Annotated in this window: 54 protein-coding genes (2 of these 54 cut by a window edge); 26 read left to right on the top strand and 28 right to left on the bottom strand. The window is 61.6% G+C overall.

Going from position 1 to position 56,512, the window contains the following annotated elements; all coding sequences use genetic code 11:
* The 3 genes in view from PWG15_RS21430 to PWG15_RS21420 are tightly spaced (at most 43 nt apart) and all read right to left on the bottom strand, a layout consistent with a single transcriptional unit that may run on beyond the window.
* Positions 1 to 380, bottom strand: the 5' portion of a protein-coding gene (locus PWG15_RS21430) for an electron transfer flavoprotein subunit beta/FixA family protein (RefSeq protein WP_275025999.1). 370 nt of this gene lie to the left of the window's left edge; only the first 380 of its 750 coding nucleotides appear in the window; its start codon is at positions 378 to 380; its stop codon lies off the left edge, out of view.
* A 43-nt stretch (positions 381 to 423) separates the two neighbouring features.
* Positions 424 to 1,029 (bottom strand): dimethylsulfonioproprionate lyase family protein, encoded by a 606-nt coding sequence (locus PWG15_RS21425; protein ID WP_275025997.1) that lies wholly within the window; start codon positions 1,027 to 1,029, stop codon positions 424 to 426.
* 2 nt (positions 1,030 to 1,031) lie between these two features.
* Positions 1,032 to 3,068: an NADH:flavin oxidoreductase gene (locus PWG15_RS21420; RefSeq protein ID WP_275025996.1), complete on the bottom strand. Its 2,037-nt coding sequence runs from the start codon at positions 3,066 to 3,068 to the stop codon at positions 1,032 to 1,034.
* Between the two features lie 148 nt (positions 3,069 to 3,216).
* Between PWG15_RS21420 and PWG15_RS21415 the strand changes: the two genes are divergently transcribed.
* From PWG15_RS21415 to PWG15_RS21385, 7 genes are all read left to right on the top strand, one after another.
* A complete protein-coding gene (locus tag PWG15_RS21415) occupies positions 3,217 to 3,846 on the top strand; it encodes a TetR/AcrR family transcriptional regulator (RefSeq protein ID WP_275025995.1) in 630 nt (209 codons plus the stop codon).
* Positions 3,847 to 3,853: 7 nt separating this feature from the next.
* Positions 3,854 to 4,654, top strand: a complete 801-nt coding sequence (locus tag PWG15_RS21410; RefSeq protein ID WP_275025994.1) for a pyrroline-5-carboxylate reductase family protein — start codon at positions 3,854 to 3,856, stop codon at positions 4,652 to 4,654.
* A 64-nt stretch (positions 4,655 to 4,718) separates the two neighbouring features.
* Positions 4,719 to 5,720, top strand: a complete 1,002-nt coding sequence (locus PWG15_RS21405; RefSeq protein WP_275025993.1) for an ABC transporter substrate-binding protein — start codon at positions 4,719 to 4,721, stop codon at positions 5,718 to 5,720.
* A gap of 100 nt (positions 5,721 to 5,820) precedes the next feature.
* Positions 5,821 to 6,708, top strand: coding sequence for an ABC transporter permease (locus tag PWG15_RS21400; protein WP_275025992.1), 888 nt, complete (start codon positions 5,821 to 5,823; stop codon positions 6,706 to 6,708).
* A complete protein-coding gene (locus PWG15_RS21395) occupies positions 6,701 to 7,780 on the top strand; it encodes a quaternary amine ABC transporter ATP-binding protein (protein WP_275025991.1) in 1,080 nt (359 codons plus the stop codon). The genes PWG15_RS21400 and PWG15_RS21395 overlap by 8 nt, the downstream gene beginning before the upstream one ends.
* A 125-nt stretch (positions 7,781 to 7,905) precedes the next feature.
* Positions 7,906 to 9,891: an oxidoreductase gene (locus PWG15_RS21390; protein WP_275025990.1), complete on the top strand. Its 1,986-nt coding sequence runs from the start codon at positions 7,906 to 7,908 to the stop codon at positions 9,889 to 9,891.
* 1 nt (position 9,892) lies between these two features.
* Entirely contained in the window at positions 9,893 to 10,915 is a 1,023-nt protein-coding gene (locus PWG15_RS21385) for an Ldh family oxidoreductase (RefSeq protein WP_275025989.1), read from the top strand.
* A 24-nt stretch (positions 10,916 to 10,939) separates the two neighbouring features.
* Here the strand turns inward: PWG15_RS21385 and PWG15_RS21380 are convergent, their stop codons facing one another.
* Positions 10,940 to 11,674: a GntR family transcriptional regulator gene (locus tag PWG15_RS21380; protein ID WP_425536821.1), complete on the bottom strand. Its 735-nt coding sequence runs from the start codon at positions 11,672 to 11,674 to the stop codon at positions 10,940 to 10,942.
* 329 nt (positions 11,675 to 12,003) lie between these two features.
* Here PWG15_RS21380 and PWG15_RS21375 point away from each other — a divergent pair, with 329 nt between their 5' ends.
* The 9 genes from PWG15_RS21375 to PWG15_RS21335 all read left to right on the top strand — a co-directional run bounded on the left by PWG15_RS21375 (position 12,004) and on the right by PWG15_RS21335 (position 22,562).
* Positions 12,004 to 13,503: an aldehyde dehydrogenase gene (locus PWG15_RS21375; RefSeq protein WP_275025988.1), complete on the top strand. Its 1,500-nt coding sequence runs from the start codon at positions 12,004 to 12,006 to the stop codon at positions 13,501 to 13,503.
* Between the two features lie 2 nt (positions 13,504 to 13,505).
* Positions 13,506 to 14,390, top strand: a complete 885-nt coding sequence (locus PWG15_RS21370; RefSeq protein WP_275025987.1) for a dihydrodipicolinate synthase family protein — start codon at positions 13,506 to 13,508, stop codon at positions 14,388 to 14,390.
* Positions 14,391 to 14,393: 3 nt separating this feature from the next.
* Positions 14,394 to 15,740: an NAD(P)/FAD-dependent oxidoreductase gene (locus PWG15_RS21365; RefSeq protein ID WP_275025986.1), complete on the top strand. Its 1,347-nt coding sequence runs from the start codon at positions 14,394 to 14,396 to the stop codon at positions 15,738 to 15,740.
* A gap of 107 nt (positions 15,741 to 15,847) precedes the next feature.
* Positions 15,848 to 16,849: an ABC transporter substrate-binding protein gene (locus tag PWG15_RS21360; RefSeq protein WP_275025985.1), complete on the top strand. Its 1,002-nt coding sequence runs from the start codon at positions 15,848 to 15,850 to the stop codon at positions 16,847 to 16,849.
* A gap of 89 nt (positions 16,850 to 16,938) precedes the next feature.
* Positions 16,939 to 17,826, top strand: a complete 888-nt coding sequence (locus PWG15_RS21355; protein WP_275025984.1) for an ABC transporter permease — start codon at positions 16,939 to 16,941, stop codon at positions 17,824 to 17,826.
* Entirely contained in the window at positions 17,819 to 18,856 is a 1,038-nt protein-coding gene (locus PWG15_RS21350; protein WP_275025983.1) for a quaternary amine ABC transporter ATP-binding protein, read from the top strand. Before PWG15_RS21355 ends, PWG15_RS21350 begins: the two co-directional genes overlap by 8 nt.
* 109 nt (positions 18,857 to 18,965) lie before the next feature.
* Entirely contained in the window at positions 18,966 to 19,877 is a 912-nt protein-coding gene (locus PWG15_RS21345; protein WP_275025982.1) for a dihydrodipicolinate synthase family protein, read from the top strand.
* A 63-nt stretch (positions 19,878 to 19,940) separates the two neighbouring features.
* Positions 19,941 to 21,287, top strand: a complete 1,347-nt coding sequence (locus PWG15_RS21340) for an NAD(P)/FAD-dependent oxidoreductase (RefSeq protein WP_275025981.1) — start codon at positions 19,941 to 19,943, stop codon at positions 21,285 to 21,287.
* Between the two features lie 279 nt (positions 21,288 to 21,566).
* Positions 21,567 to 22,562 carry a GlxA family transcriptional regulator gene (locus tag PWG15_RS21335; RefSeq protein ID WP_275025980.1) on the top strand — a complete coding sequence of 332 codons (996 nt, stop codon included), beginning with the start codon at positions 21,567 to 21,569 and terminating at the stop codon, positions 22,560 to 22,562.
* Between the two features lie 256 nt (positions 22,563 to 22,818).
* Here PWG15_RS21335 and PWG15_RS21330 read toward each other — a convergent pair whose 3' ends face one another.
* The 6 genes from PWG15_RS21330 to PWG15_RS21305 all read right to left on the bottom strand — a co-directional run bounded on the left by PWG15_RS21330 (position 22,819) and on the right by PWG15_RS21305 (position 29,714).
* Positions 22,819 to 23,907, bottom strand: a complete 1,089-nt coding sequence (locus tag PWG15_RS21330) for a glycoside hydrolase family 88/105 protein (protein ID WP_275025979.1) — start codon at positions 23,905 to 23,907, stop codon at positions 22,819 to 22,821.
* A gap of 8 nt (positions 23,908 to 23,915) precedes the next feature.
* Entirely contained in the window at positions 23,916 to 25,469 is a 1,554-nt protein-coding gene (locus tag PWG15_RS21325) for a polygalacturonase PglA (RefSeq protein WP_275025978.1), read from the bottom strand.
* 73 nt (positions 25,470 to 25,542) lie between these two features.
* Positions 25,543 to 26,808, bottom strand: a complete 1,266-nt coding sequence (locus PWG15_RS21320) for an ABC transporter substrate-binding protein (RefSeq protein ID WP_275025977.1) — start codon at positions 26,806 to 26,808, stop codon at positions 25,543 to 25,545.
* 39 nt (positions 26,809 to 26,847) lie between these two features.
* Positions 26,848 to 27,942, bottom strand: a complete 1,095-nt coding sequence (locus PWG15_RS21315) for an ABC transporter ATP-binding protein (RefSeq protein ID WP_275025976.1) — start codon at positions 27,940 to 27,942, stop codon at positions 26,848 to 26,850.
* Positions 27,943 to 27,944: 2 nt separating this feature from the next.
* On the bottom strand, positions 27,945 to 28,829 hold the full coding sequence (locus PWG15_RS21310) for a carbohydrate ABC transporter permease (protein WP_275025975.1): 885 nt from the start codon (positions 28,827 to 28,829) through the stop codon (positions 27,945 to 27,947).
* 3 nt (positions 28,830 to 28,832) lie between these two features.
* Entirely contained in the window at positions 28,833 to 29,714 is an 882-nt protein-coding gene (locus PWG15_RS21305) for a carbohydrate ABC transporter permease (RefSeq protein ID WP_275025974.1), read from the bottom strand.
* A 213-nt stretch (positions 29,715 to 29,927) separates the two neighbouring features.
* Between PWG15_RS21305 and PWG15_RS21300 the strand changes: the two genes are divergently transcribed.
* Entirely contained in the window at positions 29,928 to 30,869 is a 942-nt protein-coding gene (locus PWG15_RS21300) for a helix-turn-helix domain-containing protein (protein WP_275025973.1), read from the top strand.
* A gap of 38 nt (positions 30,870 to 30,907) precedes the next feature.
* Here PWG15_RS21300 and PWG15_RS21295 read toward each other — a convergent pair whose 3' ends face one another.
* The 4 genes from PWG15_RS21295 to kduI all read right to left on the bottom strand — a co-directional run bounded on the left by PWG15_RS21295 (position 30,908) and on the right by kduI (position 34,651).
* A complete protein-coding gene (locus PWG15_RS21295; RefSeq protein ID WP_275025972.1) occupies positions 30,908 to 32,044 on the bottom strand; it encodes a mandelate racemase/muconate lactonizing enzyme family protein in 1,137 nt (378 codons plus the stop codon).
* Positions 32,045 to 32,064: 20 nt separating this feature from the next.
* A complete protein-coding gene (gene kdgD, locus PWG15_RS21290; RefSeq protein ID WP_275025971.1) occupies positions 32,065 to 32,976 on the bottom strand; it encodes a 5-dehydro-4-deoxyglucarate dehydratase in 912 nt (303 codons plus the stop codon).
* Between the two features lie 110 nt (positions 32,977 to 33,086).
* Positions 33,087 to 33,830: a 2-dehydro-3-deoxy-D-gluconate 5-dehydrogenase KduD gene (kduD, locus tag PWG15_RS21285; RefSeq protein WP_275025970.1), complete on the bottom strand. Its 744-nt coding sequence runs from the start codon at positions 33,828 to 33,830 to the stop codon at positions 33,087 to 33,089.
* A complete protein-coding gene (kduI, locus tag PWG15_RS21280; RefSeq protein WP_275025969.1) occupies positions 33,827 to 34,651 on the bottom strand; it encodes a 5-dehydro-4-deoxy-D-glucuronate isomerase in 825 nt (274 codons plus the stop codon). Before kduI ends, kduD begins: the two co-directional genes overlap by 4 nt.
* Positions 34,652 to 34,783: 132 nt before the next feature.
* Here kduI and PWG15_RS21275 point away from each other — a divergent pair, with 132 nt between their 5' ends.
* The 9 genes from PWG15_RS21275 to PWG15_RS21235 all read left to right on the top strand — a co-directional run bounded on the left by PWG15_RS21275 (position 34,784) and on the right by PWG15_RS21235 (position 42,748).
* Positions 34,784 to 35,581, top strand: coding sequence for an NAD-dependent epimerase/dehydratase family protein (locus tag PWG15_RS21275; RefSeq protein WP_275025968.1), 798 nt, complete (start codon positions 34,784 to 34,786; stop codon positions 35,579 to 35,581).
* The gene (locus PWG15_RS21270; RefSeq protein WP_275025967.1) at positions 35,582 to 37,099 is read left to right on the top strand and encodes an aldehyde dehydrogenase (NADP(+)); all 1,518 of its coding nucleotides are present in this window, start codon (positions 35,582 to 35,584) and stop codon (positions 37,097 to 37,099) included.
* A 72-nt stretch (positions 37,100 to 37,171) separates the two neighbouring features.
* The gene (locus tag PWG15_RS21265; protein ID WP_275025966.1) at positions 37,172 to 37,909 is read left to right on the top strand and encodes a FadR/GntR family transcriptional regulator; all 738 of its coding nucleotides are present in this window, start codon (positions 37,172 to 37,174) and stop codon (positions 37,907 to 37,909) included.
* 81 nt (positions 37,910 to 37,990) lie between these two features.
* On the top strand, positions 37,991 to 38,731 hold the full coding sequence (locus PWG15_RS21260) for a FadR/GntR family transcriptional regulator (RefSeq protein ID WP_275025965.1): 741 nt from the start codon (positions 37,991 to 37,993) through the stop codon (positions 38,729 to 38,731).
* Between the two features lie 81 nt (positions 38,732 to 38,812).
* Positions 38,813 to 39,127, top strand: a complete 315-nt coding sequence (locus PWG15_RS21255; protein WP_275025964.1) for a cupin domain-containing protein — start codon at positions 38,813 to 38,815, stop codon at positions 39,125 to 39,127.
* Positions 39,128 to 39,236: 109 nt separating this feature from the next.
* Positions 39,237 to 40,259, top strand: a complete 1,023-nt coding sequence (locus tag PWG15_RS21250) for an ABC transporter permease (protein ID WP_275025963.1) — start codon at positions 39,237 to 39,239, stop codon at positions 40,257 to 40,259.
* The gene (locus PWG15_RS21245) at positions 40,259 to 41,146 is read left to right on the top strand and encodes an ABC transporter permease (protein WP_275025962.1); all 888 of its coding nucleotides are present in this window, start codon (positions 40,259 to 40,261) and stop codon (positions 41,144 to 41,146) included. The genes PWG15_RS21250 and PWG15_RS21245 overlap by 1 nt, the downstream gene beginning before the upstream one ends.
* A 4-nt stretch (positions 41,147 to 41,150) precedes the next feature.
* On the top strand, positions 41,151 to 41,987 hold the full coding sequence (locus tag PWG15_RS21240) for an ABC transporter ATP-binding protein (RefSeq protein ID WP_275025961.1): 837 nt from the start codon (positions 41,151 to 41,153) through the stop codon (positions 41,985 to 41,987).
* Entirely contained in the window at positions 41,987 to 42,748 is a 762-nt protein-coding gene (locus tag PWG15_RS21235) for an ABC transporter ATP-binding protein (RefSeq protein ID WP_275025960.1), read from the top strand. Before PWG15_RS21240 ends, PWG15_RS21235 begins: the two co-directional genes overlap by 1 nt.
* A gap of 550 nt (positions 42,749 to 43,298) precedes the next feature.
* Here PWG15_RS21235 and PWG15_RS21230 read toward each other — a convergent pair.
* The 14 genes from PWG15_RS21230 to PWG15_RS21165 all read right to left on the bottom strand — a co-directional run.
* Positions 43,299 to 44,897 (bottom strand): ABC transporter substrate-binding protein, encoded by a 1,599-nt coding sequence (locus tag PWG15_RS21230; protein WP_275025959.1) that lies wholly within the window; start codon positions 44,895 to 44,897, stop codon positions 43,299 to 43,301.
* 85 nt (positions 44,898 to 44,982) lie between these two features.
* Positions 44,983 to 45,612: an SGNH/GDSL hydrolase family protein gene (locus tag PWG15_RS21225; protein WP_275025958.1), complete on the bottom strand. Its 630-nt coding sequence runs from the start codon at positions 45,610 to 45,612 to the stop codon at positions 44,983 to 44,985.
* Positions 45,613 to 45,628: 16 nt separating this feature from the next.
* Positions 45,629 to 46,777: a mandelate racemase family protein gene (locus PWG15_RS21220; protein ID WP_275025957.1), complete on the bottom strand. Its 1,149-nt coding sequence runs from the start codon at positions 46,775 to 46,777 to the stop codon at positions 45,629 to 45,631.
* Positions 46,778 to 46,984: 207 nt separating this feature from the next.
* A complete protein-coding gene (locus PWG15_RS21215) occupies positions 46,985 to 47,152 on the bottom strand; it encodes a hypothetical protein (protein WP_275025956.1) in 168 nt (55 codons plus the stop codon).
* Positions 47,153 to 47,413: 261 nt separating this feature from the next.
* On the bottom strand, positions 47,414 to 48,706 hold the full coding sequence (locus tag PWG15_RS21210) for a hypothetical protein (protein WP_275025955.1): 1,293 nt from the start codon (positions 48,704 to 48,706) through the stop codon (positions 47,414 to 47,416).
* On the bottom strand, positions 48,699 to 49,457 hold the full coding sequence (locus PWG15_RS21205) for an ABC transporter ATP-binding protein (RefSeq protein WP_275025954.1): 759 nt from the start codon (positions 49,455 to 49,457) through the stop codon (positions 48,699 to 48,701). Before PWG15_RS21205 ends, PWG15_RS21210 begins: the two co-directional genes overlap by 8 nt.
* Positions 49,450 to 50,532, bottom strand: a complete 1,083-nt coding sequence (locus tag PWG15_RS21200; RefSeq protein ID WP_275025953.1) for a FecCD family ABC transporter permease — start codon at positions 50,530 to 50,532, stop codon at positions 49,450 to 49,452. The genes PWG15_RS21205 and PWG15_RS21200 overlap by 8 nt, the downstream gene beginning before the upstream one ends.
* Entirely contained in the window at positions 50,513 to 51,271 is a 759-nt protein-coding gene (locus tag PWG15_RS21195; protein ID WP_275025952.1) for an ABC transporter substrate-binding protein, read from the bottom strand. The genes PWG15_RS21200 and PWG15_RS21195 overlap by 20 nt, the downstream gene beginning before the upstream one ends.
* The gene (locus PWG15_RS21190; RefSeq protein WP_275025950.1) at positions 51,210 to 51,578 is read right to left on the bottom strand and encodes a hypothetical protein; all 369 of its coding nucleotides are present in this window, start codon (positions 51,576 to 51,578) and stop codon (positions 51,210 to 51,212) included. Before PWG15_RS21190 ends, PWG15_RS21195 begins: the two co-directional genes overlap by 62 nt.
* Positions 51,579 to 52,191: 613 nt before the next feature.
* Positions 52,192 to 52,386 carry a 4-oxalocrotonate tautomerase gene (locus PWG15_RS21185; RefSeq protein ID WP_275025949.1) on the bottom strand — a complete coding sequence of 65 codons (195 nt, stop codon included), beginning with the start codon at positions 52,384 to 52,386 and terminating at the stop codon, positions 52,192 to 52,194.
* A gap of 68 nt (positions 52,387 to 52,454) precedes the next feature.
* Positions 52,455 to 53,237, bottom strand: coding sequence for a pyrroline-5-carboxylate reductase family protein (locus PWG15_RS21180; RefSeq protein WP_275025948.1), 783 nt, complete (start codon positions 53,235 to 53,237; stop codon positions 52,455 to 52,457).
* A 141-nt stretch (positions 53,238 to 53,378) separates the two neighbouring features.
* Positions 53,379 to 54,848, bottom strand: coding sequence for an APC family permease (locus PWG15_RS21175; RefSeq protein ID WP_275025947.1), 1,470 nt, complete (start codon positions 54,846 to 54,848; stop codon positions 53,379 to 53,381).
* 48 nt (positions 54,849 to 54,896) lie between these two features.
* Positions 54,897 to 56,477, bottom strand: coding sequence for a hydantoinase B/oxoprolinase family protein (locus tag PWG15_RS21170; RefSeq protein ID WP_275025946.1), 1,581 nt, complete (start codon positions 56,475 to 56,477; stop codon positions 54,897 to 54,899).
* Positions 56,474 to 56,512: the end of a hydantoinase/oxoprolinase family protein gene (locus PWG15_RS21165; RefSeq protein ID WP_275025945.1), read on the bottom strand. 1,974 nt of this gene lie beyond the right edge of the window; only the last 39 of its 2,013 coding nucleotides appear in the window; its start codon lies beyond the right edge, outside the window — the gene reads right to left on this strand; its stop codon occupies positions 56,474 to 56,476. The genes PWG15_RS21170 and PWG15_RS21165 overlap by 4 nt, the downstream gene beginning before the upstream one ends.

The raw sequence follows: 56,512 nt of genomic DNA, 5'->3' as shown, positions 1-56,512 counted from the left end.
GTCTGGTTGCTGTCATCATCAATCGCCTGCTTGCCGACGATGATCAGCCCCGGCTGTTCGGCGTCGGCAACGCCCTTGACGATCTTGGCGACGGCGAGCGGCTCGACCTGGTCTTCGGTCTCGACCAGGATGGCGCGGTCGGCACCCATGGCGAGCGCGGTCCTGAGCGTCTCTTCGGCCTTGGCCGGACCGACCGAGACGACGACGACTTCGTCCGCCTTGCCGGCTTCCTTCAGCCGCAGTGCTTCTTCGACCGAGATTTCGTCGAAGGGGTTCATCGACATCTTCACATTGGCGAGCTCGACGCCCGAACCGTCTGCCTTCACGCGGATCTTGACGTTGTAGTCAACCACCCGCTTCACCGTGACCAGGATCTTCATGGCAACCTTCCTCCGCGCCCGGTCCTAGCCGAACGCCTTTTTATCAATGTCTCGATCGTTCGGGCAGCAATGCCCAAAGGGCGAACAGCGGTTTTTCCCCTGAGCGCATCGCGTGCCTGATTTCAGGCGGATTGTAGAAGGAACCTCCGACCCCGGGTGAAAACCAGTCGGAGGTGCCATGCTGAAACTCCCCTTCCGACAGGACGAGATAGGTTTCTTCGGGGGCGTGGTCGTGATCGGGATAGCGCACGTTCGGCGACATCAGCGTTGCGCCAAACCACAGGTCTCTTCGGTCCTCCAAGCCGCCTGGTCCGACGATCATCGTATTGGCATGGCCTGTCAGGAAATTCTCGCTGGCCGTGTCGTCGTAGACCGAGCGACACTTCCATTCGAGCATTGGCTCAAGGTCCGCGAAGCGCTCGATCAGCGCGTCCAGGGACGGTCGCCCGGTTCTAGTTGCCAGAACGTTCTCGATATGCCGGCTGCAGACCGGAAGGCGCTTTCCGATGTTCAAACGCTGGGGGTGCGGCGCTTCGAGCTGGGCAAATATCTCCATAACGGACCGACGCGCTCTGAGATCCTGGGCGCACTCGTCGAACGCGGCGAAAGCCGCGTCCAGAAAGGCCTGCAGAGCGTCGGACCGCGTCATGGTCAGAGATCCTTGGCGAGACGCAGCGCATCGTAGATGGCGGCATGCGTGTTGCGGGCGGCAACCGCGTCACCGATTCGGAAGAGCTGGTAGGCGCCGTCCGGATTGCGTTCAACGGATTGCGGCGTGCCGGAAATCAGCTCGTCGTAGGAGACTTCGCCGAGGTTCCTCGAGCCAGGCTTCAGTTCGAAGTAGAGGTCATCGAGCGGAATGGTGCCGTGATTGACGACGATCTGATCGAAGGTCTGCTGCTTGGCCACGCCGCCATAGTCGCTGCCGACATGGGCGATGATCTGATTGCCACTCTTTTCCGCCGCCTCCAGCCTGTAGGTGACGGTAAAGGTCACATCAAGCTTCTGCAGCGAGCGCATGTAGGGAACGAGGTTCATCGCCATGACCTCCGGCGCGAAGGAGCGGTCCGGCGTCATGATCTCGACCTTCGCACCCGCCTTGGCGAGGAACTCTGCAGCCTGGAGACCGGCATGGTCGCCGGCGTCGTCGAAGATGAGCACGTTGGTTCCTGGCTTCACATCGCCTGAGATGATGTCCCATGAGGAAACGACCAGCTCGTTGCCCTTCGAAAGAACCTCAGTGTGCGGCAGTCCGCCCGTGGCGATGATGACCACGTCGGGCTTTTCGGCAAGCACGGTGTCAGCCTCGGCCCAACTGTTGAACCGGAAGGTGACGCCGAGTTTCTCGCACTGGCTCATACGCCAGTCGATTATGCTGATCATTTCCCGCCGACGCTCGCTCTGGGCCGTCAGCCGTATCTGTCCGCCCGGATGGTTTGCAGCCTCGAAAACGACGACTTCGTGACCGCGCTCCGCGGAGACGCGGGCGGCTTCAAGACCGGCAGGGCCAGCCCCCACGATGACGATCTTCTTGCGGACCGCGGCCCTCGGGATCCGATGCGGCATCGTTTCTTCGCGGCCGGTCGCGGCGTTGTGGATACAGAAGGCCAGTCCCCCTTGATAGATCCGGTCGAGACAGTAATTGGCGCCGACGCAGGGACGGATGTCGTCCTCGCGCTTTTCCATGATCTTTCGCACGATATGAGGATCGGTCATGTGGGCGCGGGTCATGCCGATCATGTCCACCTTGCCGGCGGCGATCGCGTGACGAGCCGTCGCCACGTCCTGGATCTTCGCGGCGTGGAAGGTCGGGAACTTGGTTGCTGCGCGCACGTCGCCGGCAAAATCCAGATGCGGCGCGCTCGCCATGCCCTGGATCGGGATGACGTCGGTCAGACCCGGATCCGTATCGATGTGACCGCGGATGACGTTCAGGTAATCGATGAGACCGCTTTCCTTGAGACGACGGGAGATCTCCAGGCCTTCAGCCTTTCCGGTCCCGCCGGGAAGACACTCGTCTGCCGTATAACGAACGCCGAGAATGAAGTCGTTGCCGACCCTTTGGCGCATCGCCTTGAAGACGTCGAGACAGAAGCGAAGGCGATTATCGAGCGAACCGCCATAGGGACCGTCGAGCTCGTTGGTGAGTGGCGAAGTGAACTGATCGATGAGATGCCCGTAGGCTTCCAGCTCGACACCATCCATGCCGCCCGCCTTCATGCGTTCGGCGGCGTCGGCAAAATCCTTGATGATGCGTTCGATGTCCCAGTCTTCGATCTTCTTGGGAAAGGCGCGGTGCGCCGCCTCGCGATGATGAGAGGGCGCAAGGACCGGGAGCCAGTCGCCCTTGTCCCAGCGGGTGCGCCGGCCGAGGTGGGTGAGCTGGATCATGATCGCAGCACCCTCTTCGTGCACCGCGTCGGTCATTTCCCTGATCCACGGAACGATCTCATCCTTGTAGGCGAGCAGGTTGTTGAAGACCGGGGGGCTGTCTTTCGAAACTGCCGCCGACCCGGCGGTCATTGTCAGCGCCACGCCGCCCTTGGCCCGCTCAACCGTGTAGGCACGGTAGCGGCCCTTGGGCATCCCGTCTTCGGGATAGGCAGGCTCGTGAGACGTGACGATGATGCGGTTGCGCAGGGTCAAATGCTTCAACTGAAACGGCTGAAGCAGGGGATCGTTCGACATGCGACGGGCTCCGGTTTATGGGACTTTAATCGTGACGGTAAGCGGGAATGTACATATGTGTCAATGATCAAAAACACCACCGTATGGTTTTTCGACACACGTGTACATTTTGCTTGAAGCAGCCCTTTGGATTTGTTAGGAGGCAATCATGGAACAGTCGATGAGTGACACTGGCTGGCGCGGTTCTCAGGAGGGATGGCTCGAAGCCGCCTATGAATCCCTGCTGGAGTCCGGCGTGGACTCGGTGAAGATCCTGCCGCTGGCCAAGCGGCTCAATCTTTCCCGGACCAGCTTCTATTGGTTCTTCAAGGACCGGGAGGAGCTGTTGAACGCTCTCATCGCGCGCTGGAGGGAGAAGAATACGGGTAACCTCGTCAAGCAGTCCGAAGCCTATGCAGAGTCCCTTGCCGAGGCGATGCTGAACGTTTTCGACTGCTGGGTGAACAAGGATCTGTTCGACTCCCAGTTCGAGTTTGCGGTCCGCAGTTGGGCGCTCCAGTCACCCGAGATCGTCGACGAGGTACAACGCGCCGATCAGATCCGCCTGGAAGCGTTGGCCCGGATGTTTATGCGTTTCGGTTACGGAGAGGGTCCTGCCGATGTTCGCGCCCGAACGACCTACTTCGTGCAGATCGGCTACATCTCGATGCAGTCCAAAGAGGATATTGCGCTGCGCATGAAGCGGATCCCCGAATACATCGCGATCTACACCGGACAAACGCCGCAGCAGAGAGAGCTCGATCGCTTCTTCGCCCGGCATGGCTACAAACCAGAGTGAGAGAAGCATGGGAGCGGGCGGACCTTTGAGGGTTGGGGTGATTGGCGGCGCCGGCTGGCTGGGCGGAGCAATCGCCGAAGCCATTCTCGATGCCGGCATCGTCGAGCCCGAGAACCTGTCGCTGTCCTATCGCAGCGACCGTCCCAACCGTTTCAATCGCTCCTTCTGGACTACAGACAACCAGGCGCTCGCCGACCGTTCGGACGTTATCGTTCTCTCCGTCCGTCCGGCCGACTGGCAAAACCTGAACGTCGATGCCGAAGGCAAACTGCTCATCTCCGTCATGGCCGGCATTCGCCTGAACGCTTTGAGCGCGCACCACGGCACCGACCGCGTGGTCCGCACACTGCCGAATGCTGCGGCCGAAGTTCGCAAGTCCTATACGCCTTGGATCGCCAGCGCTGGGCTGCAGGACTGCGATCGAACGGTCATAAAGGCGATCTTCGACGCTTGCGGCTCTCAGGATGAAGTGCGCTCGGAGGCCGAGATTGACTATCTGACCGGCCTCACTGGATCGGGTCCAGCCTTTCCGGCGCTGCTCGCTGCAGCGATGATGGCCGACGCCATCTCGCAGGGACTGGAGCCAGAGATCGCCAAGCGTGCCGTCAACGCCCTCGTCATGGGCGCCGGCCGGATGCTGGAACAGCGTGACGACTGTCCGACCGACATTGTGGAGACCTTCCTCGACTATCGCGGCACCACTGCGGCCGCGATCGAGGAAATGCGCGCGGCCGGCTTTGATGCCGCCGTTTCGCGCGGGCTGTCGGCGGCGTTCAGGAAATCGGTTCGCATGGGAGAAGCCTCCTAGCGCCGGAGGGCGGGTTTTGCGGCAACCCGCTCCAAAAGAAGAAGCCGCCAAAGAGGGAACGATAATGAAAAGCTTGCTTGCATCGACATGCCTCTTCCTTGGGACCATCGCCGGATCATCGCTCGCCAACGCGGCCGAGTGTGGCAGCCTCACCATCGCCAGCATGAACTGGCAAAGTGCGGAGGTGATTTCCAACCTCGACAAAATCATTCTCAATGAAGGTTACGGCTGCAGCGCCGAAATCACCATCGGCGACACAGTCCCGACCATCACGTCGATGGCGGAAAAAGGCGAACCCGATATCGCGCCCGAAGCCTGGATCGATCTGCTTCCCGATGTGGTCAAGAAGGGAACCGAGGAAGGCCGCATCGTGAAGGTCGGCTCTCCGCTTCCCGACGGCGGCGTCCAGGGCTGGTGGATCCCGAAGTATTTTGCCGACGCCCATCCGGACATCAAGACAATTCCCGACCTGCTGAAACATCCTGATCTCATCAAGGATCCTGAAGACCCGAGCAAGGGCGCGATCTTCAATGGCCCGCAGGGTTGGGGCGGCACGGTCGTGACCGCGCAGCTCTACAAGGCCTTCGACGCTGAAAAAGCCGGCTGGACCCTCGTCGACACCGGATCAGCAGCGGGTCTCGACGGCTCGATTGCCAAGGCCTACGAACGCAAGGAAGGCTGGGTCGGCTACTACTGGGCGCCGACGGCCCTCCTCGGCAAGTACGAGATGGTGCAACTCGAAGCCGGTGTCCCCTACGACGCGGCTGAGTGGAAGCGTTGCATCACGGTCGCCGAATGCACCGACCCGAAACCCAGCGCATGGCCGGTCGACACGATCGTGACGCTTGTTGCCAAGCCCTTTTCCGAAAAGGCCGGCCCTGAGGTCATGGACTACCTCAACAAACGCTCCTGGAGCAACGAGACGATCGCCAAGCTGATGGCCTGGATGACCGACAACCAGGCGAGCGGCGAAGAAGGTGCCAAGCACTTCCTCGAAGAAAATCCGGATATCTGGAAAAAGTGGGTTTCGCCTGAGGCCGCCACGAAGATCGAGGCCGCGCTGTAACGGGCACTGCCACAAGCCGGTGCGGTGTGTTTCAGCCACCGCACCGTTCCTGCCGACATAACAAGAAGAACGGATCGGCTCTTTCGAGAAGGGGAACCGAATGGACTGGTTTTTTCAATTTCCTCATATGAACGACAACGCGCTTCGAGACCTGAAAAAGGTCATCGATGAGACTTTTCGCGGTTTTACCCGCAGCTACGGCGATCTGATCGAGGGCTTCTTCGCGCCGCTGCAGCAGTTTCTGATCGCCGCCGAACGCTTCATGACCAAGACGCCCTGGCCGATCATCACACTGTTGATCCTCGCCATAGCCTGGGCAGCGACGAGGAGCATTCGCATCGCCGCAGGCTGTCTCGTGACGCTGTTGTTGATCGGCTACTTCGGCATGTGGGACGACACGATGCGGACGATCTCGATGATCTTTGTCTGCACCATTCTGTCGATCGCCATCGGACTGCCGATCGGCATTTTGATGGCGCGTTCCGACAGGGTCCAACGGGTCGTCAATCCCGTGCTCGACGTCATGCAGACCATGCCGAGCTTCGTTTATCTGATCCCTGTGGTCATGCTGCTCGGCATCGGCAAGGTTCCTGGCCTGATCGCCGTTGTCATCTACGCCATCCCGCCGATGATCCGCCTCACCAATCTCGGCATTCGCCTCGTCGACAAGGACGTGCTGGAAGCCGCCGATGCCTTCGGCGCCGACAACAGGCAGAAGCTCTTCAAGGTACAGCTTCCCCTTGCGCTTCCGACCATCATGGCCGGTATCAACCAGACCATCATGATGGCGCTGGCCATGGTCGTCATCGCTTCGATGATCGGCGTTCAGGGACTCGGCCAGCCAGTGCTTAAGGCGATCGCCAACCAGTACTTCACGCTCGGCATCTTCAATGGCCTTGCGATCGTCGGCATCGCCATCATGTTCGACCGGGTCAGCCAGGCCTATGGCGAACGGCTGCAGAAGCACCGGGAGGTCGTCCATGGCTGACCATGCTTTCGGCGGCATCCAGATCCGCCATCTCTACAAGATCTTCGGGCCGAATGCGCAGGTCCATGTCGAGGCGGTGAAGAACGGTCTGACCAAGACCGAACTCAACGAACGGTACGGGCATGTGCTCGGCCTTCGCGACATCAACATCGAAATGCCGTCGGGCTCGATCCAGGTGATCATGGGGCTTTCCGGATCGGGCAAATCGACGCTCATCCGCCACATCAACAGGCTGATCGACCCGACCGCCGGCGAAGTCCTCGTCGACGGCGTCGACGTGGTCAAGATGCCGGAAGCGGAGCTGCGCGAATTCCGAAGACATCAGACGGCTATGGTGTTCCAGAAGTTCGCCCTGCTTCCTCATCGCAGCGTGCTCGACAACACGATCTTCGGCCTTGAAATCCAAGGCGTGTCGCGCGCGCAAAGTATTGACACTGCCATGCGATGGTTGGAACGCGTCGGTCTCAAAGGGTTTGAACAGAAATATCCGAACCAGCTTTCCGGCGGAATGCAGCAGCGCGTCGGCCTTGCCCGGGCGCTTGCCAATGACGCACCGGTTCTCTTGATGGATGAGGCGTATTCGGCCCTCGATCCGCTCATCCGCACGGACATGCAAACGGTGCTTCTGGACCTTCAGAAGGAGATCAAGAAGACGATCGTCTTCATCACCCATGATCTCGACGAGGCACTCCGACTGGGTGATCAGATCGCCATCCTTCGCGACGGCGAGGTCATCCAGCAGGGTTCAAGCCAGGATATCGTGCTGAGACCAGCCGACGACTATGTCGCGAACTTCGTGAAGGAGGTGAACCGCGGCCGCGTCGTGAACGTCGAAGCGGTCATGACACCGCTCGGCGCGCCAGTTGTCGATAGCGGGCAACGGATCGCCGCCGACCTGACGATCGAAGAGGCGGTGCGTATGCTTGCGTCGGCACCCGAGGGCGACATCACCGTCGTGGATCCGACCGGCAAGCCTCTCGGCACGGTCACATTCCGTCATCTGGCAGGCGCGATGGTCAATGCGCGTGAGACGAACGATCGCGCAGTTGCGATCGCAGCCACTGCCGCGTGACCGGATGACCGACCCATAAAGTACAGATCCGTCCGGGCGGCCGATCACGCCGCCCGGAAAAACGGTAAGGGTGGCCGAAGCACACCCATTCCATTCCCGATCCTCTCCCTGCCCGGAGTTGCGCCATGTCCAGGAAGTTCCCCCGGCTGTTCTCCCCCCTCAAACTGCGGTCGCACACGCTGAAGAACCGGATCGTGTTCGGCGCCCACACGGCGAACATGGCGGTCGAAGGCCTGCCGACCGACCGGCATGCCGCCTACTACCGGGAACGGGCGCTCGGCGGCGCGGCAATGATTGTCGTCGAGCCCATGCCGGTGCATGCCGCGGCCGTGCTGACCCGCGGCAATTTCCGCCATTCCGACGACAGCGTGATCCCCCATTTCAGGAAGGTGGTCGACGCGATAAAGGAGCATGGGGCCGTTGCGATCCAGCAGCTCTACCATGTCGGAGCGCACGGCGATTCCGACAACTCCTTTCATCCGCACTGGTCGCCTTCGGGCGGGCCCAGCTATCACGACAGCGACGGCTCGCATCCGATGACGGAAGCCGAAATCCTGGAGACGATCGACGGCTTCGTTTCGGCGGCGCGGCGATGTCGCGACGCCGGCTTCGACGGCGTCGAAGTCTGGGCAGCCTATCTCGGCATGGTCGACCAGTTCTGGACCCCCTGGTGCAATCGACGCGACGATCAATGGGGCGGTTCGCTTGAAAACCGCACGCGGATGTCGCGGGAGATCCTGACGCGGATCAGGCAGGTCTGCGGCCCCGACTTCATCATTGGCCTTGCCGTCAGCGACGAACCGGATGTGAAGGTTGCGCTTCAACGCGACGAACTTGCCGAGATCATCCATTTGCACGACGAGCTGGGCCTCATCGACTATGTCACCTGCGGCTCGGGCGGCTACCTCGATTTCTACAAGCTGATGCCGACATTCCTCTATCCCGAGAAACTGGGCGCCGACCTCGCATCAGTCCTGAAAGGTGCCGTCAAGAATGCGCTGGTGATCGCCGAGAGCCATATCCGCACCCCGGAAAATGCCGAAACGGTGCTTGGCGAAGGATCAGCCGACCTCGTCTCGATCGTGCGCGGCCAGATTGCCGACCCCCACCTGGCGACCAAGGCGGCCGAGGATCGGCCGGATGACATTCGCGGCTGCATTTCGTGCAATCAGATGTGCTGGGGACGCCGGTCGCGGGACTACTGGATAAGCTGCCTGATCAACCCCTCGGTCGGGCGCGAAACCGAATGGAACGGCGACCGCTTTGTAAAGACCGGTGATCCGAAGCCCGTGCTGGTGATCGGTGGCGGACCCGCCGGACTAGAGGCTGCCCGGGTGGCCGCCGAGCGTGGCCACAGGGTTGTCCTTGCCGAAGCGTCGAACCGTCTCGGCGGCAACTTCCTGCTGGCCGGCATGCAGCCAAGAAGAGCCCAGATCCTCGATCTTATTGCCTGGTATGAGCGCCAGCTCGAAAAACTCGGTGTAGAGGTTCGCCTTAACTCCTATATCGAAGCCGAGGACATTGACGCCTCCGAGTTCGAGCGCGTCATCGTCGCGACCGGCTCCTATTCACCCGAGACAGGTTTCCAGAAGGCACTACCGACAGTCGAGACGATGCCGGGCCTGGCAAAGGGTAATGTCTTCACGGTCGAAGCGGTCATAGCTCGCCAGGCCAGACCGGGCAAACGCGTGCTGCTCCTGGATGAAGGCGGCGGTTGGCGCGGCTGCGGAACGGCCTGGAAGCTCGCCGAAGAGGGCCACCAGGTGATGATCCTGACGCCCGATCCTTTCGTCGGCAAGGAGTTGCAGAGAACCGCGGCCGACGTTCCCATGCGACAGGCGCTCCGGAAACTCGGCGTCGAATGGATCGTCGAGGCGAGCATCGCCGAGTGGCATGGCACCGGCGCAACGATCGTCGATCACACGACGGGAGAGTGCCGCTTCGTCGAGGCAGACGCCCTTGTCACGGCCACCACGAATTCCCCGGCCGACTGGCTGATGCCCGGCCTTGCCGAACGCAATATCGTTGCGCGCCAGATCGGTGACTGCGCCGCGCCGCGCCAGGCGCCCTACGCATTCTACGAGGGTCGGAAGGCGGGACTGGAGATCTGACATGAGAGAGATCGAACTCAGCGAGCGAGAGGCACGAGATCTGGCGCTGAGGGCCTGCCTTGGTGCCGGCGCCAATCCGGCGAGCGCCCGATCGCTCGTGGACGCAACGGTGTCGGCCGCCCGCTTCGGCCCGAGCGCGGTCGGGTTTCCGCACCTCGTCGATTATCTGAACAGTTTTCGCGAGGGGCGCATCAATTGCGATCCCGCGCCGGTCGCCACTCGCCCCTTCCCCGCTCACCTCGCCTGCGATGCCGACCGAGGCATCGCGCAGCTCGGCTTCGACCTCGCCTTCCGCGACTTCGTGGATGCTGCCCGCACCTTCGGCATTGCGCTCTTCACCCAGAAGAACAGCTATACAACGGGCGAGCTCGGCTACTATGTGCGCCGGCTTGCGCTGGAAGGCCTGAGCGGTCTTGCGGCGACCAACGCGAATGCCATGGTCGTAGCAAAGGCAGGGGGACCGGCTGTCTACAGCACGAACCCCATCGCCTTCGGATTTCCGCTCGGCGCCAACGCGCCGCCACTCATCGTCGACCAATCGTCAAGCGCCACTGCCTACGTCAACATTGCCGCTGCTGCCGCAGAAGGGCGGCAAATCCCGGAAGGGTGGGCGGTCGACAACAAAGGTGCCGATACGCGGGACGCCGAAAAGGCACTCTTAGGCGCGCTGCTACCCTTCGGTGGTCGCAAGGGTGCGAACGTCGCGCTCCTCGTCGAAATGCTGTCGGCCGGTCTTTCCGGCGGTTCCTGGTCTCTGGACACGCCAAGCTTCAGAACGGGCGAAACCTCTCCAGCTGTCGGGCTGACTGTGATTGCAATGATGCCAGGCTCGAAAGGGAGCGACCACATCGCCCGCGCACACGACCAGATCCAGCGGCTGGAGAAGCTCGGCGTTCACGTCCCGGGCGTCAGCGGCAGGTCACCTGGCTCGACGGAGCAACCATTGCGCATGTCCCGCGCTGTCTTCGACGCCATAGATCGTTTCGCGTCGAATGAGCATCAATCGTCCGGCGGGGTGACGTAAGAACACCCGGAGGCCCCGGATGCGTTACACACCGAGAGAAATCGCCATCCCTTCCGGGGCGGCATACATCGCCATGTTCTTGCGCGATAGATCGAGGTGCGCGCGGATCAACGCCTCCGCCCGGTCAGGATCGTGGTTCGCTATTGCATCGATGATTTCGTCGTGCTGGCGCGACGCCTCGTGCAACTCCTCCAACATGCGCGCGTTGCTCGGTCTGTAGAAAATCTTGCCGATACGCGCATGATCGATCAGCAGCCGGCGAAGGCTCGGAAGCACATACGCATTGTTCGCGATTTCGCCAACCCGAAGGTGAAATTTGTCATTGTAGAAGACGCGCCCGTCGACGTCATTGCTGTGGACCGCGTCGCGAAAGCTGTCCTGTATCTCTCGCAGGCCCGCAATATCGGCCTTCGACGCATGTTCGGCGGCCAGCCGCGTGGCCGCGACATAGATCATCGGCGCGATCAAAAAGAAATCCCGAAGGGATTGGTAGCTCATCGAGGTCACGCGGGCCGGCCGGTTCGCCTCAAGCTCAATGAACCCTTCCCCCGCAAGCTGCCGCATCGCTTCGCGCACCGGAGGGCGGGACAGTCCAAATTCCTCGCTCAAGGCGACTTCGTCGAGAACCGATCCCGGCGCTATCTGCATCGTCAGGATCCGGTGGCGCAAGGTGTTGTTCAGTGCAGCCTTTCGATCCGGGCCAACGCCTGCTTCAGGTGAGCTTGGATTGTTCGCCATGGCAAACTCCTTTTTGGCCATATCTTGTCTACAAAAGATAGACTGGTCAACATATTTCAATTTGCAGCGACTATCCCCACGGCCACGCGACTCCTTTTGCCTGCTCAACGGCCGATGCGCAAGGCCCGACCGCCTCCACTTCTAGATCTATTGTCTCCCGCTTGTTCGGTTATCAATTCGCGTTCCGTACGATGAGCCGCAGCACTGTCTTGCCGGCGCATTTCAAGTGTCTATTGACAATAGATCAAATGTCTATCTATTGTATTATGAAAATTGAGCGAGACGATCGGCGGGAGCGTCGAGTCAGGTCGAGCGTTGCGGATGATTTTCGAATTGATGGGAGCAGACGAATGACGGAACTTCTGACCAAGGCGCGGTACGAGCAAATCGCGTCGCAACTATCCCTCCCGGCAAAGGCCATCATCGATGGCCGTTCTGTCGACGCGAAATCTGGACGCACGTTTGCGACGACCAATCCCGCGACAGGCGAGAAGCTCACAGACTTGCCTGCCTGCGGCCCCGAGGACGTCGACGCGGCAGTTGCGAGCGCGCGGCAGTCGTTCGCCGATGGCCGCTGGGCAAAGCAGCATCCCGCCGCCCGCAAGCAGGCGCTTCTTCGCCTTGCCCAGCTCATCGAGGACAATCTGGTCGAGCTCTCCGTCATGGAGAGCCTGGACAGCGGCAAGACGATCCTCGACTGCCAGACGGTCGACGTGCCCGAGACCGTCAACTGCCTGCGCTGGCATGCCGAAGCGATCGACAAGATCTACGATCAGGTCTCGCCGGCCTCGAGCGACCACATCGCGCTTGTCGTTCGCGAGCCGGTGGGCGTCGTCGGGCTGGTCCTGCCGTGGAACTTCCCGCTCCTCATGCTCGCCTGGAAAATTGGCCCGGCGCTGGCCGCCGGCTGCAGCCTGGTGGTCAAACCGGCGGCCGAAACCTCGCTGACAGCGCTTCGGGTGGCCGAATTGGCGCTCGAGGCCGGCATCCCGGCCGGCGTCTTCAACGTGGTGACTGGCTCCGGCTCGCAGGTCGGCGAGCCGATCGGCCGGCATATGGATGTCGATGCCGTGTCGTTCACGGGTTCGACCGAGACCGGCCGCCGCTTCCTCAAATATTCCTCCGAGTCCAATCTCAAGGAAGTCGTCCTCGAGATGGGCGGGAAGAACCCCTCGATCGTCATGGACGACGCCGACGACCTGGACGCGGTGGCCGCGCATATCGTCAACGGCGCCTATTGGAACATGGGCGAGAATTGCTCGGCCATTTCTCGGCTGATCGTCCACTCTGCCATCAAGGGGAAGCTGCTCGACAAGATCGTCTCCGAGGTGAAGAACTGGCACGTAGGCGATCCGCTGGATCCCGACAACCGTGTCGGCCCCCTGGTCTCCGAGGCGCACTACCGGAAAGTTGCGAGCTATCTCGGCGATGGGGTGAAGGTTCTTCACGGCGGCGAAACCAGCGAGGGCCGCTTCGTTCACCCGACCATCGTCGAGGTCGAAAGCAACTCCGCCCGGCACGCTAAGGAAGAAATCTTTGGACCGATCCTGGCGGTCATCACGGTCGACAGCCTGAAAGAGGCGGTCGCGATCGCCAACGAGACGGAATACGGCCTGACCGCTTCCGTCTTCACCGGCAACGGCAAACGGGCCATGCGCGCCGCCCGTGCCCTTCGTGCCGGCACCGTCACCGTCAATTCCTTCGGCGAGGGCGATATCACCACACCGTTTGGCGGCTACCGGCAGTCCGGATTCGGCGGGCGCGACAATTCCGTCCACGCCCACGACCAGTACACCCAGCTGAAGACCATCTGGCTCGATCTCAACGACGACGAAAGCGCGGATCTGTAACCATGACCAACTTCCCGTTTCCCGGACTGAACCTCGCAATCGCGACGCCCTTCGACGCGGAAGGCCGCATCGACTACGCCAAGCTCGAGCAGAACATCGAGCGCTACCTGGCGCTCGGCGTACCCGGCTTCGTGTTGAGTTCGGGCACCGGCATGCACGTGTATCTGACGAAAGAGGAATCGAAAGAGCTCGTACGGCGCGGTTCAAGGATCATCAATGGTCGAGCCAAGGTGATCGCCCAAACCTCGGCGCTGCTGACGGCCGACGTGGTCGAGCGGACGAAGTTCGCGGCCGAATGCGGCGCCGACGGCGTCATGGTCCTGCCGCCCTTCTTCGAAGGGCCGACGGACGATGAAGGCATCATCGAATTCTACACGGAGGTGGCCGCCGCCGGCCTTCCGGTCATCGGCTACAACGTCCCGCACGCCGTCGGCGTGACCGTGACGCCGGAGCTTCTCAAGGAGCTTTGCGCCATCCCGAACTTCTGCGCCGTCAAGGACTCGAGCGGCGATCTCGGCAAGCAGGCATCGCTCATTCGTACCGGCCTCCCGGTCATGAACGGCGCCGACCATCTCGTTCCCTTTGCTCTCTGGTCCGGAGCGAGCGGCCTCATCTGGGGCGGCGCCAATTTTGCGCCGCGCACCGCGCTCGCGCTGGTCGCGGCTGCTACCGCCGGCGAATGGGGCAAGGCGCGCGACATCTGGTCCCTGCTCGAACCGGCGATGTCGCTCATCTGGGAAGGCGACTATGTGCAGTCGGTTTATGCCGCCGCGCAACTCACCGGCTTTGGTGCCGGCGCGCCGCGCAAGCCGCTCCGTCCGCTCTCGACAGATCGCGTCGCAACCATCCGCGCTGCTCTCGGCAGCCTGATCGAACGGGAAGCCTGAGCCGTGAACTCGCCCTCGAAAAAGGTCTTTGTCGCATCGAGGCTCCCGAAGAACACGGGCGTTTCAGGGTGGGTGGCGATGCTCCCTCCCCGCCAGGCAAAACCCCGGCTCGAGGGGCACGTCACCGTCGACGTCGTCGTCATCGGCGGCGGTTTCGCAGGCCTGTCCGCAGCCCGCAGGATCGTGGAGCTCGATCCGACACTCCATGTCGCCGTCGTTGAGGCCGGCGTAATCGGAGAGGCCGCAGCCGGACGGAATTCCGGCTTCATCATCGACCTGCCGCATGAGGTCTCGTCCGAGGACTATGGTGGAGACTCGGTCACCAAAAGCCGCGAAGCCATTGAGATCAGCCGGACGGCCATCGCCCTTGCCAGTACTGTTGCACGGGAACAGGGCTGGGGCCGCGACATCTTCGATCCGTGCGGGCGCTATAGCGTTTCCATCAGCGACGAGGGCGACCGGCATCTCATCGACTATGCCAAGGGACTGGCGAAGCTTGGCGAAAAGCACCAGCTGCTCAATGCGCGCGAAATCGCCGACGTGACGGGCACGAACACCTATACGTCGGCGCTGTTTACGCCCGGAACCATCATGGTGCAGCCGGCGGCCTATATCCGCGGCGTCGCAGACAGCCTGCGCGAACCCGTCAGGGTCTATGAAAATACCCCTGCCGTGCAGTTGGAAAGCGCCGGCAGCGGTTGGCACGTCAAGACACCGCAAGGTTCGATCAGCACAGGCCGGATCATCCTTGCCAACAATGGCCATGCGGAGAGCTTCGGCTTCTTCAGGAGCCGGCTGCTGCACGTCTTCACCTTTGCCTCGATGACGAAAGAGTTCGAACCGAGCCTGTTGCCGGGTCAGCGCAAATGGGCGGCGACACCGGCCCTTCCGATGGGCACGACTGTCCGGCGCATTCAGGGTCAGGGCGGCGACCGGATCCTCATCCGCTCCCGCTACACCTATCACCGCAACATCGAGGCGAGCGAGGGAACCCTGCGGCGCGCGGGTGCAAAGCACGACCAGAAATATCACGCCCGCTTTCCCCAGTTGCCGGATGTCCCGATGGAGTATCGCTGGGGCGGGGCCATGGCGCTGACATGGAATTCGGTGCCCGCGTTCGGCGAAATCGAGCCCGGCATGTTTGCCGCCTGCGGCTGCAATGGCGTCGGCGCCACGAAAGCCACTGCGAACGGCATCGCGGCGGCCGACCTGATGCTCGGCGTCAAATCACGACTGACAGAAATCTTCGCGCGCTTCGACGCACCGAAATCGCTGCCTCGCCAACCGTTTCGGACAATCGGCGCCAAGGCGAACCTCGCGTATCGCGAGTGGCGTGCCGGTGGCGAATAGATAATCGCCGCGAACAGGCGCGGCAGCAGATCCTTTCGATAACTGAAGTCGGTGGTCGCGGCACTCCGGCTTTGATGGAACACGCCGCCAAAAGAGGGAACGGAAAAATGAAAAAACTGCTTGCATCGACCTGCCTGATGTTCGGCCTGATTGGCGGAGCATCAGTATCGAATGCCGCGGAATGCGGAAGCGTGACCATCGCCAGCATGAATTGGCAGAGCGCCGAGGTGCTGTCGAACCTCGACAAGTTCATCCTCAACGAAGGCTATGGCTGCAGCGCCGAGATCACCATCGGCGACACCGTGCCGACCATCACTTCCATGGCGGAGAAGGGCCAGCCGGATATCGCTCCAGAAGCGTGGATCGACCTCTTGCCCGATATCGTCAAGAAGGGAACGGAAGAAGGCCGGATCATCAAGGTCGGCTCTCCGCTGCCCGATGGCGGTGTGCAGGGCTGGTGGATCCCGAAATATCTCGCCGACGCCCATCCGGACATCAAGACGATTGGCGACGTGCTGAAGCATCCGGAACTCTTCCCCGATCCGGAAGACGCAAAGAAGGGCGCCATCTTCAATGGCCCGCAGGGCTGGGGCGGCACGGTGGTCACGGCCCAGTACTTCAAGGCGTTCGAGGCCGAGAAGGCTGGTTTCACGCTGGTCGATACCGGTTCGGCGGCGGGTCTCGACGGTTCCATCGCCAAGGCCTATGAGCGCAAGGAAGGATGGGCGGGCTACTACTGGGCGCCGACCGCCCTGCTTGGCAAGTATGAGATGGTCAAACTCGATGCAGGTGTACCGCTCGATGCCGCCGAATGGAAACGCTGCATCACCGTTGCCGATTGTTCGGATCCGAAGCCGAGCGCCTGGCCGGTCGATACGATCGTAACGCTGGTGGCCAAGCCATTCTCCGAAAAGGTTGGGCCCGAGGTGATGGACTACCTCAACAAGCGCGCCTGGAGCAACGAGACGGTCAGCAAGCTGATGGCCTGGATGACCGACAATCAGGCGAGCGGCGAAGAAGGCGCTAAGCACTTCCTCGAAGAAAACGAAGCGGTCTGGTCGAAGTGGGTCTCGCCGGAAGCGGCCGAGAAGATCAAATCGGCCCTTTGAGCCTCGTCCGGGTGCGGTGAGCCCAGGCGCGCCGCACCCTTTGCCAAAATCGAAAACTTGCGCCGGCTTCTTCAAAAAGGGGGAACCGAATGGAATGGCTTTATGAATTCCCACACATGAACGACGACTCTCTTCGCACGCTGAAGAAAGCGATAGACGAAGGCTTCCGGTCGTTCACGCGCGCCTATGGCGACGCAATCGAGGGCTTTTTCTCCCCCTTGCAGCACTTTCTGATCGCTTCCGAGCGCTTCATGACCCAGACGCCGTGGCCCGTTATTATCATCATCATCCTGGCGATCGCCTGGGGGGCGAGTAGAAGCTTGAAAGTCGTGCTGGGCTGTCTGGCGACCCTCTTGGCGATCGGCTATTTCGACATGTGGGACGACACGATGCGGACGATCTCAATGATCTTCGTCTGCACGCTGCTGTCGATCGCCATCGGCATTCCGATCGGCATTCTGATGTCGCGGTCCGATCGCCTGCAGCGGGTCGTCAACCCGGTGCTCGACGTCATGCAGACGATGCCGAGCTTCGTCTATCTGATCCCTGTCGTCATGCTCTTGGGGATCGGCAAGGTACCGGGCCTCATCGCGGTCGTCATCTATGCCATCCCGCCGATGATCCGGCTCACCAATCTCGGCATCCGCCTGGTCGACAAGGATGTGCTCGAAGCCGCCGACGCCTTCGGCTCGTCCGGTTGGCAGAAGCTCAAGAACGTGCAGCTGCCGCTGGCCTTGCCGACGATCATGGCCGGCATCAACCAGACGATAATGATGGCGCTCGCCATGGTCGTCATCGCCTCGATGATCGGCGTCCAGGGCCTCGGGCAACCGGTGCTGAAGGCGATCGCCAACCAGTACTTCACGCTGGGCATTTTCAATGGTCTCGCCATCGTCGGCATCGCCATCATCTTCGACCGGGTCAGCCAGGCATACGGCGAGAGACTGCAGAAACACCGGGAGATCGTCCATGGCTGACACCAAGTTCGGCGGCATCAAGATCCGCCACCTCTACAAGATCTTCGGCCCGAACGCAGGCGCGCACGTCGAGGCTGTGCAGAAGGGCCTGACGAAGACCGAGCTCAACGAACGGCACGGGCATGTTCTCGGCTTGCGCGACATCAACATCGAGATCCCGTCCGGCTGCATCCAGGTGATCATGGGCCTGTCGGGATCGGGCAAATCGACCTTGATCCGGCACATCAACCGCCTGATCGATCCGACGGCCGGCGAAGTGCTCGTCGACGGTATCGACGTCGTCAAGATGGGCCAGCCGGATCTGCGCGAGTTCCGACGACACCAGACGGCAATGGTGTTCCAGAAGTTCGCACTGCTTCCGCACCGCAACGTACTCGACAACACGCTTTATGGCCTCGAGGTTCAGGGTGTTGAGCGCGCGAAGGGCGTCGAGATCGCCATGCGATGGATCGAGCGCGTCGGGCTGAAGGGCTTTGAAAACAAGTATCCCAATCAGCTCTCCGGCGGAATGCAGCAGCGCGTCGGGCTTGCCCGTGCACTTGCCAACGATGCGCCGGTTCTCCTGATGGACGAGGCCTATTCGGCCCTCGACCCGCTGATCCGCATGGACATGCAGACGGTTCTTCTCGACCTGCAGAAGGAGATCAAGAAGACCATCGTCTTCATCACCCATGATCTCGACGAAGCACTGCGATTGGGAGACCAGATCGCGGTCTTGCGCGACGGCGAGGTCATCCAGCAAGGCACCAGCCAGGACATCGTCTTGAGGCCAGCCGACGACTACATCGCCAACTTCGTCAAGGAGGTGAACCGTGGCCGGGTCGTTCATGTCGAGGCCGTGATGACACCGGTCGCCGCCGATCATGCCGTCAACGGCGCTACGCTTTGCACGGGAAGCACGATTGAAGCTGCCCTCAAGATCCTGGCGCACAAGGAGGCCAAGGATCTGGTGGTTGTCAATGCCGTCGGCATGCCCGTCGGCGTCGTCGATCTGAAGCGGCTGGCCGCAGCGGTCGTAACGCCGCACTGAGCGGCGGGAGACCTGCACACATTCAATGGAAACCTAGGAGCCCGGGCCAAGCGTTGCCACGGCGGAAGCCGCTCGTCCAAGTTCCGGCCCTATCGATGGAGAAGACATCATGAAGTTCGAAGGCATCTACACCCCGGCGATCACGCCGATCGGGCAAGACGGGCAAATCGACCGCAAGGGTTTTGCTGCCGTGCTCGAGTCCCTCATCGAAGCGGGCGTTCACGGCATTATCATTGGCGGGTCGACCGGCGAATACTACGCCCAGAGCGCAGAGGAGCGTTTCGACCTTGCCGCCCTCGCCAAAGATGTGATCGGTTCGCGGCTGCCGCTCGTCGTCGGCACGGGCGCCACCAGGACGGAAGACTCCGTGGCGTTTGCCAAGGCGGCCAAGGAGATCGGCGCCGACGCCATTCTCGTGTCGTCGCCGCCCTACGCCTTGCCGACCGAGGAGGAGAACGCGGCCCACGCGCTGACGGTGGATCGGGCGGCGGGTCTCCCGATCATGCTCTACAACTATCCGGCCCGCATGGGCGTGATGATGGGAGACGCGTACTTCTCCCGCGTCAGCGAATCCAGAAACGTCGTGGCGATCAAGGAAAGCTCCGGCGACATGGCCAATCTTCACCTGCTCGCCCGCAAGTATCCTAACATCGCACTTTCCTGTGGCTGGGATGACCAGGCGCTCGAATTCTTTGCCTGGGGCGCAAGGAGCTGGGTCTGCGCCGGCTCCAACTTTGTGCCGAAGGAACATGTCGCTCTCTATGAGGCCTGCGTCGTCGAAAGGAACTTCGACAAGGGACGGGCAATCATGACGGCGATGCTGCCGCTCATGGATTTCCTCGAATGCGGCAAGTTCGTCCAGTCGATCAAACACGGTTGCGAACTGTCCGGCCTGCCGGCGGGACCGGTCCGCGCGCCGCTCGGTCCGCTCAATGCCGAAGAAAAGGAAACGCTCGCGACGATCGTCGCCACCTTGAAGCGCGATGTCGCCCAGATCACCGCGGGAAACCGCCATGCGTGAGCGAATGATCGCCGCCGAAGTGATCGCCAGGTTACGCCTTGAACCCATGAGGGAGACGCTCCGATGATCACGCGGCCAGTCAAACGCTTGCCTGTCGAAAATGGCATCTCGGGCTGGGAGGCGATCAGCCAACGTTCGTTTCCGGTCCGCTGTCTCGACGGCAACGTTAACGCCGACTGGCTGATCATCGGCGCCGGCTTTGCCGGTCTCTCTGCAGCGCGCCGCCTACTGCAACTGCGTCCCGATGACAAGATCGTCATTCTTGAGGCGAGTGAAGTAGGCAAGGGCACGTCGGGCCGGAATTCCGGCTACATGATCGACGTGCCGCACAACCTCTCATCAAGCGAGTATTCGAGCGGAGGCGCTGACAGCACGCGCCGGGAAATGGCCCAGAACCGATACGCCATCGAATTCGCCACCCAAGCGGCGGAAGCCTATGGAATGTCGCGCGAGACCTTCGATCCGGCAGGCAAGGTCAATGCGGCCGCGACCGCGCGCGGCATGAAACTCAATACGAGTTTTGGCCAGTCGCTCAAGGCCGCTGGGGAGAAACATACCTTCCTCGACGCCGCCGAGATGCGGGAGATGACGGGGTCGAACTATTACCTCGGCGGGCTCTATACACCCGGCGCGGTACTGATCCAGCCGGCAGACTACGTGCGCCAGTTCGCCGCCGGCCTTTCACGCGACGTCGATCTCTTCGAGCGATCTCCCGTGACGTCGCTCAAGCGCGACAATGGGATTTGGACGGCAATGACGGTACGCGGCTCGGCAAGCGCGCCCAAGGTCATCCTGGGCGTCAACGGCCATGTGGAGGATTTCGGACAATTCGGCAGGCGACTGGTGCACATCTTCGCCTACGCCTCCATGACTGCGCCGTTTCCAGCCGACGGTATCGGGCGCAAGGCTTCCGGTCGTGATCGTTGGGCCCTGCTGCCGGCCGACGCAATGGGCGCCACCGTCCGCAAGATCACGTCAGGTGGTCAGTCGCGCATCGCGATCCGCACCAAGTATACCTACGACACGACGGTCGCCCTTTCGGGAGGTCGCCTCTCGAAAATGGCGCAAGCGCATCGCCGTTCTATGGATGCGAGATTTCCTGATCTCAAGGGAATACCGTTCGAGCACAGTTGGGCAGGCCGTCTTTGCCTCAGCCTCAACCACGTACCGGCGTTCGGCGAGATCGATGACGGGCTCTATTCCGCGTGCTGCGAGAACGGGCTTGGCACCGTCAAGAGCACTCTTGCCGGCATGATGGCTGCCGACCTGGCGACCGGGACCGCCTCACCGCAACTCGAAGAATATGGCGATCACCGCGGCCCAACCCGGCTCCCGCCCGAGCCGTTTGCATGGCTAGGGATCAACTCGGTGATCCGATTGCAGGAACTGCGTGCGGGTCGGGAAGGATGACGCACCCTGACAAAACGATGGCTGTGTGTAGGCAGCGTCCACACCGAAAATGAGGGTACGTATGTTTGGGAGACGCACTGAGTTGCCGGCTTTTTGTGCGAGGCAGGCACGCCATTCCAGAAGCCTTCAGCAAATGGGTTGGACGCCGCAAGCGACACATCTGCGCCTTCTGTCCGAGCCGTGACGAGGCGCTATCAGAAGCGCGTTTTGGGGTGTCCCCCGCTAGGATAACGGCCCACAAATGTCGACCAAGGCTATTGCGGCGAGGTAAGGTTTGCCATGACGACCAACATGAGATCCAACACACCGACGACGAACCGCCTCAAGATCGGCTTCATCCTTGCCCGGTCGTTCACGCTTTCCGCCTTCGCCCTCTTCATCGACACGCTCCGACTTGCGAGCGACGAACTCGACAAGTCCGGCCGCATCCGCGCCGACTGGCAGGTGCTCGGCAACACGCGGCATCTCATCACGTCCAGTTGCGGCGTGCAGGTGGCGCCGACATCGGGCCTCGTCGACCCCGTTCAATTCAACTACATCATCGTGGTCGGCGGTCTGCTCAACAGCGAAAGCCCGATTGACGACGAGACAATCGGCTTCCTCAAGAAGGCGGCAGCGCGAAAAGTTCCGTTGATCGGCCTTTGCACAGGGACCTTCATTCTGGCTGATGCAGGCCTGATGACGGGACACAATGTGTGCGTCAGCTGGCTGCACTACCAGGCGTTCCGTGAGCGTTTTCCGGATCTCAAGGTTCGCTCGGATCGCCTGTTCAATCTGGACCGTAGCCGCGGATCCTGCGCCGGCGGCAGCAGTGCTGCCGACATGGCAGCCCATATCGTGCGGCTTCATATCAGCAAGGAAGCGGAACGGAACGCGCTCGAGGTCTTGCAGATCGACAAGGCGCGCTCGCAACTTCATGTTCAACCGCGAAAACCGCTGGCGATCGAGAGCAACGACCCCCGTTTGAACGCTGCCCTCATCATCATGGAGCAGCATACTGAAAACACGCTCTCGATCCCTGATCTAGCCTCGTCGGTCGGGCTTTCGCGACGCCAGCTCGAGCGGCTGTTCATGGAAAAGGCGAAGATGTCGCCTGCCCTCGTCTACCGGAAGTTTCGGCTCGAACGCGCCAAGCACCTTCTGACCCAGACCGATGCATCGCTGATCGAAATCGCCCTCGAAGTCGGCTTTGAGAGCGCCGGGCACTTCTCCAGAATATTCGCAAAGGCCTACGGTCAGTCACCGAGCCGGCTCAGAGCGCAGCAATCGACATGAGCATAAGCTCGGCCACATGTTTGATCATCAGTGCCGGGCAACTCTGGCCCGACACGGGCTTCGGCTCGATGATCGCCACGTGTTTCGTTCGCCCCCGAACGAAGCCGGAGGGTATCAGATCGCCCGGGAGTTAAGCGCGCGTGAAACCCGTCCGAATGCGACTGATCGCGCTTCACGACAAACTTCCTGCAACCTGCATCGCACCACATCGCGACCGTTCAGTGCGCCTGGTCCGTTTGCCCAGCACCCTGCCCGCTTAATCACAACGCCTGAGGCCCTCGGCGAATGCCATTATCAGTGGTCCAACGCCCTTGGCGTCGTCGGCAACCACCTGTTCGGTGAGGTAGTAGCTGGGCGAGCCGTCGCGATAGCTGCCTTCGAAACCGCCGAGGCCGGCGACGCCAACGATTGTGGTCAATCGGGTCACCCCCTCCTCATCTGCAATGAGGCGCCTGGAAAGCAATGCGTCGAGAGCCTTGTGACCAGCGGCAAAGGCTTGCTCGGTCTCTGCGAGCCCAAGCCCCGCGGCGCGCAGCAACGCGTAGGCAAACATGGCGGAGGCGGAGCTTTCCTCGTAATTGCCTGCGAGATCGGGTTCGTCGAGCACCTGCATCCAGAGACCGGACGGCGTCTGGCGCGCCATCAGTTCGCCCAGCAGAAGGCGTGTCCGCTGACGAAGCGCAGCGGTCGCCCTGTCCTCGGGTAGAAGCGCCAGCGCATCAACCAGGGCCATTGCCAGCCAACCGACAGCACGGGCCCAGACCGCCGGCGACCTGCCTGTAATCGGGTTGGCCCAGCGCTGTGTTCGGCTGTCATCATAGCCGTGCACATAGAGACCACTTGCCGTCGCAGTGAGCGCGAGTGCGGTCGAAAATTGTTGAAGCGCGTCGGCGATCAGCGCCGGCTTGTCATTCACGAGTGCGTACTCGATCTGAAACGGCAGCCCCATGTAAAGCCCGTCGAGCCAGACCTGGTGCGGATAACGTCGCTTGTGCCAGTAGTTACCAGAGAGAATGCGCGGATGGGTTTCGAGTTGGTCTGCGAGATGGTCTGCCGCTTTTCTGTAACGGGGATCCCCTGTTTCTGCGGCGAGCGGGAACAGGACGCGTCCCGCAAGGATGTTGTCGATATTGTACTCGGCAGGATCGTAGCCGAGGAGTGTGCCGTCAGGAGCGATCTGGCGATCGATGAGCCGGCGCAGGTGTTCGCTCCAGCGCCCCTCGCCGGTCGCCTCGAACAGAAGGCGGAGGCCGCGGTAGATGCATCCATCCTCGTAGCACCAGCTTCCGCCCTTATAGGGAGTGTAGCGTCGCGCGAACTGGTCGAAATAGGTGGTCGGGTCCATCGGATATCTCATTCAAGGGAAACGGAAATTGGGGCTCTGCTCAAGAGCGCGGGTTCATCGCAGTCGACGTCAGCGCACTCGGCGACAATCGTCTCATGTCGCATAGGTCGCACCCGGTCAGCCATGAGCGGTGGCGCCGCGGTCGCGTCGGCGCGATAGGACGTGATCTTCAAGCGGCGAATTTTGACGTTTCGGATCGGCGCTTCCGACAGGCCGAGAAACGCGCCTGCGGCATGTGCGAGCTTGCGGATCTCAACGTCCTCGATGGTGACGCCGTCGATGGCGGGGGTTTCGATGCTCGCGGCGGCAGGCAGGCGTGATTGCACCCATTCATCGTGCCCGTCCGGATCACAATGGTAATGTGCGTTGGCCGAAAGCGCCGTCTCGACGCCATCCATGAGAACTCGCCGCATGGCAATGTTGGTGATGGAGCCGCCGCGACCGCGCCTTGTCTTCAGACGCAGGCCGCGATCGGTGCCGATCATCTCGCAGTCCTCGATGGAGACATCCTGCACGCCTCCAGACATTTCCGATCCGATGACGAGGCCGCCATGACCTCGCTCCATCAGGCAGTGGGAGACACGGACGCCGCGGGTTTCGGCAAGATGATCGTCTTCGCCGTTTGGCCCGCGCTTTCCGGCTTTGACCGCGATGCAATCATCACCCACGGAAAACCGTACGCCGACGATCGTGATGTCACGGCAGCTTTCGGGGTTGAAGCCATCGGTGTTGGGGCTTTCAGGCGGAGCGGCCACGGTGAGGCCTGCAGCAACCAGCCGGTTGCAACCTTGCGGATGGATCGTCCAGGACGCCGCGTTGCGGACGGTAAAGCCAAGCAGCTTCACGTCAGCGCAGGAAACCAGATGAAGGCCGCGCGGGCGGCGGGCTCCGTCACGGGTCTCCTTCGGCCAGCTCCACCAGTCACCCAGGTGACCCGCCCCGTCGAGCGTGCCCTCGCCCTCGATCACCAGGTCTTCAGCGCCGATGGCGTGTATCGGAGCGGCGAAGCAGGCGGCTGGCAGGCCCTCCCAGCTTCCGAGCATCCTGCCCGCCGTGTCGCGGGCCTCAAGAATGGGCCAACCCGTGCGACCTGACGGTGCCTGGAGGATTGCTTCCTTGGAGAGATGCAGGGTCATACCGCTCCTGAGCCGCACCGGATAGGCGGTCCAGACGCCCTTAGGCAGACGAAGCGTGCCACCGGTGGGGACAGCGTCGACTGCTTTCGCCAAGGCGGCGGCGTTGGCGCGGGCACCCTCAAGGTCGTCGTGACGCACACCCTGCATAAGCCCGAACGCCGTTGCGTCGATGAGACCGGTACAAGCTGCCGTTTCGAACTCCAGCGATTGGAATCCTTCGACTTCGAGCCGGTAGCTACCACCGGGTCGAAGATCATGGAAAAGGTTCACGACCGTCGTGGCCTCGCCTTCCCGCACCTCGGCGTCCGCTGTCAGCGCCGAGAGGCGCCAGCGCACCCGCTCAGGCAAGCGATAAAGCGCTCCGCTTGTCGGCAGGCAAAGCGCTGCCGTTCGCGCCGATAGCGCGATGATGGACGGTCGGATCATGGTCTCTTTCTCTTGGCTGTGCTCCCGCGAAGGGAGAACCCGCCGCGCGAGATCGCGGCGGGGAACCTGACAATCAATCGAACTCCGCAAGCACGTCGTTCACCGTATCGATGATCTGTGCGGCTGCCTCATCGGCCTTTAGTTGCCCGTAGGCGTATTCTTCCAGCGTATCGATGAAGGCTGCACGCACTTCCGGATGTTCGTTGAACGGCGAGACGGCCGGGCCGCTCGCGGCAACGACAATCGCATTTGCGGCCCGCACTTCCGCTTCGCCCTTGTCGCCGAGACGGGCAGCGGCGGCCTTCGACGCCGGCAAGCCGCGCGAGGTACCGAGCGCATCGATGCCCTCCGGTTCGTTCAGTAGGCAGTTGACGATCTGGGCGGCCGCTTCGGGGTTCTTGGAGTTCTTGGAGATGGAAAAGACCATCGACGGTTTGCGATAGACCCCTTCGGTCACCGCATCCGGAAGCTTCAACATTGCCACGGGCTTCAGAACCTGACCGTCCTTCAACGGGTCGGCATACTTCGAGTAAGTCGAATCCCACTCGTAGGAACCGGCGATCTTGCCGTCGGCCCAGGCCGGCTTCTCAAACAGATTGACATTGCCGTCGGCCGCCTCCTCCTTCTGCGATCGGATTGCGCCGGTCTCGACCAGCTTGCCCAGGAATGAAATGCCTTCAGCAAGCTCCTCGGGCGTCCAGGCAACGCGATTGGTCGCGGGATCGACGAGATCCTTACCGGTCTTCTGGACCACAGCCAGGGTCGTCAAAAGCTGGGCCGTCTCCTTGACGGCATTGAAGGTATAGTAGTCCTTGCCGAGCTTCTCCTTGATGGTCGCCGTCGCGGCAAAGAACTCGTCCCAGCTCTTAGGAATCGCAATACCCGCCTTTTCGAAGGTCGTAGCGTTGAAGAAGAAGACACGGCCCGTCGTCGAAACCGAAAGCCCTTGCAGCACGCCGTTCATCGAGCCGGCCGACAGATCCGCCTCGCTCCAGTTGGAAAGATCGATCGCCTTGAGCTTGCGCAGATCGGCGAAACCGTCACCATTTTTCGAGAACAACGGCAGCCAGGGCCAGTTGACCTGGATGATATCGGCTTCGGTCTTGCCGGCCATCTGGGTCGTCAGCTTTTCAAGGTAGCCGTCAAAGCCGGTGAATTCGCCCTTGACCGTGTGGCCATGTTTTTCGCCACAAGCGGCGATCGCCTTCTGGGTGGCGACGTGGCGGCTCTCGCCGCCCCACCAGGCCATGCGCAGTTCGGCCGCGTGAGCGGCCGTGCCGAGGGCCAGGACGCCATAGGCAACGCTGGCCAGTGCGGCGATCGTTCTCTTCATTTTCATAGGACTTCTCCTCCTTGGATTAAGCCGAACGCTGCCTCCTCACAGCGAGACGTTGCGGCCGTCGGTCTTGTCGAAAACATGCAGGTGATCAGGATCCGGGCGCAGGCGGATCACGTCCGAGCGGCCAAGCGCTTCGAACTCGGCGGCGCCGACGACGCTCACCAGCTTGCGCCCTTCGAGGTCCGCATGGAGATAGACCTCGTGGCCCATGAACTCGGCATTGGTCAGCCTTGCAGAGAGACCCTGTCCGTCGGCGGCGAGCGAAAGGTGCTGCGGACGCATGCCGAGCACCGCGTCGGCAGGGCGGGCCGAAAGCCTGCCTTCGAGATTGGCGCCCAGCGCCAGGCGCTGGCTGCCGATCTGGAGATCGCCACCCTGAAGCGTCGCATCGACAAGGTTCATCTCAGGGCTTCCAATGAAGCCGGCGACGAACAGATTTGCCGGACGATTATAGAGCTCCTTGGGCGTGGCCACCTGCATGATGTGGCCGGCCTGCATAACGCAGATCCGGTCTCCCATCGTCATGGCCTCGGTCTGGTCGTGCGTCACGTAAATGACCGTCGAGGACAGGCCCTCGGCCTTCAGTTGTCGGTGGAGATCGGTGATGCGTACCCGCATCGAGGCGCGCAGCTTGGCGTCGAGATTGGACAGCGGCTCGTCGAACAGGAAGACACCCGGCTTCTTGATGAGGGCGCGCCCGAGTGCCACGCGCTGCGCCTGGCCGCCGGAGAGCTGCTTCGGCAACCGGTCGAGCAGCGGCTCGATCTCGAGGATCTTGGCCACGTGCTTGATGGCCGCGTCGATCTCTGCCTTCGGCTTGCCGGCGATCTTCAGCCCAAAGGCGAGGTTGCCGCGCACTTTCATATGCGGATAGAGCGCATAGTTCTGGAACACCATTGCGATCGAGCGCTTGCCGGGCGGCAGATCGTTGACGCGCTGGTCGCCGATCCGGATTTCGCCGCCCGAGATTTCCTCAAGCCCCGCAACCATACGCAGCGTCGTGGACTTGGCGCAGCCGGACGGGCCGACGAAGACCATGAACTCTCCATCCTCGATATCGAGGTTGATGCCGTGGACTGCCTTGAATGCGCCGCCATAGACCTTCTCGAGGTCTTTCAGTTGAACCTTTGCCATGGTCAGCCTTTGACTCCCCCGGAGGAGATCCCTTCAATGAAATACCGTTGTGCAGCGAAGAACACGACCAGAGCCGGCGTAATGGTCAGCACCGACATTGCGAGAATGCGGTTCCATTCGAAGGCTTCTGTGGTGTCGATGGAGAGTTTGAGCGCGAGGCTCACGGGATATTTGTCGACCGACGACAGGTAGATCAGCGGCCCGAGGAAATCGTTCATCGTCCACATGAACTGGAACAGGCAGACAGAGATCAGCGCTGGTGCCAGCATCGGAACGACGATGTAAACCAGTGTCTGCAGGCTGTTTGCGCCATCGACGCGCGCCGCCTCTTCCATGTCTGCCGGCAGCGAGCGCAGGAACTGCACCAGCATGAAGACGAAGAAGGCATCGCCGGCAAAGGCAGAGGGCACCCAGAGCGGCAGGAAACTGTCGAGCCAGCCGAGATCGCGGAACAGGATGTATTGCGGGATGCGCGTAACCACGTTCGGCAACAGCAGGATCGCGATTACCGATGCGAAGAGGATCTTCTTGAACGGGAAGTCGAACCGCGCGAAGGCATAAGCCGCCATGGTGCAGGAGATGGCCGTACCAATGACCTTCGGCAGGATGATCAGGAACGAGTTCCAGAAGAACCGGCCGAACGTATAGGGCGTCGATGTCTGCCAGCCCTTGATATAGCCGTCGGCGGTCGGGTTGTCTGGCAGGAAGCCGGCGCCGGCGAAAATCTCCGAGTTGGTCTTGAAACTCGCGCCGACCAGCCAGATCAGCGGATAGAGCATGACGAAGCCGACCGAAAACAGCAGCACGTAGCGGACCGTTGTCGATAGCAAACGGAGCCTTCCCCTACGTGCGGCTTGCCGGTCGTTGAAGGTCTGGAGTTCGGCCATGGCTCAATTCCTCTTGTCGCCGGCGTAGTAGACCCACTTCTTCGAAGACCAGAAGGCCACGAGGGTCAGCACGGTGATGATGATGAAGAGCACCCAGGCAATCGACGAGGCATAACCCATGTTGAACTTCTTGAACGCCTCGTCATAGATGTAGAGCGGCAGCAGATAGGTGGCCTTCAGCGGGCCGCCCTGGGTGATGATGTAGGGGCCGTTGAATTCCTGGAACGCCTGAACCATCTGCATGATCAGGTTGAAGAAAATGACCGGCGTCAGCAGCGGCAGGGTAATCCAGAAAAAGGTCCGCACCTTGCCCGCGCCGTCGATTGCCGCCGCCTCATAGAGCGACTTGTCGATGGATTGCAGCGCGGCCAGGAAGATCACCATGGCGGAACCGAACTGCCAGCAGCGCAGAAGCGTGATGGTGAAGAGCGCGTTCGTCGGATCGCCGAACCAGTCGACCGGGGCAAGCCCCAGCGTGGCGAGCGCCATGTTCGCAAGTCCCTCCGAGGCAAAGACGTAGCGCCACAAAACGGCGATGGCGATCGACCCTCCAAGGATCGAGGGCACGTAGAAGGCGGTGCGAAAGAGGCCGATAAACTTCAACCGGTAATTCAGGATCGCTGCGATGAAGAGTGCAAAGGCGAGCTTCAACGGCACGGTCAAAAACACGTAGAGCAGCGTTACGTTCAACGACTTGACGAACGTGCGGTCACGGGTAAACAGCCGCTCGTAGTTGGCAAGCCCAGTCCAACGCGGCTCGCTCATCAGGTCGTAGCTGGTGAAGCTCAGGTAGAGCGAGCCGACGAACGGAATGGCCGTGAAAATCAGAAGGCCGACGATGTAGGGCGCGAGATAGCCGAGCCCAAGAAGACGTTGCCCTTTCATGCCCTTCCTCCCGGATGGCACCGAAATGCTGCCTCTATAGATACAGTTTCGTACAAATTACGCTCCCGGATCGGCACGGACGAAAGCGGGTTTTCCCCTTTTTCGTCACGAACCGATCGCTCCTCCCAGACGATGCGGTGCGCATAAGCGGTTTATGCGGTGACAATCGCCCATCTCTCCCGCAGAATGAATTCACAAAGGCGAGGAAAAAAGATGGACGAAATTGAAGGTGGTATTCTTTCTGCGATTCCGCCGACGGCGCTGACCCTTAATCTGACGCGAGCAGCTATCCGCATGGAGCACTCGCACACCTGGCGGATCGACAAGTCCAACGAGGTCGATGACCTCGTGATCTGCCTCGAAGGGCGCGGCCACTACCTGATAGATGGCGAGCCGGTAATCATGGAACCGGGCGACGCGATGCTGATTTCGCGTGGCCAGCGTTTCATCGGATGGAATGAGGGGAGGGAGACCTATCTCGGCGTTGCGCAGCACTTCACGCTCGATATCTACGGGCGCCATAACCTTATTGCGCAGATGGATCTGCGAGCGAAATTGCGTCTCGCGCGCTGGCCGCTTCTCGAACCTCTGGTCCGCCACTATCGCCAGAGTGCTCCCCCCTCCTCCGTTACCCTCGGCCAGCATCATCTCTTCATGGTGCTGCTCATTGCCTTCATCGAGGATGCTTTCATCGGCTGGCGGGACCACGCCACCTATCAGCCCGAAGGCGCCGATGCGATCGACCTTGCTGTCATGAAGGCTGCCACGATGATTTCCGCCAACCCGCTCGATCCGGAGATTGCAACACGAGCGGTCGAAGCATCGCCTTACAATCGCGACTACTTCCTGCGCGAATTCCAGAAGCGTGTGACCCGCACGCCGCGAAAATACCAGGAACTTAAACGCATGGAGCGCGCCATGCATTTCCTGGAGGCTGGTCTTTCCGTGGCGGCTGCCGCCACGGAAGTTGGCTATTCCGACCCCTATTACTTCTCCCGCATGTTCAAGCGAACTCTGGGCCTCAGTCCGCGCGATCATCTGAACAAAGTTCGCCAGAGTCGAGATGGTGGCTTGATGCAGCTTGACGAACCCGAACAGGCATTGGCGCTCGCGGACGGACTTGCGGGAAACCAATCGGTGACGCGGTTGCGCTGAGCAACGCTGAGCCGTTGCAGTTGCCCACAGCGTTATTTTCACCCTTGAGGTACCTTGAATTGTGAGAGCGCGTCACGATTGATCTCGATGCCGAGGCCGGGCGCATCGGGGATGGCGACCACGCCGTTGACCGCTTCGATCGGCGTCTTCAGCACCGCCTGACGGAACGGATTTTCGGTGCGGTCGAACTCCATGATCGGCTCGATCGGGTTGACCCGCACCGGATCCGGCGTCATCGCCGCCATGAACTGCAGCGCCGCGGCGAGGTGCACGCCGGTGCCCCAGACATGCGGCACGATGCGCACGCCATGCAGCGTCGCAAGGCTTGCGATCTTCGCCATCTCCGAGAACCCGCCGCAGCCGCAAAGATCCGGCTGCAGGATGTCGACGGCGCGGCCCTCGATCGCCGGCCACATGCCGTAGCGCGAGTGCCAGGTCTCGCCGCCGGCCACCGGGATCGGCTGCCCGGCCCTGACCTCGCGATAGGCCGAAAGCTGCTCGGGCACGACCGGCTCTTCGAACCAGTCGATGTCGCAGTCGGCGGCCGCCTTGCCGAGCCGGATCGCTTCGGGGACGGTGTAGCCGTGATTGGCGTCGATCATCAGCCGCATGTCGTCGCCGATTGCCTCGCGCACCGCCCGGATGACCCGCAGGTCCTCGTCGACGCCGAAACCGATCTTGATCTTGCAGGCGTGGAAGCCCTGTGCCCGGCGCTCGGCCATCTCCATCGCATTGTCGGAGACACGGTCGACGCCGTCGCGCTTGAAGCTGCCGGTCGCATAGGCGCGCACGCTGTCGCGCCAGCGACCGCCAAGCAGCATCGAGACCGAGGCGCCGTAGTGTTTGCCCTTGATGTCCCAGAGCGCGATGTCGATGCCGGACAGCGCCGTCACCGCAAGGCCGCGCTGCCCCTGATCGCGCAGCGCATTGTAGAGGATCGCCCAGAGCCTTTCGGTCTGGCGCGGATCCTGGCCGATCAGCCAGGGCGCATAGGCCGCGACCACCGCCGCATTGGGCCGCGCCGGACCGAGGCATTCGCCCCAGCCGATCGTCCCGTCGTCGCACTCGATCTCGACCAGCACATGCGCCCGACGGTCAAAGCGCATCGACGCGCTTTCGAACGGCACCGCCAGGCGGTGTTCGAGGAGATGGGTGCGGACGGCGACGATCTTCATGGGTTTTCTTTCCTCGCCACTCACGCTTTGCGCTTGTGGCTGCCGATGAGCGCGTCGAGCATCTCGACTTCGGCGCCCGTCAGGTCGGCGAGCGGGCTGCGCACCGGGCCGGCATTGAACCCCTGCAGCCGCACGCCAGCCTTGACCGCCGACACCGCATAACCCTTGGCCCGGTTGCGGATCGCCATGAACGGATAGAAGAAGTCGTTGAGGATGCGCTCGCAGGTAGCACGGTCGCCGCTGCGAAGGGCTGCGTAGAACTCGTTGGCCAGTCCCGGAACGAAATTGAACACGGCAGACGAATAGGTGGTGAAGCCGGCGCCGAGATAGGCTTCGGCAAACAGTTCCGCCGTCGGCATGCCGCCGAGATACATCAGCCGGTCGCCCATCTTGGCGGTGACCTGGCGCACCAGGCCGATATCGCCGGTGCCATCCTTGAAACCGATCAGGTTCGGGCACGCGTCGCAAAGCCGAGCCAGGGTATCGGCCTGCAGCACGGAATTGTCGCGGTTGTAGACCATGACGCCGATGCCGACCGACTGGCAGATCTTCTTCACATGGGCATAGAGGCCGTCCTGCGGCGCGTCGATCAGGTAGTGCGGCAAAAGCAGGATGCCATCCGCCCCGACCCGCTCGACCGAGCGGGCGATATCGATCGCCATCTCGGTACCGTAACCGCAACCCGAGACGATCGCCGTTTCGCCGGCAACCTCCTTGGCGGCGGCGACGATGGCCGGGATCTCATCCGGCTTCAGCGAGAAGAATTCGCCGGTGCCGCCGGCGGCAAACAACACCGGCGCCTTGTAGCCGGCCAGCCACTCGACATGCGCCTTGTAGCTTTCCGGCGCAAAACGGCCCTCCTTATCGAAGTGCGTCACCGGGAAGGAAAGCAGGCCCGATCCAAGCGCGGCCTTGATCTGTTCTGGGGTCATTTCTCTTAGTCCTCTACGTGTTTTCAGAATGGAAAAGTGTCGGGGTACGGGCCGGTTCCGTATCAACACATCATATAACTCATATGATAAGTTCACGGTCGGCGACAGCATCAGCGGGCCAGCCAGCCACCGTCCACATTGAGTATGGCGCCGTGAACGTAGTCGGCGGCAGTCGACGACAGGAACACGGCAGCGCCGGCGATGTCTTCGGGCCTGCCCCAGCGGTTGGCGGGGATGCGAGCAAGGATTGCCCTGTTGCGATCAGGGTCGTCGCGCAGGGCCTCGGTGTTGTTGGTCTCGATGTAACCTGGTGCGATCGCGTTTACATTGATGCCATTGGACGCCCACTCATTGGCAAGCAGTTTGGTGAGACCCGAAACACCATGTTTGGAGGCTGTATAGGAAGGCACGCGGATGCCGCCCTGGAAGGAAAGCAACGATGCGATGTTGACGATTTTTCCGGGTCGGCCCTTTGCCAGCAACTCCTTGGCGAAGGCTTGGCATGTGAAGAACAGTGCTTTCAGGTTGACGTCCATGACGTCGTCCCAGTCGGCCTCGCTGAACTCCACCGCATCGGCTCGGCGGATGATGCCGGCATTGTTGACGAGGATATCGTAGCCCTTTCCGGCAAAAACGTCGCGAGCGGCCATGGGATCGGTAAAGTCCAGAGCAAGCGGTGCGGCGGTTCCGCCGGCTCTCGCGATCATCGCAAGCGTTTCCTCGGGCGCGCGGCGCGCCGCGCAAGTGACCTCGGCGCCAGCCGCAGCAAGGCCTACGGCGATCGCCTGCCCAAGGCCGGCGTTCGCGCCGGTGACAAGCGCCCTATGGCCCTGAAGCGAAAAGGGATTTGTCACTTCAGTTCCCCCGGCTGGATGAACTCCATGTCGGTATAGTCGACATTGTCGCCGGCCATCGCCCAGATGAACGTGTAGGATCCGATGCCGGCACCTGAGTGAATCGACCAAGGGGGAGAAATCGCGCCTTCCTCGTTGGAGATGAAGAGATGACGGGTTTCCTGCGGCTCACCCATCAGGTGCAGCACGCGCGATTTTTCGTCCATGCCAAAATAGAGATAGGCCTCCATGCGGCGATCATGGACATGCGCAGGCATCGTGTTCCACACCGAGCCGTCTTCAAGCGTTGTGTAACCAAGGACGAGTTGGCAGCTCTCCATGACCAGCGGGTGGATGAACTGGTTGATCGTGCGCTTGTTGGAGGTTTCGGTCGTGCCGAGTTTGACCTCCTTGCTGTCGGCAATGGTCACGAGCTGCGCGGGCAGGCTGCGATGGGCAGGGCAGGAGGTGATGTAAAAGCGCCCCTCCCCGGAGAACGTGACGGGGCCCGTACCCATTCCGAGATAGAGAACGTCGCCGCGGTTGAGGCTGTAGGTGCCCTGTTCGGTCGTCACCGTGCCGGGTGCGCCCACATTAACGATGCCCATCTCGCGCCGGTCGAGAAACGACGCTGTCTTGGTTTCTTCTACCTTGTCGAGCGTCAGCGGCTTGCCCGAAGGCACGGCCCCGCCCATCACGAAGCGATCGTAGTGGGTGTAGATCAACCGGATCTCGCCCGACCGGAACATGTCCTCAGCCAGAAAATGCCTGCGGAGCCCCTCGGTATCGAGTGTCTTGGCGTAGTCCGGATTCACGGCCTGCCGCGTTTCGACGGTCAGCATGAAAGTCCTCCTTCAGTGATTGCGATCAACATGTAATATGTGTTAGGCATAGTTGTATGATATGTCTGACAACGTCAAGAGGCAAGTACCAGCCTCAGCGTTGATTGCAACACTTCAAGGGGAAGACCTGGAATGAAACGCCTTCTCATCACTGGCGCGGCGGGTCAGCTTGGCCGCGTCATGCGCACAAGGCTCTCTGGCCTGGCCGACACGGTCCGGCTTGCAGATCGCACAGGTCTTGGCACGCCGGCTGACCATGAGGAGCTCGTCCAGTGCGATCTTGCCGACGCTCAAGCGGTGAACGAAATGGTCGCCGGCTGCGACGGTATCGTTCATCTTGGCGGGGCGTCGACGGAGGGTCCGTTTGAGGGGATCCTGCGCGGCAACATCGCCGGCCTTTACAACCTCTTCGAGGCCGCTCGCGCCAATGGCCGACCGCGCATCATCTTTGCCAGCTCCAACCATACGATCGGCTACTATCCGCAATCCGAGCGGCTCAAGCCTGACGCCCCGTTCCGCCCGGATGGACTCTACGGGGTCTCAAAATGCTTCGGCGAGGCGCTTGCGCGCCTGTATTTCGAAAAGTTCGGGCAGGAAACAGCGCTGGTACGCATCGGTTCCTGTACGCCAGAGCCAACGAACCACCGGATGTTGTCGACCTGGCTTTCGCACGGAGACTTTGCCTCTCTGATCGAGGCTGTCTTCCGCGCGCCAGTTCTCGGCTGCCCCGTGATCTGGGGCGGATCACCAAATGATGCCGGTTGGTGGGACAACGCTCATCTCGGCTGGCTCGGCTGGAAACCCAGGGACAATGCCGAACACTTCCGGACGCGCCTCGCGGAGGCCGCGCCGCAAGCCGGCCGCAACGAATCCATGGCTCGCTTTCAGGGCGGTGCCTATGTCGACAATCCGATCTTTAAGGAGCGATGAATGACTTTCAAACCGCATGGCAAGCATCTGGTCGCAGGCGAGTGGATCGCCACTGCACAAACTTTCAAGAACGAGCCGGCAAACGGCCCGGCTTTTGACTTCTGCGTCGGAACGGTGGAACTGGTGAACAAGGCGGCGGCGGCTGCCGAGGAAGCCTTCTGGTCCTATGGCTACGCGCCACGCGAGGAGCGCGCCGCCTTCCTTAATACCATTGCCGACGAGATAGAGGTACGCGGAGCGGCGATCACCGAGATCGGGAGTGCGGAAACAGGGCTGCCGGCCGCAAGGCTCGAAGGCGAGCGCGCGCGTACCTCCGGCCAGCTTCGGCTGTTTGCGTCTCATATCCGAAAGGGCGAGTACCTCGACAGGCGACATGACGTGGCCTTGCCGGACCGCAAGCCCCTGCCCCGCCCCGACATCCGCCTGATCCAGCGACCGATCGGACCTGTTGCCGTCTTCGGCGCCTCCAACTTTCCGTTGGCCTTTTCGACCATGGGTGGCGATACCGCCTCGGCTCTTGCCGCAGGCTGCCCCGTCATCGTCAAAGGCCATTCGGCACATCCAGGGACGGGCGAGATCGTCGCTGAAGCGGCCCTTGCCGCCGTCAAGGCGCACGGATTGCACCCCGGTGTCTTTTCGTTGATCCAGGGCGGGCGTCGCGATGTTGGAACCGGTCTCGTCACGCATCCGTTGATCAAGGCGGTTGGCTTCACCGGTTCACTTGTCGGCGGACGAGCACTGTTCGATCTCTGCGCAGGGCGGCCGGAACCCATTCCCTTCTTTGGTGAACTTGGCTCCGTGAACCCGATGTTCCTCCTGCACGACGCGATCACGGCACGCGGCGAGGCGATCGCCAAGGGATGGGCAGGTTCGCTTACCATGGGCGCCGGGCAGTTCTGCACCAATCCGGGCATCGCGGTGATCCTTGCCGAACAGGCCTCCGCCTTCGCCGAAGCTGCCCACGCAGCGCTTTCGCACGTTGGGTCGCAGGCGATGCTCACCGACGGCATCGCTAGGGCCTACCGCGACGGGCGTGACCGCATCACGGCAGGAGTTGGCGTCCGCCAAATCCTCGGCTCGAACTGCGAGAGCCGCAATGCAACGCCCAATCTTTTTCTCGTTGCATCCAGGGATTGGCTCGGCAATCACGTGCTTTCGCAGGAAGTCTTCGGCCCGCTCGGCCTGATCGTCACCGTCGAAAGCCTCGAAGAGATGATCGTGGTCGCAAAGAATTTTGAGGGGCAGTTGACGGCAACCCTCCATCTCGACGAGGGCGATACCGATTTCGCGCGCAAGCTCATGCCGATCCTTGAACGCAAGGCGGGCCGTATCCTGGTCAACGGCTATCCGACCGGCGTCGAGGTCTGCGATGCGATGGTTCACGGCGGCCCCTACCCCGCTTCCACCAACTTCGGCGCAAGCTCGGTTGGAACCATGGCCATTCGCCGGTTTCTAAGACCCGTTTCCTATCAGAACATCCCTGAACGCCTGATGCCGAGCGATCTAAAGTCAGTGTAGCGGTGGATTGCGCCATCTCCCCTTGATGGCGTATCCACAAACGGACCAACAAATCTTTGAAATGGCCCGTGTATGTTGAAAACGACGACTTCCGATCCTTCTGCCTCACAGGGCAAGACGCTCGTGGCGCAGGTTGCGGATGCTCTTCGTTCGCAGATATCCGACGGGCGCTACAATCCCGGCGACCGCCTGCCGTCCGAAGCGCAGCTCACCCAGGAATTCGGCGTGAGCCGCACGGTCGTGCGTGAGGCAATCGCCGCTTTGCGCTCCGATGGTCTGGTCGAGCCCCGGCAGGGAGCGGGCGTCTTCCTGCTGGAGCAGGCCACGCCCGCGCGTCGGCCGTTTCAAAACGTCGATCTCGCGCGGGTTTCGTCGCTGATTGAAATGCTGGAACTGCGAACGGCGGTCGAGGGCGACGCGGCTGCATTTGCAGCCCTGCGCTGCTCACCCGGTCAGGAAGGCAAGATCATTGAAGCCTTTGACAGCTTCCGATCCTGTGCAGCCGCGGGCAACCCGACCGCCGAGGCTGATTTCGCCTTCCACGTCGCAATCGCAGAAGCAACCAACAATCCGCGCTTCCGTGAATTCCTTGACATGCTCGGACCGGCGCTCATTCCCCGCCGCGCCATCGTCGACGGCGGCAAGGAGGCTGTTCTGCCAACCGAAGAGCTCAGCCGCCTCATCGACGAACACGAGGCCATTCTCGTCGCAATTCAGAACGGCGATGAAGACGCAGCGCGTGCGGCCATGCGTGATCATCTCAAGAAGAGCCAGACACGCTACCGCGCCATGTTGCGCACTGCGCACTGAGGACGCGAACCCACGGCCACCCTTGCAATCGAACAGATAACGGCTAACATGCCAGACAGGTTCGAAACAGGCGGAGTGGAAATGGAAGCCGAAAACAACCACGTTCGCGGCACGTCGCTGGCGGCAAAGATTAGCACGGCACTGCGCCGCGAACTGATGGAGGGTGTCTTCCGCCCAGGTGACAGGCTTCCGAGCGAAAGCGCTCTCACGAAAGAATATTCGGTTAGCCGAACCGTCGTGCGTGAGGCCATTGCAATCCTGCGGGCAGACGGTCTGGTCGAGGCGCGCAAGGGCGCTGGCATCTTTGCGCTGGAGACCCAACAGGACAAGAACCAGCCTTTTAAGGACCTGACCACCCAACGGATTTCCTCGGTGATCGAACTCCTTGAACTCAGGACGGTTTTCGAAGTGGAATCGGCCGGACTTGCAGCATCTCGCCGTTCAGCGGCACAGATCGAGGCAATCCTTGAGGCCCATCACCACGTGGGCGAATGCCTGGCCACCGGGGCCCCCACGCGAGACGCAGATTTCGAGCTTCACCTTGCGATCGCAGAAGCTACGCAGAATCGGCGCTTCCCGGAGTTTCTCCAACTGATCCGCTCGGGCATCATTCCGCGCGGCGAACTGCAGGGGTCGGCGCCCGGATCGCGCCCAAAGGACTATAACCTTCACCTGCAGGAGGAACACGGCCAGATCGTCGATGCCATCATCGAGGGAAATGCGGACGCCGCACGCGAACGGATGCGCGCCCACCTTCGCGGGAGCTTGGAGCGCTACAAGGTGCTTCTACGGTCGCGCACCATGGCAACTGAAGAAAGTTGATCCGGAAACCTACATCATAGTTGTCATACAAATATAAGTACATGTATGGTGATGGTGTTATACAACATCACCGAGGTTTACATGTCTCTCCCCACATTTCCCGCAGTATCGCCGGACGCGGGCGTTACCCGCCAGGTTCTTTCCGATTCCCCCGAACTCATGGTCGTGTCTTTTCGCTTCGAATCCGGCGCCAAAGGCAAGTTGCACCGCCATCCGCACGTGCAATCCACCTATGTGGCGCGCGGCCGTTTCCGCTTTTTCCGCAATGGCGAGGCCTATGATTTGCGCGCTGGCGACAGTCTGGTCATTCCCGGAGACACCGAGCACGGATGCCAGTGCCTTGAGGCCGGCGAGCTCATCGACTGCTTTTCGCCCCGTCGCGATGACTTCCTGTGATCGGTTTGGCTTGACAGCATGACAAGCCTGTGACAGGTTTGCCAAAGTTGTCATACAGGATAGGAGCCTGTATCGCCCCACCCTCAGGCGAATGACACACGGAGGAACCATGTCACCACGCCGCATCCGCTTCTATGGCGCGGCCGGACAGATCGGGACCATCGCGGTCACGCTGCTCGGCCTGCTGCTCCTGACCTTCTTTATCGGCCGGCTGATGCCCGCCGATCCCGTCCGTGCCATTGTCGGTGAAGATGCGACCCGGGAGACCTACGAGCAGGTTTACCGCTCGCTGGGCCTTGACCGGCCGCTCTGGGAACAGTTCTTCTATTATCTGGGCGACGTCTTCACCGGCAATTTCGGCACCTCCATCCGCACCGGCCAGCCGGTCATCCAGGATATCCTGCATGTGATGCCGGCGACGATCGAACTCGCCACCTTCGCGATCCTTATCGGCGCAGGACTTGGTATTCCGCTCGGCGTGCTGGCCGCCGTCAACAAGGATCGCTGGCCGGATCATGTCGTGCGCGTCTTCAGCCTTTTCGGCCATTCCATGCCGATCTTCTGGACGGGCATGATCGCACTGATCGTCTTCTACGCCCATCTCGGCCTCGTCGGCGGCAGCGGGCGGATGGATCAGTTCTATATCGGCCTCGTCGAGGAACGCACCGGCTTCCTCTTGATCGACAGCCTCATGGCGGGCGAGATGGATGTCTTCTGGTCGGCGGTCAACCACATCATCCTGCCGGCCGCCCTGCTCGGGTATTCCTCTTCCGCCTATATCACGCGCATGACGCGCAGCTTCATGCTTGATCAGCTCGGCCAGGAATATGTGACGACGGCGCGTGTGAAGGGTCTTTCGCGCAGCCAGACGATTTGGCAGCACGCCTTCATCAATATCCGCGTCCAGCTGGTCACCATTATAGCACTTGCCTATGGGTCGCTCCTTGAAGGCGCAGTGCTGATCGAAACCGTCTTTGCGTGGCCGGGCTTTGGCCAGTACCTAACCAACAATCTTATTACCGGCGACATGAACGCAGTCATGACCTGTGTGCTGATCGTCGGCATCATTTTCATCGGACTGAACCTCTTGTCCGACGTTCTCTACCGCATCTTCGATCCGAGGACACGCTGATGGACGCACGCGTTCAACCCACCTTCCGGCTGCCGGCGCCGGTTCAGTCCCTGAAGAACATCGTGCTTTTCCTGCTAAAGAGCCCGACGTCGACTTTCGGTCTCGCTGTTCTGGCCTTGTTGGTCCTGATCGCCGCCTTCGCGCCGCTGATCGCGACCCACGACCCCTATGCGCAGGATCTCGCCAACACCTTGCAGGCGCCCGGAAACGGTCATCTTTTCGGAACCGACGAGCTCGGCCGCGACATCTTCAGCCGGCTCGTCTTCGGCGCGCGCATCACGCTCACGATCATCTTCCTCGTCTCGATTGTCGTCGGCCCGATCGGTCTCGTCATCGGCACGACAGCCGGCTACCTCGGCGGCAAGGTCGATACGGTGATGATGCGCATCACCGACATCTTCCTGTCCTTCCCGAGCCTCATTCTCTCGCTCGCCTTCGTCGCCGCACTCGGCCCAAGCCTCAACAACGCCATCATCGCGATTGCGCTCACCTCCTGGCCACCGATCGCCCGGCTGGCGCGCGCCGAGGCGATGACCTTCCGCAAAGCGGATTACATCTCGGCTGCGCGACTGCAAGGGGCGTCGGCGACACGCATCATCTTCAAGTCGATCATGCCTATGTGCCTGCCTTCGGTCCTCATCCGGCTGACGTTGAATATGGCGACCGTCATCCTGACCGCGGCCGGCCTCGGCTTCCTCGGGCTCGGCGCGCAACCTCCGCTTCCGGAATGGGGCGCGATGATCGCGACCGGCCGCAAGTACATGCTGGACAGCTGGTGGCTCGTCACCTTCCCGGGCATCTCCATCCTTTCCGTCAGCCTCGCATTCAACCTGCTCGGAGATGGCCTGCGCGACGCGCTCGATCCGAAGCAGATGAACCGGAGATAGCTCCATGGAAAATACCATTCTCGACGTCGAGAACCTGCGCATCCGCTATGGCGGCGCTCCGACAGACGCCGTGCGCGGCGTCTCCTTCACCCTTGGGCGCGAGCGTCTTGGGATCGTCGGCGAAAGCGGTTCCGGCAAGTCTACGGTCGGACGCGCGCTGCTGCGCCTTCTGCCCGGCGCAACCATCACCGCCGACAGACTTCGCTTTGCCGAACTGGACCTGCCCACGCTCTCCGAAAAGGAGATGCTGAAGGTTCGTGGTCGGCGCATGTCGATGATCCTGCAGGATCCGAAGTTCTCGCTTAACCCTATTCGCCGCGTTGGCGACCAGGTCGCCGAAACCTATCTGCGGCACTTCAAGTGCTCAAAGGCTGACGCACGCGACAAGGCCCTTGCCATGCTTGAAGCGGTAAAGATCCGCGACCCGAAACGCGTCTTCGATCAGTATCCGCACGAGATTTCCGGCGGCATGGGCCAGCGTGTCATGATCGCCATGATGCTGCTGGCCGATCCAGATCTCGTCATCGCCGACGAGCCAACCTCGGCGCTGGACGTCACGGTGCGGCTGCAGGTGCTGAACATTCTTGACGGTCTTGTCAGGGATCGCGGCATCGGCCTGATCATGATCAGCCACGACCTGAACCTCGTGCGCAATTTCTGCGACCGTGTCCTGATCATGTACGCCGGCCGCATCGTTGAGACACTGGCGGCCGCCGACCTCGACAAGGCCAAGCATCCCTATACGCGCGGCTTGCTCGCGGCACAGCCGCGCATCGGCGGCGGGCGCGCCCCGCTTGCCGTGCTTGATCGCCGCCCTGAATGGCTGGAGGAGATTGCCTGATGTCCGTTTCAGTCGAATGCCGCGATCTCGCTATCACCTTTGGCACGGGCCCAACGGCCGCCAAGGTTCTTCCAAGCGTCACGTTCTCGGTGCAACCCGGTGAATGCTTCGGGCTCGTTGGCGAAAGCGGTTCGGGCAAATCCACGGTCCTGCGCTGCATCTCGATGCTGACCGACATCTGGACCGGCGACATCCTCATTGACGGAAAGCCGGTGCGCGACATTCCGCTCATCGAGCGTTGCCGCACGCTGCAGATGGTGTTCCAGGATCCCTACGGTTCGCTGCATCCGCGCCAGTCGGTGCGCACCGTGCTCAACGAGCCGCTCGTCATCCACAAGCTTGGCGACCGCGAGGAACGCATGCGCAAGGCGATCACCGATGTCGGCCTGCCGATCTCGTTCCTCGACCGGTTCCCTCACCAGCTCTCCGGCGGCCAGAGGCAGCGTGTCGCGATCGCCCGGGCCCTCATCCTCGAGCCATCGCTGTTGCTGCTCGACGAGCCGACGTCGGCGCTCGATGTCTCGGTGCAGGCGGAGATCCTCAACCTGCTTCAGCGCCTGCGCGAGGAACGCGGCTTCACCTACATCATGGTGACGCACGACCTCGCCGTCGTTGATCACATGTGCGACCGCTTTGCCGTCATGCTCCATGGCAAAATCACCGAAATCCTGCCGCGCGAAGCGATCCCCGGAAACCGCGCGACCCATCCCTATGCCCGCGAACTGATCGGCGCCTCGCTGGAATACGAGGGCGCGCACTGAAGCTCCCGCAAGCCAACTCCATTGCAGGGCACCCCTCCTCGGCCTGCGATGCGTGAACAAAATTCTCCCCCGACTTGCCCGGCCCAGTGCCGGGCTTTTTCTTTGCCGGGGCCTTTCTTGCAGCGGGGAACGAGGACTGGAGTTCATCGGCAAATCGCCATTCCTTGCGTCGGCAACGTCGCTCCAAAGGGGGATACGGCCGGCAGCGCCGACCCCAAGATCCACTGCGCTCCCTCACGCATTGTCGCGCTTTAGCGCAGTGCGCTCGATTGCGGACGTGGAGCAGCGGCTTCAGCGCCGACAGCACGCATTGATCGGGAAGGGGTCCGGTGAGGCGCATGTCCCACCTCGCGCCGGTCGCCGCCTCAAACCGTGGCCGGACTTACGGCAGACGACCCCGATGTTGCCGCCGGCGCCGTTTCCGATCATTTCACGAGGGCAGCGGCTGCGTTCCTTGAACCGACAGGCAGTTTCATTTGCGCTCGCCCAAAAGGAAAAAGGCGCGTCTCGCGACGCGCCTTTCAATATCGATACAGACCAAATGCCGGGATTACCGTTCCTTCTTCACGCCTTCGAAACGCGAGAGCCAGGGGCTGACGATCATGCCCTTCACGTCGCTTCGGAAGGCCGCTGTGTCGACGACCTCCGAGAACGGCTGGATCGACATAACGACCTCGTCCATGTAGGTCTGGACGCCCTCATAAAGCTTGGTCTGCTTGGCGGTATCGCGTTCGACGAGCGCCTCTTCGATCATCTTGTTCAGCTTCTCGTCAAAGAAGCTGGTGCGCCAGCTCTGGTAGTTGGTGAGCTTCGCGTCATCGGAATTGTTCGGGTTGTAGGCGACGGAGCGCAGGTTGTTGTCCGGGTGCGGCTGCTGGCCGCCACCACCACGGCCGAGCAACAGTTCGAACTTCCGCTCGCGCATCGCACCGTAGATCTGGTCGCCCGAACCGCTGATAAGTTCAGCCTGAATACCGGCCTGGCCAAGCGTGTTCTGGATGGCGGTCGCCGCCTTCATGAACGGGTCTTCGGAAAGCACGCGCAAGGTGGTCTTGAACCCGTCCGGATAGCCGGCTTCGGCAAGCAGCGCCTTTGCCTTCGCCACGTCCAGCTTGTAGCCTTCGTCCGGCAAGGCGCCGAGCACGCCCGTCGACAGCGGACGCTGATGCAGCTTGCCGTAATAAGGCATCACGGCCTTGTCGAGACCTTCATAATCGATCAGGTAGCGCAGCGCTTCGCGCACCTTCTTGTTGGCGAATTTTTCGTCCTTCATCGAGACGCTGAGATAGTAGAAGCCCGAGCCCGGGGTCGATTCAATCGTGATCGCCTTGTCGGCCTCCAGCGACTTCAGATCCGGCGCCTGAAGCGAATAGGCAACGTCGATGTCGCCCTTTTCCAAAAGCAGGCGCTGCGACTGCGATTCCGGTAGGTGGCGCAAGAGCACGCGCTTCATGCCAGGCGCCTCGCCCCAGTACTCGCCATTGCGGGTGAGGATGATGAATTCGTTCGACTTCCACTGCGTCAGCGTGAACGGACCGGAACCGGCCGAGTTCAGCGTCAGCCATGCGGCACCGAGGTCGCCGTCCTTTTCATTTTCGAGCGCCGTCTTGCTGTCGATGATCGAGCCCGGCCCGTTTTGCGCGAGGATCATCAGGATCAGGTTCGGGTCGTCGGCCTTCGGCAGATGTAGGACGAAAGTGCGTTCGTCTTCGGCGACGAGCAGCTTGTCGGCTGCTTCGAGCGTAAACCCGCGAGTCTTGAGGAAGGACGATTGCGCCAGATTGCGCGCCAGCAGACGCTTCAGGCTCCAGGCGACATCCTCGGCGGTAACCGGATTGCCGGACGCGAACTTGGCATCGCCGCGCAGATGGAATCGGATCGACATGCGATCATCCGCTACTTCCCAGCGTTCGGCCAGCCGCGGCTGAACGCTGCGGTCCTGCGGCGACAGGACGACCAGCGTGTCATAGATGTTGTTCAGCACCTGAACCGTCTCGCGGCCGGTGATGGCGGCCGGGTCCAAAGTGAGGATGTTGCTCATCGTCGTGGCGACGACCAGTTGATCCTCCGGCGTTTCAGCCAGAACGAGGTTCGGCATTGTCGTCGCAAGAAGCGCACCGAATGCGACCGTTGCTAAAAAGTGTTTCATGCTTCCTCCTTTGCGGCCGTCCACGCGGGAACCGACCTTCCTAATACAAGATCCGCCGGCCTGTTCCTCCACAGGCAAGACCGGATCAGCCAAGAATTTCCTCGACGGGCGCGGCAAGCGCCCGTCCGATTGCCGCCGTGTCTGCGGCCTCGAGATGCACGCCATCGATCTCCGACGCCCGCGTGACCGTGCCGGCATCAAAGAATGCATGACCGAGCTCGTCTGCGAGCTTTCTGTAGAGCGGAGACAGCCGCTCGGATTCGGCCATGCTGCGGCCCGCCGCCGGATTGCCGCCTGCCCCGGCTGAACAGGGCGGAGGCGCGACGATCAGAAGCTTCGGTTTCGCCCCCTTTGGCTTGTAGGGAAAGGTTTCGACGATCTGCGCCAGCCGGCGCATGCCAGAGACCGCCCCTTCTGCCCGGCCGCCATGCACGGGCTTGATGTCGTTGGTACCGAGCATGACGATCACGAGGTCGAGCGGCATGTGGCTGGCAAGCGCCACTTCCAGCGCCTTGGCGCCATTGCGACATGCGGGACCGGCGTGATCGTCGTAGCAGGTGGTGCGCCCGCCGAGCCCTTCCGGGATGATCTTGGCCCGGCCGCCAAGCGTTTCGCCCAGAACCTCGGGCCAGCGGCCTTCCGGCGGATGACGCAGGCCCGTTGCCGGGTCGGCGCCCCAGGTCAGGCTATCTCCGAAGGCAAGAACGGTCTTCATCGCCAGCTCCCGCCCTTCACCGAACGCGATTGTTTTCGATGAACTTGAAGTCGATATCCTCGCCGAGCCCCGGACGATCCGGCACATGGACGTAGCCGTCGCGATCCATCGGATCGGACAGCGACTTCAGGTAGTCGTGTCCGTCGTCATATTCGAGGAACGGGTGCAGCAGGCCACGCTCGTACCAGCGGCAGTTCTTGGTGGCGGCCACGACATGCAAGTTCATGGCGGTGTTGCCATGCACCTCGCACTCCATGCCGAAGGCCTCGGCAAGATGCATCGTCTTCAGTGCCGGCGTGATGCCGCCGACGTCATTGACGCCCGTGCGCAGGATGTCGCAGGCGCCGGCCTTGATCCATTCGGCGCGGTGCCAATGCTTGCCGGCCGCACTTTCCGGACCGACGACGGGAATGTCGAGATTGTCGGCGAGCCACTTGTAGGACGAAAGCGACTGTTCATCCATCGGCTCCTCGATCCAGTCGAAGCCGAGCCTCTCGAGCCCGCGCCCAAGTTCAAGCGCGTCCGTTCTGGAGTACCAATGGAAGGCATCGATCATCAGGCGGATATCCGGTCCGACCGCCTCGCGCACGGCAGCGCAGGCCTTGATGTCCATCCTTACATCCGGAGCCCAGCTCACCGGCGGCATCCAGGTGTGAAGCTTGATGCCCTTGTAGCCGCGCTTGACCAGCGTTTCGGCGAAGCGCCCGTAATCCTCGGGGGTCGCAAGGCCACCCTTGAGCTCGTCCCCGCACATGATCGAACCATAAGCGAGTACCTTGTCGCGATAGCCGCCGATCAACTTGTATACAGGTTGGTTCAAGGCGCGCCCTGCGAGATCCCAAAGTGCGCAATCGACGACCGCCAAGGTGCGGTCCGTGAGCTGTGCTGCCGACCCGCGCTGCCAATGCGCGAGATCCTGCCACAGCCGCTCGCGGTCACGATGATCTTCACCGATCAAGACCTTCTTGACGAATTTTTCGATGACGTGTGGCCTGACAATCTCCGGCGCTGTGAAGGAATGCCCTTCGTGACCGTCCTCCGTGCGGATGGTCAGCATTGCCTGCTCGACCTGATGTGGCGGGCCTGGATGTGCGTGACCAGCACTGTCCGAATGACGGCGAGTGGTCGTGCGGAATACCCGCACTTCTACGTCGGTGATGATCATTATTCCTCCGGTATGCGAAATGCGACGGCTTGGCCGCGCCAACTTGTCTAACGTAACAATAGACAGATATCAGCCAACTTGTCAAACATGTACGACAGATTATGATAAATGCCTGATAGGCTCTTGGACCGTTGCCGCTCGGTCGAAGGGTTAGCAAAAAGCACCGCTACGTCCTGAGCCAGCTCCTTACCGCGCCTCAATACACATTCAGCGCTCCGGCCGGCTGCCGACGCGAGGCATTGCGGGCGGGCAGGAAACCGGATCAAGACCGGTAAGGAACGCACAGGCGAAGGCGAGCGCGACCGGGTCGAGCGTGAAGGGGGCGAGCATGTCAAACTGACCGGCAAGCGCCCTGATAGCGAACTCGAAGATCACGCCGCTTGCCGAGACGGCGAGCGCCTCGATGATGAACTGCAGTGCGATAACTCGCTGGCGGGAGCTGTTCCTCTCGAGGTGCTTGCGGAACGCTGGTTCTTCGGCAGTCGGATCCTATCGCACGTCGGGTCGCTCGTGACGTTCCTGTTTGAGATGCCGGCCGCAAGGCGAAACATACTGCGCCAGAAGCGCCTGGATCAGGCAAAATCCGAGCGTGCCGAGCGATCTTGATGGACCGACGCCGTCGGCCCTCGCTGTCGTCTAGAACAGCATCTCGCCGGTCGAGAGCTTTCTGAGGGCTGTCGCGATGTTGGCGACGAGCATCTCCTTTTTTGGGCCATGGTCCGGATAACGGGTCATGTTGTCGCCATTGTGCATGAAGACGTAGCCGCCGCGTCCGTTAAGGGTGGGATATTGCCAGATCCAGTCCGCCGGCTTCGGATCGGTCTCCGGCCCGACGTCGGTCAACCAGATCGCCCCGGGCGGCGGATCGCTCCAGCCGCGCGCATACTGGCCGAAGATCCCCTCCCATCCGTCGAAGCCTTCGCCGAGGTCTGAGAAGATCTGGAACCGGTCGTCGCGGACGCGAACCCTGATGTTCGAGAACGGTCGAGGGACGACAGCGTGGAATGGCGCCATGAAAGGCAGCCATGGCTGACACGGCTCGGCGCAGATGATCAGGTTGCCGCCCCGTTCCAGAAACGCGATGAAGTCTTCGGAACGGCGTTTCAGGAAGAACTCGTCGTGGCTGCTTGGAACATAGAGCGTGTCCGTCGTTTCAAGCAGTTCGGGGCCGAGCTGACAAAGGGGGGCGAAGGCGGTTTCGAAACCGGCCCGCTCAAGCGTCGTCTCGATCCATTCCGGGTGCCATTCCGATGGGACGTGCGAGCATTGCAGGTAGGTGAAGCGGTTCCGATCTGGCCGCCCAATGCCGAGTTCGCGATTGAGCCAAGGGTAGAAGGAGCGCAGAAATCGGGTCGTCGCCGGCATGAAACGCTGGCCGTTGTGCGAATGCGGGTCGAGCGTTGCAAGCAGCAGTCGCCCGCCGCCCGGCAGCGACGGAAAGTCGAGAAAAAGGCTGCCCCGCCCCTCTTCGATCTCGACGATCGAACGCGCCCCTTCCGGTACATTGTAGGAGCCACCCCAATGCCAGCTCATATGCGATAGCGGCAGGCTCTCGGTGACCGGGTGGTGCGGTGAGGACAGGCTGATCTCCAGCTTTTCGCTCTTCGTCCACCAAAGCCAGTCCCGGCAGTTTCCAGGTGTCCATTCAAGACCGTGAATGTCGAGCCAGTCGGCATGGCCCTGCAGGAAGACGACCAGAAAGCCACCCTGCTTCAGATAGGCGTTCAGCTGCTGCGCGTGCGGAAGCACTGCCGCTGCGTCCATGGCATCCGGCATCACGACGGCGGCGTAGGAGGTGAGATCAACCGTCGGCAGGTCGCGGATGTAGATCAGGTCATCGATGTAATGCCGGAAATCCTGAAAGCTCCTGAGCTGCCAACTGTTGCCCCAGTGGATGTAGGCGATGCCCTTTCGGGTTGTCTCAGCCATTGAAGCGGCCTCCATCGTGACGGAACACGGGCGCATAAGTGTGCTTGGCAAGTCCCTCGAAATCCGCCCTCGCGATCGGCAGATCGTAGAGCGCCGACAGGTTGTCCGCGCTCAGAGCTTCCGTCGTCGGTCCACAGACATAATCGGTGCCGCTCAGCATCAGCAGAGCGTCACTGGCAATTTCCACGGCGTGCTGCGGCATATGGGTGGAGAAGACGATCGTCATGCCGTGTTCATCCCTGAGGTGTTCAAGCAGGCCCAGAACCTTGTCCTGGTTCTTGTAGTCGAGTGCTGCACAGGGCTCGTCGAGCACCAGGAGTTCGCACTCCGATGCCAGTGCCTGGGCAATCATCACCAGTTGCCGTTGGCCGCCGCTCAGCGCGTTGAAGGCTTGCGGCTCCAGATGCTCGATGCCGAGCAGATGGAAATAGTGCCGGACGATCTCATAGTCCTTGCGGCAGGGCGCGCCGAAAAGGCCGAGATGGCGTGCCCTGCCCATCAAGGCGATATCGAGAGCGGTATAGGCAAAGGGGACCTCGAAGAGCTGGGGCACGAAGCCGACAGCGCCACCGATCGAAAGCTGCCCGGATTTCGGTTTGATGACGCCGATCAGCGTGTTGATCAGGGTCGTCTTGCCGACACCGTTGGCGCCAAGCACGGCGAGGATGCGCGCGCGTTCGAGGCGGAGGCTGTAGCTTTCAAGGATGGTCTTGCCGCCGCGCTCGATGGTGAGGTCGTTTGCCTCAATCACTGGACCAGCCTCCCTTGGCATGCAGGCGCCGCAGGATGACGGCAAAGACCGGAACGCCGATGAGTGCCGTGATGATGCCGAGCGGGATCTCCGCCGTGGTCACCGTGCGTGCCAGATTGTCGACCAGCAGCAGGTAGATCGCGCCGAGCACGCCCGAGACAGGCAGGAGCCGCTGATGGTCGGCACCGACAAGGGCGCGAGCGACATGCGGGATGACGAGGCCGACCCAGCCGATGATGCCCGATGTCGCGACCACGCCCGCCGAAATCAGGGCCGAGGCGACGAGAACGATCCATTGCACCAGCACGACCCTGGCGCCGAGCGCCCGGGCCTTCTCCTCGCCGAGCGACAGAATGTTGATCTGGAAACGCAGGAGATGGATCGCGACCGCCGAGGGGATCACCGCCGCAGCCACGAGAAGGACGTCCAGATAGTTGCTGGAAGCGATGCTGCCCATCAGCCAGTAGGTGATGGCCGGTAGTTTCTGGAAGGGATCGGCGAGCAGCTTGGCAATGGAAATGGCGGCAGAGAAAAAGGCCGATATGACCACGCCCGCCAAAACGAGCGTCAGCATGCTGGTACGCCCGCGCACCGTCGACAGCAGTTTCACGAGAAAGACGCTGCCGATGCCGAAGAGAAAGGCCATCGTCAGAAGCAGGTAGCCTTGCAGACCCAGAAGGATTGCCAGCGTGCCGCCGAAGCCAGCGCCCGACGTGACGCCGATGATGCCGGGATCGACCAGCGGATTGCGGAAAAGTCCCTGCAACGCCGCACCTGAAATGGAGAGGCCGAAACCGATGATGATCGCAGCCAGGATCCGCGGCACGCGGACCTGTTCGACCACGACCTCCTGCACCGGATCCCAGTAGGGCGTGACAATCGGATGGACGTTGTCGAGCAGGATGTAGGTGACATCCGCAACCGACAGATCGTAGCGCCCGATCGTCACGGAATAGAGCGTCACGGCGACAAGCAGACAGATCAGGGCGGGCAGGACGAAGCCGGAGCCGAGCTTCCGCCCGCTCCCCAACGTCGTCCTGTCGCTTTCCGCGGCCTTAGCGGAAGAGCTCGGCATATTTGTTCGCCGGCGCGTTGCTCTCGGTTTCGAGGATGGCCTTGACCTGATCGGCCGTCAGCTCGGCGCCATAGATCAGCTTGTAGGTGTCGAGGATCTGTTTCGAAAACTCCGGCGCAAAGTCGGCGCCATGGGCGATGGCGGCGAGCCACTCCGACGTCAGGAAGATCTCCGGCGCATCAGGCGTGCGGGCGAAGACCGGCTGCTTGTAGACCCGCTTCTCCTTGACGGCCTTCAGGCTGGCAAGGACCGGGTTGTCGAAGAATTTCTGAGGATCGAGATCGGTGGCGTAGGCCGGGATGATGATGACGTCCGGGTTCCAGACGAGAAGCTGCTCGAAATCGATGGTTCGCCACCATTCGCCCGATTTGTCGGCCGCCGGATTGGTCACGCCGCTGAGCGACAGATCCTGCGAGCCGTTGGCGATGACCTGGATCTGGTCGGCCACCTTGTCGATGTGGAGGACGGTCGGGAGCGTCGATTTATCGAGCTTGGCGACCTTTTCGTCGAGCGCCTTCAAGGTGTCCGACTGCGCCTTCAGGATCGCCTGGGCGCGATCGTTACGGCCAGTCATGTAGCCACTGAGCGACACGTAGTCGAGGCGGTCCTGTTCGGAGCAGCATTGCCATCCGATAACGGTCAGTCCGACGCGCTCCAGCGGCTCGATCAGCTTTTCGTCATGGGTCCACTGGATAACGGCATCCGGCTTCTCGGCCAGGATCGCCTCCACATTTGGCACGAAGCCGTCCTGTGCCGCACTGGCGTTGATCGGCCATTTCCGGCAGCATCTCGGCATAAATGCCCTTGGTGAAATAGCGCGTCAGCGAATCTTTGTTCATGCCGACGATGCTGTCGGCCTTCTCATCGACAGCGCGATAGATGATCGGTGCCGAGCGGACGATGGTGACGACGCGCTCCGGCGGCTTGGCGAAGGTAATCTTCTTGCCGCGGTGGTCGAGGAACGAGGATTCCGCGTGCGCTGCTGCTGGCGCGACAATCGAAAGGGACAATGCCAACGCAATGTAGGTCTCGAGGCGGCTCGACATAGACCACTCCTTTGCCGGCCACGCCGTCATCCAGGGGCAGTGGCCATGAAAATATCATGAGTGTACTAGTCAAGTTATTGTGGGCTGTCCAGTATGAGTTTGGCCTAATCCAGACAATCGCCAACAGCACTGTGCCGCAGTTCACAACAGCCAAATCCTGCAAAGTCGCCAGGGACGAATCTATCGGCGCAACGACATGGACACCTACGCGCCGGTGGCGGTCGTCGGCCAGATGGTGGTCAAAAACACTGTTTCCCGATGGCGACAACCGGATCGCAAATATGCCCTCGTCAATATGGTCCCTTCCAGGCGATCGGCGCGATGGCGGAGATGGGCGTCATCTCCTTCGGCGACGGCCAGGACGACGTGGTGCTAAGCCCTACAGCCGGTTTCGTTGAGGCCGGTAGGAAGCCGATGTTGCCTTCCAGATGAGCGAAAATGAGTTCCGCTCGATACATTATGCAATCTTTTGAGGGCAAAGCTGGAACATCGAATTCACGCAGCTTCGCCCCCATGTTGGAGGAAACCGATTGCTTGGCGCCCCCAATCATGCGCGATCCGCTTCTCTTGTCCGACAGGCGAAAGCTTGCCGGACAAGAAAGCCTGGAACGTCCTATGACTTGCCACGCTGCGACAAAAGCTTGCCGGAGAATGCCCAGTTGTCGTCGCTGACATCATTGAAGACGATGCTGACGGTTTCGGGTGTGCACCCACAATGTTCGACCAGCGCACGGGTAACGGCCTCGGCCGTTTTCTGCTTTTGCTCGACAGTACGACCTTCAGACAGATCAATTCTTATCCAAGGCATGACGCTTTCCTTTCCAGAAATGGTTGATGGATCAAAAGATGCGGTTGATGGCGCAGCGAGCGAAATCGCTAGTCTTGCTCCATTGCCAATTCCCTGGCGCGCGCCGCGGCTGCCGCAACGGTTTGCCCTATAACACGTGGCATAGCCCCCGCTTGCTCTAACACGGCCAACCCCGCTGCAGTGGTGCCGCCGGGACTTGCGACCGCATGCTTGAGTTCAAGCGGGGATCGCGCATCCTCGTCGAGGAGCCCGGCCGCGCCAACGATGACCTGGCGCGCGAACCTGTCGGCCGTTTCCTTCGAAAAGCCTATTCGTTCCGCGGCCTCCTCCAGATGTTGCGCGAATGAGAAGACGTATCCCGGTCCGCTGCCGGTGATCGCGGTGGCGAGGTCGATCTCGTTTTCCGATCTCAACCAATGGAAGTGCCCTATCGCCCCGAAAACGACCTCGACAAACGCGCGATCCTCGCACGACATCGCGCCATCGGCATATCCGACGCTGATCGCCTTGCGTACGATCGCCGCGAGATTTGGCATCACCCGCACCAATCGTGCATTCACCGCTGCGCCCTGTCGCAGCGAAGCAAGCGATGTACCCGCGGCGATCGATATGATCAGCGATGATTGCAGATTTGCCCGGGCACTGAAGAGCGCCTCAACCGCGTCACCTGGTTTGACCGCCACAACACAGACATCAAACTGCTCGGAACCGAGTGCAGAGCTGTCGCCGACAATTCTGGCATCGAGTTGCCCTCCCAACAGCTTCCTGGCCTTGTCTTCGTCGGACTCGACCACGGTCAGAGAGAGGTTTGCCATCACCCCGTCAAGGGCGAGTGCGATTGCCGATCCCATGTTTCCGCAGCCGATCAGCAGTACAGAGCACCGTTTTGATAAAAGCGACACGATCGTTCGACTCCAGGGGTTGTGTAACGCCTCGCCGCTTCCGCAAAAGATCTGCGGAAGCGGTGCATGCAAAAAGTGGTACTCAGACAGCTACTTCTCGCCCCAATGGCCGATCAGGCGATACTCTGCAGGACGGTTGCTGCGCATCCAGAGGGCGCGACTGATGCCGAGCGCCAGGACGACAAGATTGATGGCCGGCAAGATCCAGTTGATCGCACCCTCCCGCCCGGTGAACATCGGTATGTTGATGAGCACATAGAAGACGACGACCGCGAGCGCGATAGCGGAGACGGCGGGCGCGATCTTGCCCTCCCACACCGAGACGCCGCGGCCGTCGTGCCAGAAGAACACGAGGATGGATATGGCGGTCAGCAGTTCCATTGCCGGAATACTGACCGCAACCGGCACGCTTCCGACGACGAAGAGATCGAGGTATGGATCGAGCCCTTGCCAGGCGCAGTACAAGAGCACGATGGCGCTGAAGGCCGTATGGCTCAGGCTCGCCACCCAGGCCGAGCCACTTTGCTTCGACTTCCTCGCAAAAACGGGATTGATGGCGCGATCGCGGCCGAGCGCATATAGGTAGCGCGCGGTGGCATTGTGGAAGGCGAGAATGGACGCAAACCAGCTCCCGACGACGAGCAGCGTGATGACCTCGGCAAAGCCGGCCCCGACATACTGGCTCGCGGCCATGGTGAACATTTCGGTCGGCTTCTCATTGGCGACAGCGACCGCCGTGCTGCCGAAGCCCTGCACGATCGCCCAGGTGACGATCGCCTGAAACACTGCGATGAGTGCGATGGAGGCGAAGGTCGCCTTGCGTACGGTCGCCACCGGATCGCGCACGTCTTCTCGAAAAAGCGCCGTGGCCTCGAAGCCGGCAAAGGCCGCAAAGACGACGAGCAGGACAACGCCGATTTCACCGCCAGCGATGGTGTCCGGCCGAAACGGCTGGAGCGATAGCCCCTCTGCACCGCCCGCAATGACGATGCCGGTCGAAAGCACGAGCAATACGACGACTTCGACCAGCATGATGACACCGAGAACGCGGATGTTCAGCTCGACATTCAGGACGCCGAGAATACCCATTGCCGCCAATGCCCCGAACGCCCATGGCTCCCAGGAGGTTTGCACGCCCGTCATCGAGGCCATCGCCTGGCTTGCGAAGACGGCGAAGGGACCAATGGCTCCCGTCGCCGCAATCGCATAGGCAAGCACGGCCACGAAGGCGGTACCGAGGCCGAGCGGACGCCCGAGGCCAGCGGCGATGTAGGAAAACAGTGCGCCTGCATTGGGCACGAAGCGCGTCATCGCGGTGTAGCCGACGGCGAAGATCGCCAGGAATGCGCCGACCACCAGAAACATGCCAGCGGTTCCGATGCCGCCCCGTCCGATCGCGAGCGGCGTCGAACCGACAGCAAAGCCCAAGGGTGCAGCCGCCGCGACGACGAAGAAAACCACGTCCTTGGCACCGAGCCGCCCTCCTCCGGCGCGGGTCGTTCCATCCGTCAAGCTCTGTGCCCCCGGTCCGGGTTCATCCGACGAGTATGTGTTGGTCATAACGTTCCCCATTTTGTTGCTGTTTGAAGCTTGTCTTGCGCGTCCTGCTCAGGCCGCCTTGCCGAAACCGCCGCCGCCGCCGGTCATGATCGACAACCGATCGCCCGCAGCGAGCAGGATTCCGTTGGCTTTCAGAAGGTCGTCCCGGTTGACGCTGCCTGATATTTCGACACGTGGCGGAAGGCCGGGCTCGCCGCCCATCAGCCCCCAGGCCGGCGTTATCGACCGGTCCAGCCAGAGATAGAGCTGGGTCGGTGCGTCGAAGCGGTATCGGCGCGCGATGCCGCAACCGCCGCGATGCTCGCCTGCCCCGCCGGAACCTTCGCGAATGGCGTATTCCGTGACCGTCACCGGATAGCGCGCTTCCAGCGCCTCTACCGGCGTGTTGCGGAAGCTGCCGTTCAGCACATTGATGACGCCATCGGCACCGTCGGCCTTGGCCGATGCGCCCCATCCACCGGCATGTGCTTCCACACACATGTAGGACTGCTTCGGATCCTGCGGGTCCTGACCGGCGAAGTAGGTGATCATCGAGTCGCCGAACTGGGCAGCGGTGACGCGGTCCGGCAGCACGGAGGCAAACGCACTGATGAAGAGGTCGATCAGGAGACCGAACGACGAGTAGTACCAGGCGCAGGCCGCCGGCTCGAGCGCGTCGTGCAGCGATCCCGGTCGGGTGATGATCTCGATGTTGCGGAAACATCCGCCATCAAACGAGCGCTCAGGCGCTAAAAGCATCTTGTAGGCGACCCGCAGTGCGGCGACCGTCTGGGCGCGGCCGCAGTTGATCGGTCCCTTTGTGCTGTCGGGGCTTTCGCTGAGATCGACGACCAGCCGCTCACCCTTCACATGCACCTTGATTGCGATCGGAACCGGCTGCCCGAGCACGATGCCATCGTTGTCCAGATAGCCTTTGCCTTCGTAGGTTCCGTCAGGAATTGCCGCGACCGATTGGCGGTCTGCCATATCGCTTTGGCGGAAGATCTCGTCGCGGCAGGCCTCGACGGTGGTAAGGCCGAAGCGGTTGATGATCTCCAGCATGCGCCGCTGACCCGTCCGGCAAGCGGCGATCATGGCGTTGATGTCGCCGACGATCAGGTCCTTGCTGCGGCTGTTGCGGCGAATGATGTCAATGATGTCTTCGACCGGTCCATGCTTGTTGCCGATCTTCACCGGCCCGAAGCGTATCCCCTCCTGGTAGACCTCGGTGGTCTCGGTTCCGCCGCCGGGATCACGCCCGCCGACATCGGTGACGTCGGCGCGTGCGGCAACATAGCCAACCAGTCCCCCTTCGAGAAACAGCGGCGCAAACATCGTCACGTCGGTGAGGTGCGTCCCTTGAATATAGGGATCATTGAAGAAGACGATATCGCCGTCCTGAAGCCAAGCTTTCCCGCCGCGCAACCGCACGGCTTCCTTGACTGCCTGATCGAGGCTGCCGAGGAAGAGGGGCAAGCCGCTCGACTGGCCGAGAACATCGGCATTGCGGTCGAGCAGCGCGACGGCAGCGTCGCCGTTTTCATAGATCAGCGGCTGAAAGGCAGATCGCACCAAGGTCGCGAGCATGTCATCTGCAGCGGACAGGAACAGGTTTCGAACGATCTCGGTGGTAACGACGTCGACGGTCATGGCTTGTTTTTCCTGAGAATGAGAGTTCCGAACTG

This window comes from Ensifer adhaerens, assembly GCF_028993555.1.
GTDB classification, from domain to species: domain Bacteria; phylum Pseudomonadota; class Alphaproteobacteria; order Rhizobiales; family Rhizobiaceae; genus Ensifer; species Ensifer adhaerens_I.
The sequence above is the reverse complement of the archived record's forward strand: the minus strand, read 5'-3'. Positions and strand labels throughout refer to the sequence as shown.

Excerpts from the sequence above, each read along its gene's own strand:
- PWG15_RS21425 (WP_275025997.1), bottom strand. The coding sequence starts at position 1,029 with ATGACGCGGTCCGACGCTCTGCAGGCCTTTCTGGACGCGGCTTTCGCC.
- PWG15_RS21420 (WP_275025996.1), bottom strand. The coding sequence starts at position 3,068 with ATGTCGAACGATCCCCTGCTTCAGCCGTTTCAGTTGAAGCATTTGACC.
- PWG15_RS21415 (WP_275025995.1), top strand. The coding sequence starts at position 3,217 with ATGGAACAGTCGATGAGTGACACTGGCTGGCGCGGTTCTCAGGAGGGA.
- PWG15_RS21410 (WP_275025994.1), top strand. The coding sequence starts at position 3,854 with ATGGGAGCGGGCGGACCTTTGAGGGTTGGGGTGATTGGCGGCGCCGGC.
- PWG15_RS21405 (WP_275025993.1), top strand. The coding sequence starts at position 4,719 with ATGAAAAGCTTGCTTGCATCGACATGCCTCTTCCTTGGGACCATCGCC.
- PWG15_RS21400 (WP_275025992.1), top strand. The coding sequence starts at position 5,821 with ATGGACTGGTTTTTTCAATTTCCTCATATGAACGACAACGCGCTTCGA.
- PWG15_RS21395 (WP_275025991.1), top strand. The coding sequence starts at position 6,701 with ATGGCTGACCATGCTTTCGGCGGCATCCAGATCCGCCATCTCTACAAG.
- PWG15_RS21390 (WP_275025990.1), top strand. The coding sequence starts at position 7,906 with ATGTCCAGGAAGTTCCCCCGGCTGTTCTCCCCCCTCAAACTGCGGTCG.
- PWG15_RS21385 (WP_275025989.1), top strand. The coding sequence starts at position 9,893 with ATGAGAGAGATCGAACTCAGCGAGCGAGAGGCACGAGATCTGGCGCTG.
- PWG15_RS21380 (WP_425536821.1), bottom strand. The coding sequence starts at position 11,674 with ATGGCCAAAAAGGAGTTTGCCATGGCGAACAATCCAAGCTCACCTGAA.
- PWG15_RS21375 (WP_275025988.1), top strand. The coding sequence starts at position 12,004 with ATGACGGAACTTCTGACCAAGGCGCGGTACGAGCAAATCGCGTCGCAA.
- PWG15_RS21370 (WP_275025987.1), top strand. The coding sequence starts at position 13,506 with ATGACCAACTTCCCGTTTCCCGGACTGAACCTCGCAATCGCGACGCCC.
- PWG15_RS21360 (WP_275025985.1), top strand. The coding sequence starts at position 15,848 with ATGAAAAAACTGCTTGCATCGACCTGCCTGATGTTCGGCCTGATTGGC.
- PWG15_RS21355 (WP_275025984.1), top strand. The coding sequence starts at position 16,939 with ATGGAATGGCTTTATGAATTCCCACACATGAACGACGACTCTCTTCGC.
- PWG15_RS21350 (WP_275025983.1), top strand. The coding sequence starts at position 17,819 with ATGGCTGACACCAAGTTCGGCGGCATCAAGATCCGCCACCTCTACAAG.
- PWG15_RS21345 (WP_275025982.1), top strand. The coding sequence starts at position 18,966 with ATGAAGTTCGAAGGCATCTACACCCCGGCGATCACGCCGATCGGGCAA.
- PWG15_RS21340 (WP_275025981.1), top strand. The coding sequence starts at position 19,941 with ATGATCACGCGGCCAGTCAAACGCTTGCCTGTCGAAAATGGCATCTCG.
- PWG15_RS21335 (WP_275025980.1), top strand. The coding sequence starts at position 21,567 with ATGACGACCAACATGAGATCCAACACACCGACGACGAACCGCCTCAAG.
- PWG15_RS21330 (WP_275025979.1), bottom strand. The coding sequence starts at position 23,907 with ATGGACCCGACCACCTATTTCGACCAGTTCGCGCGACGCTACACTCCC.
- PWG15_RS21325 (WP_275025978.1), bottom strand. The coding sequence starts at position 25,469 with ATGATCCGACCGTCCATCATCGCGCTATCGGCGCGAACGGCAGCGCTT.
- PWG15_RS21320 (WP_275025977.1), bottom strand. The coding sequence starts at position 26,808 with ATGAAAATGAAGAGAACGATCGCCGCACTGGCCAGCGTTGCCTATGGC.
- PWG15_RS21315 (WP_275025976.1), bottom strand. The coding sequence starts at position 27,942 with ATGGCAAAGGTTCAACTGAAAGACCTCGAGAAGGTCTATGGCGGCGCA.
- PWG15_RS21310 (WP_275025975.1), bottom strand. The coding sequence starts at position 28,829 with ATGGCCGAACTCCAGACCTTCAACGACCGGCAAGCCGCACGTAGGGGA.
- PWG15_RS21305 (WP_275025974.1), bottom strand. The coding sequence starts at position 29,714 with ATGAAAGGGCAACGTCTTCTTGGGCTCGGCTATCTCGCGCCCTACATC.
- PWG15_RS21300 (WP_275025973.1), top strand. The coding sequence starts at position 29,928 with ATGGACGAAATTGAAGGTGGTATTCTTTCTGCGATTCCGCCGACGGCG.
- PWG15_RS21295 (WP_275025972.1), bottom strand. The coding sequence starts at position 32,044 with ATGAAGATCGTCGCCGTCCGCACCCATCTCCTCGAACACCGCCTGGCG.
- kdgD (WP_275025971.1), bottom strand. The coding sequence starts at position 32,976 with ATGACCCCAGAACAGATCAAGGCCGCGCTTGGATCGGGCCTGCTTTCC.
- kduI (WP_275025969.1), bottom strand. The coding sequence starts at position 34,651 with ATGCTGACCGTCGAAACGCGGCAGGCCGTGAATCCGGACTACGCCAAG.
- PWG15_RS21275 (WP_275025968.1), top strand. The coding sequence starts at position 34,784 with ATGAAACGCCTTCTCATCACTGGCGCGGCGGGTCAGCTTGGCCGCGTC.
- PWG15_RS21270 (WP_275025967.1), top strand. The coding sequence starts at position 35,582 with ATGACTTTCAAACCGCATGGCAAGCATCTGGTCGCAGGCGAGTGGATC.
- PWG15_RS21265 (WP_275025966.1), top strand. The coding sequence starts at position 37,172 with ATGTTGAAAACGACGACTTCCGATCCTTCTGCCTCACAGGGCAAGACG.
- PWG15_RS21260 (WP_275025965.1), top strand. The coding sequence starts at position 37,991 with ATGGAAGCCGAAAACAACCACGTTCGCGGCACGTCGCTGGCGGCAAAG.
- PWG15_RS21255 (WP_275025964.1), top strand. The coding sequence starts at position 38,813 with ATGTCTCTCCCCACATTTCCCGCAGTATCGCCGGACGCGGGCGTTACC.
- PWG15_RS21250 (WP_275025963.1), top strand. The coding sequence starts at position 39,237 with ATGTCACCACGCCGCATCCGCTTCTATGGCGCGGCCGGACAGATCGGG.
- PWG15_RS21245 (WP_275025962.1), top strand. The coding sequence starts at position 40,259 with ATGGACGCACGCGTTCAACCCACCTTCCGGCTGCCGGCGCCGGTTCAG.
- PWG15_RS21240 (WP_275025961.1), top strand. The coding sequence starts at position 41,151 with ATGGAAAATACCATTCTCGACGTCGAGAACCTGCGCATCCGCTATGGC.
- PWG15_RS21235 (WP_275025960.1), top strand. The coding sequence starts at position 41,987 with ATGTCCGTTTCAGTCGAATGCCGCGATCTCGCTATCACCTTTGGCACG.
- PWG15_RS21230 (WP_275025959.1), bottom strand. The coding sequence starts at position 44,897 with ATGAAACACTTTTTAGCAACGGTCGCATTCGGTGCGCTTCTTGCGACG.
- PWG15_RS21225 (WP_275025958.1), bottom strand. The coding sequence starts at position 45,612 with ATGAAGACCGTTCTTGCCTTCGGAGATAGCCTGACCTGGGGCGCCGAC.
- PWG15_RS21220 (WP_275025957.1), bottom strand. The coding sequence starts at position 46,777 with ATGATCATCACCGACGTAGAAGTGCGGGTATTCCGCACGACCACTCGC.
- PWG15_RS21210 (WP_275025955.1), bottom strand. The coding sequence starts at position 48,706 with ATGGCTGAGACAACCCGAAAGGGCATCGCCTACATCCACTGGGGCAAC.
- PWG15_RS21200 (WP_275025953.1), bottom strand. The coding sequence starts at position 50,532 with ATGCCGAGCTCTTCCGCTAAGGCCGCGGAAAGCGACAGGACGACGTTG.
- PWG15_RS21190 (WP_275025950.1), bottom strand. The coding sequence starts at position 51,578 with ATGTCGAGCCGCCTCGAGACCTACATTGCGTTGGCATTGTCCCTTTCG.
- PWG15_RS21185 (WP_275025949.1), bottom strand. The coding sequence starts at position 52,386 with ATGCCTTGGATAAGAATTGATCTGTCTGAAGGTCGTACTGTCGAGCAA.
- PWG15_RS21180 (WP_275025948.1), bottom strand. The coding sequence starts at position 53,237 with ATGGGATCGGCAATCGCACTCGCCCTTGACGGGGTGATGGCAAACCTC.
- PWG15_RS21175 (WP_275025947.1), bottom strand. The coding sequence starts at position 54,848 with ATGACCAACACATACTCGTCGGATGAACCCGGACCGGGGGCACAGAGC.
- PWG15_RS21170 (WP_275025946.1), bottom strand. The coding sequence starts at position 56,477 with ATGACCGTCGACGTCGTTACCACCGAGATCGTTCGAAACCTGTTCCTG.